At 68.1% G+C, this 55,747-nt stretch carries 58 protein-coding genes, 1 pseudogene and 1 riboswitch (1 of these 60 cut by a window edge); of the genes and pseudogenes, 29 read left to right on the forward strand and 30 right to left on the reverse strand.

All coding sequences use genetic code 11. The features are described 5' to 3' along the window. The coding region (locus tag AC1DWT_RS13960; RefSeq protein ID WP_477921018.1) for an FxsA family protein at window positions 1-427 on the reverse strand (427 nt) is incomplete at its 3' end. A gap of 203 nt (window positions 428-630) precedes the next feature. Here AC1DWT_RS13960 and AC1DWT_RS13965 point away from each other — a divergent pair. Further along, the gene (locus AC1DWT_RS13965) at window positions 631-1,248 is read left to right on the forward strand and encodes a hypothetical protein (protein WP_095864341.1); all 618 of its coding nucleotides are present in this window, start codon (window positions 631-633) and stop codon (window positions 1,246-1,248) included. Window positions 1,249-1,275: 27 nt separating this feature from the next. Here the strand turns inward: AC1DWT_RS13965 and AC1DWT_RS13970 are convergent, their stop codons facing one another. After that, complete coding sequence (locus tag AC1DWT_RS13970) at window positions 1,276-1,935, reverse strand: response regulator (RefSeq protein WP_124393470.1); 660 nt, start codon at window positions 1,933-1,935, stop codon at window positions 1,276-1,278. Between the two features lie 165 nt (window positions 1,936-2,100). Between AC1DWT_RS13970 and AC1DWT_RS13975 the strand changes: the two genes are divergently transcribed. The 3 genes from AC1DWT_RS13975 to AC1DWT_RS13985 all read left to right on the forward strand — a co-directional run bounded on the left by AC1DWT_RS13975 (window position 2,101) and on the right by AC1DWT_RS13985 (window position 4,594). Beyond that, entirely contained in the window at window positions 2,101-2,529 is a 429-nt protein-coding gene (locus AC1DWT_RS13975; RefSeq protein WP_206012311.1) for a CBS domain-containing protein, read from the forward strand. A gap of 10 nt (window positions 2,530-2,539) precedes the next feature. Next, complete coding sequence (locus AC1DWT_RS13980) at window positions 2,540-2,824, forward strand: YciI family protein (RefSeq protein WP_206012312.1); 285 nt, start codon at window positions 2,540-2,542, stop codon at window positions 2,822-2,824. A gap of 210 nt (window positions 2,825-3,034) precedes the next feature. Next, complete coding sequence (locus AC1DWT_RS13985) at window positions 3,035-4,594, forward strand: glycosyltransferase family protein (protein ID WP_206012313.1); 1,560 nt, start codon at window positions 3,035-3,037, stop codon at window positions 4,592-4,594. Between the two features lie 60 nt (window positions 4,595-4,654). Here AC1DWT_RS13985 and AC1DWT_RS13990 read toward each other — a convergent pair whose 3' ends face one another. Beyond that, complete coding sequence (locus AC1DWT_RS13990; protein ID WP_206012314.1) at window positions 4,655-5,383, reverse strand: TetR/AcrR family transcriptional regulator; 729 nt, start codon at window positions 5,381-5,383, stop codon at window positions 4,655-4,657. A 171-nt stretch (window positions 5,384-5,554) separates the two neighbouring features. Between AC1DWT_RS13990 and AC1DWT_RS13995 the strand changes: the two genes are divergently transcribed. The 3 genes from AC1DWT_RS13995 (at window position 5,555) to AC1DWT_RS14005 (ending at window position 9,326) form a co-directional block, all read left to right on the forward strand. Next, the gene (locus AC1DWT_RS13995; RefSeq protein ID WP_206012315.1) at window positions 5,555-7,090 is read left to right on the forward strand and encodes an APC family permease; all 1,536 of its coding nucleotides are present in this window, start codon (window positions 5,555-5,557) and stop codon (window positions 7,088-7,090) included. Between the two features lie 60 nt (window positions 7,091-7,150). Next, window positions 7,151-8,806, forward strand: a complete 1,656-nt coding sequence (locus AC1DWT_RS14000; RefSeq protein ID WP_477921023.1) for an amidohydrolase — start codon at window positions 7,151-7,153, stop codon at window positions 8,804-8,806. 115 nt (window positions 8,807-8,921) lie between these two features. Continuing rightward, the gene (locus AC1DWT_RS14005; RefSeq protein ID WP_072946185.1) at window positions 8,922-9,326 is read left to right on the forward strand and encodes a hypothetical protein; all 405 of its coding nucleotides are present in this window, start codon (window positions 8,922-8,924) and stop codon (window positions 9,324-9,326) included. Window positions 9,327-9,408: 82 nt separating this feature from the next. Here AC1DWT_RS14005 and AC1DWT_RS14010 read toward each other — a convergent pair whose 3' ends face one another. Next, entirely contained in the window at window positions 9,409-9,876 is a 468-nt protein-coding gene (locus AC1DWT_RS14010) for an alkyl sulfatase C-terminal domain-containing protein (RefSeq protein ID WP_206012317.1), read from the reverse strand. 863 nt (window positions 9,877-10,739) lie between these two features. Here AC1DWT_RS14010 and AC1DWT_RS14015 point away from each other — a divergent pair. Beyond that, window positions 10,740-11,843, forward strand: a complete 1,104-nt coding sequence (locus AC1DWT_RS14015) for a hypothetical protein (protein ID WP_241031214.1) — start codon at window positions 10,740-10,742, stop codon at window positions 11,841-11,843. 99 nt (window positions 11,844-11,942) lie between these two features. On the opposite strand, the gene AC1DWT_RS14020 is transcribed toward AC1DWT_RS14015, so the two are convergent. After that, the gene (locus AC1DWT_RS14020) at window positions 11,943-12,452 is read right to left on the reverse strand and encodes a hypothetical protein (protein WP_072950524.1); all 510 of its coding nucleotides are present in this window, start codon (window positions 12,450-12,452) and stop codon (window positions 11,943-11,945) included. A gap of 255 nt (window positions 12,453-12,707) precedes the next feature. Then, entirely contained in the window at window positions 12,708-13,694 is a 987-nt protein-coding gene (locus AC1DWT_RS14025; RefSeq protein ID WP_095864339.1) for a glycoside hydrolase family 43 protein, read from the reverse strand. A 182-nt stretch (window positions 13,695-13,876) separates the two neighbouring features. On the opposite strand from AC1DWT_RS14025, the gene AC1DWT_RS14030 reads away from it, so the two are divergent. Continuing rightward, window positions 13,877-14,023: a hypothetical protein gene (locus AC1DWT_RS14030; RefSeq protein ID WP_167372229.1), complete on the forward strand. Its 147-nt coding sequence runs from the start codon at window positions 13,877-13,879 to the stop codon at window positions 14,021-14,023. 13 nt (window positions 14,024-14,036) lie between these two features. Here AC1DWT_RS14030 and AC1DWT_RS14035 read toward each other — a convergent pair whose 3' ends face one another. Beyond that, window positions 14,037-15,200, reverse strand: coding sequence for a sensor histidine kinase (locus AC1DWT_RS14035; RefSeq protein ID WP_072950530.1), 1,164 nt, complete (start codon window positions 15,198-15,200; stop codon window positions 14,037-14,039). Between the two features lie 46 nt (window positions 15,201-15,246). Between AC1DWT_RS14035 and AC1DWT_RS14040 the strand changes: the two genes are divergently transcribed. The 5 genes from AC1DWT_RS14040 to AC1DWT_RS14060 all read left to right on the forward strand — a co-directional run bounded on the left by AC1DWT_RS14040 (window position 15,247) and on the right by AC1DWT_RS14060 (window position 19,685). Continuing rightward, window positions 15,247-16,014, forward strand: coding sequence for a TSUP family transporter (locus AC1DWT_RS14040; protein WP_072950533.1), 768 nt, complete (start codon window positions 15,247-15,249; stop codon window positions 16,012-16,014). A 22-nt stretch (window positions 16,015-16,036) separates the two neighbouring features. Next, a complete protein-coding gene (locus AC1DWT_RS14045; protein ID WP_206012318.1) occupies window positions 16,037-17,557 on the forward strand; it encodes a TldD/PmbA family protein in 1,521 nt (506 codons plus the stop codon). After that, window positions 17,554-18,915, forward strand: coding sequence for a metallopeptidase TldD-related protein (locus tag AC1DWT_RS14050; protein WP_206012319.1), 1,362 nt, complete (start codon window positions 17,554-17,556; stop codon window positions 18,913-18,915). Before AC1DWT_RS14045 ends, AC1DWT_RS14050 begins: the two co-directional genes overlap by 4 nt. 219 nt (window positions 18,916-19,134) lie before the next feature. Continuing rightward, on the forward strand, window positions 19,135-19,341 hold the full coding sequence (locus AC1DWT_RS14055; protein WP_206012320.1) for a hypothetical protein: 207 nt from the start codon (window positions 19,135-19,137) through the stop codon (window positions 19,339-19,341). Next, on the forward strand, window positions 19,338-19,685 hold the full coding sequence (locus AC1DWT_RS14060; protein ID WP_072950541.1) for an ANTAR domain-containing protein: 348 nt from the start codon (window positions 19,338-19,340) through the stop codon (window positions 19,683-19,685). The genes AC1DWT_RS14055 and AC1DWT_RS14060 overlap by 4 nt, the downstream gene beginning before the upstream one ends. On the opposite strand, the pseudogene AC1DWT_RS14065 reads toward AC1DWT_RS14060, so the two are convergent. Beyond that, window positions 19,654-20,842 (reverse strand): annotated as a pseudogene (locus AC1DWT_RS14065) (DUF418 domain-containing protein). The gene AC1DWT_RS14060 and the pseudogene AC1DWT_RS14065 sit on opposite strands and share 32 nt — an antisense overlap. 80 nt (window positions 20,843-20,922) lie before the next feature. On the opposite strand from AC1DWT_RS14065, the gene AC1DWT_RS14070 reads away from it, so the two are divergent. After that, entirely contained in the window at window positions 20,923-21,507 is a 585-nt protein-coding gene (locus AC1DWT_RS14070) for a TetR/AcrR family transcriptional regulator (RefSeq protein WP_477921029.1), read from the forward strand. Window positions 21,508-21,529: 22 nt separating this feature from the next. Here the strand turns inward: AC1DWT_RS14070 and AC1DWT_RS14075 are convergent, their stop codons facing one another. From AC1DWT_RS14075 to AC1DWT_RS14095, 5 genes are all read right to left on the reverse strand, one after another. Further along, window positions 21,530-21,967: a TIGR03618 family F420-dependent PPOX class oxidoreductase gene (locus AC1DWT_RS14075; RefSeq protein WP_206012321.1), complete on the reverse strand. Its 438-nt coding sequence runs from the start codon at window positions 21,965-21,967 to the stop codon at window positions 21,530-21,532. A gap of 100 nt (window positions 21,968-22,067) precedes the next feature. Then, window positions 22,068-25,043, reverse strand: coding sequence for a UPF0182 family protein (locus tag AC1DWT_RS14080; RefSeq protein WP_206012322.1), 2,976 nt, complete (start codon window positions 25,041-25,043; stop codon window positions 22,068-22,070). A 711-nt stretch (window positions 25,044-25,754) separates the two neighbouring features. Continuing rightward, the gene (locus AC1DWT_RS14085; RefSeq protein ID WP_206012323.1) at window positions 25,755-26,399 is read right to left on the reverse strand and encodes a TetR/AcrR family transcriptional regulator; all 645 of its coding nucleotides are present in this window, start codon (window positions 26,397-26,399) and stop codon (window positions 25,755-25,757) included. Between the two features lie 55 nt (window positions 26,400-26,454). Further along, the gene (locus AC1DWT_RS14090; protein WP_087557467.1) at window positions 26,455-26,850 is read right to left on the reverse strand and encodes a PPOX class F420-dependent oxidoreductase; all 396 of its coding nucleotides are present in this window, start codon (window positions 26,848-26,850) and stop codon (window positions 26,455-26,457) included. 17 nt (window positions 26,851-26,867) lie between these two features. Continuing rightward, entirely contained in the window at window positions 26,868-30,470 is a 3,603-nt protein-coding gene (locus AC1DWT_RS14095; protein ID WP_206012324.1) for a cobaltochelatase subunit CobN, read from the reverse strand. 56 nt (window positions 30,471-30,526) lie between these two features. After that, window positions 30,527-30,669: riboswitch (cobalamin riboswitch) on the reverse strand. A gap of 6 nt (window positions 30,670-30,675) precedes the next feature. Here AC1DWT_RS14095 and cobG point away from each other — a divergent pair. Genes cobG through AC1DWT_RS14110 form a run of 3 tightly spaced genes read left to right on the forward strand, consistent with a single transcriptional unit; the run spans window position 30,676 to window position 33,959 of the window. Next, complete coding sequence (gene cobG, locus AC1DWT_RS14100; RefSeq protein WP_206012325.1) at window positions 30,676-31,809, forward strand: precorrin-3B synthase; 1,134 nt, start codon at window positions 30,676-30,678, stop codon at window positions 31,807-31,809. 24 nt (window positions 31,810-31,833) lie between these two features. Next, complete coding sequence (locus AC1DWT_RS14105) at window positions 31,834-32,460, forward strand: precorrin-8X methylmutase (protein WP_477921034.1); 627 nt, start codon at window positions 31,834-31,836, stop codon at window positions 32,458-32,460. Beyond that, on the forward strand, window positions 32,457-33,959 hold the full coding sequence (locus AC1DWT_RS14110; protein WP_072950564.1) for a precorrin-2 C(20)-methyltransferase: 1,503 nt from the start codon (window positions 32,457-32,459) through the stop codon (window positions 33,957-33,959). The genes AC1DWT_RS14105 and AC1DWT_RS14110 overlap by 4 nt, the downstream gene beginning before the upstream one ends. Here AC1DWT_RS14110 and AC1DWT_RS14115 read toward each other — a convergent pair. The 3 genes from AC1DWT_RS14115 to AC1DWT_RS14125 are packed head-to-tail and all read right to left on the reverse strand — an operon-like array spanning window position 33,934 to window position 36,367. After that, a complete protein-coding gene (locus tag AC1DWT_RS14115; protein WP_143051477.1) occupies window positions 33,934-34,533 on the reverse strand; it encodes a hypothetical protein in 600 nt (199 codons plus the stop codon). The two genes, AC1DWT_RS14110 and AC1DWT_RS14115, sit on opposite strands and share 26 nt — an antisense overlap. Before the next feature lie 38 nt (window positions 34,534-34,571). Next, window positions 34,572-35,477 (reverse strand): serine hydrolase, encoded by a 906-nt coding sequence (locus AC1DWT_RS14120; protein ID WP_095864130.1) that lies wholly within the window; start codon window positions 35,475-35,477, stop codon window positions 34,572-34,574. After that, window positions 35,474-36,367: a LysR family transcriptional regulator gene (locus tag AC1DWT_RS14125; protein ID WP_072950569.1), complete on the reverse strand. Its 894-nt coding sequence runs from the start codon at window positions 36,365-36,367 to the stop codon at window positions 35,474-35,476. The genes AC1DWT_RS14120 and AC1DWT_RS14125 overlap by 4 nt, the downstream gene beginning before the upstream one ends. Window positions 36,368-36,515: 148 nt before the next feature. On the opposite strand from AC1DWT_RS14125, the gene bla reads away from it, so the two are divergent. Beyond that, window positions 36,516-37,472, forward strand: a complete 957-nt coding sequence (bla, locus tag AC1DWT_RS14130) for a class A beta-lactamase (RefSeq protein ID WP_206012326.1) — start codon at window positions 36,516-36,518, stop codon at window positions 37,470-37,472. Here bla and AC1DWT_RS14135 read toward each other — a convergent pair. Beyond that, a complete protein-coding gene (locus AC1DWT_RS14135; protein ID WP_206012327.1) occupies window positions 37,447-38,274 on the reverse strand; it encodes an alpha/beta fold hydrolase in 828 nt (275 codons plus the stop codon). The genes bla and AC1DWT_RS14135 overlap by 26 nt on opposite strands. A gap of 69 nt (window positions 38,275-38,343) precedes the next feature. Continuing rightward, entirely contained in the window at window positions 38,344-38,697 is a 354-nt protein-coding gene (locus AC1DWT_RS14140) for a serine recombinase (RefSeq protein ID WP_206012328.1), read from the reverse strand. 221 nt (window positions 38,698-38,918) lie between these two features. Between AC1DWT_RS14140 and AC1DWT_RS14145 the strand changes: the two genes are divergently transcribed. Both AC1DWT_RS14145 and AC1DWT_RS14150 read left to right on the forward strand, forming a co-directional pair. Then, the gene (locus AC1DWT_RS14145; protein ID WP_072950573.1) at window positions 38,919-39,113 is read left to right on the forward strand and encodes a hypothetical protein; all 195 of its coding nucleotides are present in this window, start codon (window positions 38,919-38,921) and stop codon (window positions 39,111-39,113) included. A gap of 86 nt (window positions 39,114-39,199) precedes the next feature. Then, the gene (locus AC1DWT_RS14150; protein WP_206012329.1) at window positions 39,200-40,609 is read left to right on the forward strand and encodes an MFS transporter; all 1,410 of its coding nucleotides are present in this window, start codon (window positions 39,200-39,202) and stop codon (window positions 40,607-40,609) included. On the opposite strand, the gene AC1DWT_RS14155 is transcribed toward AC1DWT_RS14150, so the two are convergent. The 3 genes from AC1DWT_RS14155 to AC1DWT_RS14165 form a co-directional block, all read right to left on the reverse strand. Next, window positions 40,610-41,446 carry an HpcH/HpaI aldolase/citrate lyase family protein gene (locus tag AC1DWT_RS14155; RefSeq protein ID WP_206012330.1) on the reverse strand — a complete coding sequence of 279 codons (837 nt, stop codon included), beginning with the start codon at window positions 41,444-41,446 and terminating at the stop codon, window positions 40,610-40,612. A gap of 131 nt (window positions 41,447-41,577) precedes the next feature. Continuing rightward, on the reverse strand, window positions 41,578-41,865 hold the full coding sequence (locus AC1DWT_RS14160) for a hypothetical protein (RefSeq protein ID WP_095864125.1): 288 nt from the start codon (window positions 41,863-41,865) through the stop codon (window positions 41,578-41,580). Window positions 41,866-41,932: 67 nt separating this feature from the next. Further along, window positions 41,933-42,622, reverse strand: coding sequence for a transglycosylase family protein (locus AC1DWT_RS14165; RefSeq protein WP_206012331.1), 690 nt, complete (start codon window positions 42,620-42,622; stop codon window positions 41,933-41,935). 446 nt (window positions 42,623-43,068) lie between these two features. Here AC1DWT_RS14165 and AC1DWT_RS14170 point away from each other — a divergent pair, with 446 nt between their 5' ends. From AC1DWT_RS14170 to AC1DWT_RS14180, 3 genes are all read left to right on the forward strand, one after another. Beyond that, complete coding sequence (locus tag AC1DWT_RS14170; RefSeq protein ID WP_259375732.1) at window positions 43,069-43,773, forward strand: MurR/RpiR family transcriptional regulator; 705 nt, start codon at window positions 43,069-43,071, stop codon at window positions 43,771-43,773. Further along, on the forward strand, window positions 43,689-44,156 hold the full coding sequence (locus AC1DWT_RS14175; RefSeq protein ID WP_476748563.1) for a tyrosine-protein phosphatase: 468 nt from the start codon (window positions 43,689-43,691) through the stop codon (window positions 44,154-44,156). Before AC1DWT_RS14170 ends, AC1DWT_RS14175 begins: the two co-directional genes overlap by 85 nt. A 110-nt stretch (window positions 44,157-44,266) precedes the next feature. Continuing rightward, entirely contained in the window at window positions 44,267-44,431 is a 165-nt protein-coding gene (locus AC1DWT_RS14180; RefSeq protein ID WP_206012333.1) for a histidine phosphatase family protein, read from the forward strand. Between the two features lie 23 nt (window positions 44,432-44,454). Here AC1DWT_RS14180 and AC1DWT_RS14185 read toward each other — a convergent pair whose 3' ends face one another. Further along, window positions 44,455-45,063: a hypothetical protein gene (locus tag AC1DWT_RS14185; protein ID WP_206012334.1), complete on the reverse strand. Its 609-nt coding sequence runs from the start codon at window positions 45,061-45,063 to the stop codon at window positions 44,455-44,457. A 142-nt stretch (window positions 45,064-45,205) separates the two neighbouring features. On the opposite strand from AC1DWT_RS14185, the gene AC1DWT_RS14190 reads away from it, so the two are divergent. From AC1DWT_RS14190 to AC1DWT_RS14200, 3 genes are all read left to right on the forward strand, one after another. Further along, window positions 45,206-45,919, forward strand: coding sequence for a hypothetical protein (locus tag AC1DWT_RS14190; protein ID WP_206012335.1), 714 nt, complete (start codon window positions 45,206-45,208; stop codon window positions 45,917-45,919). Between the two features lie 80 nt (window positions 45,920-45,999). After that, a complete protein-coding gene (locus tag AC1DWT_RS14195) occupies window positions 46,000-47,400 on the forward strand; it encodes a phenylacetate--CoA ligase family protein (protein ID WP_206012336.1) in 1,401 nt (466 codons plus the stop codon). A gap of 136 nt (window positions 47,401-47,536) precedes the next feature. Continuing rightward, window positions 47,537-47,854 (forward strand): chorismate mutase, encoded by a 318-nt coding sequence (locus AC1DWT_RS14200; protein ID WP_072951282.1) that lies wholly within the window; start codon window positions 47,537-47,539, stop codon window positions 47,852-47,854. A 215-nt stretch (window positions 47,855-48,069) separates the two neighbouring features. Here AC1DWT_RS14200 and AC1DWT_RS14205 read toward each other — a convergent pair whose 3' ends face one another. After that, window positions 48,070-49,308, reverse strand: a complete 1,239-nt coding sequence (locus AC1DWT_RS14205) for an RNA-guided endonuclease InsQ/TnpB family protein (RefSeq protein ID WP_477921037.1) — start codon at window positions 49,306-49,308, stop codon at window positions 48,070-48,072. Window positions 49,309-49,341: 33 nt separating this feature from the next. On the opposite strand from AC1DWT_RS14205, the gene tnpA reads away from it, so the two are divergent. Together tnpA and AC1DWT_RS14215 are read left to right on the forward strand one after the other, a co-directional pair. Then, entirely contained in the window at window positions 49,342-49,854 is a 513-nt protein-coding gene (gene tnpA, locus AC1DWT_RS14210; protein WP_477921039.1) for an IS200/IS605 family transposase, read from the forward strand. A gap of 17 nt (window positions 49,855-49,871) precedes the next feature. Further along, window positions 49,872-50,798: an LLM class F420-dependent oxidoreductase gene (locus AC1DWT_RS14215; RefSeq protein WP_095864335.1), complete on the forward strand. Its 927-nt coding sequence runs from the start codon at window positions 49,872-49,874 to the stop codon at window positions 50,796-50,798. Window positions 50,799-50,809: 11 nt separating this feature from the next. Here AC1DWT_RS14215 and AC1DWT_RS14220 read toward each other — a convergent pair whose 3' ends face one another. From AC1DWT_RS14220 to AC1DWT_RS14250, 7 genes are all read right to left on the reverse strand, one after another. Next, the gene (locus AC1DWT_RS14220; protein ID WP_072943487.1) at window positions 50,810-51,196 is read right to left on the reverse strand and encodes a hypothetical protein; all 387 of its coding nucleotides are present in this window, start codon (window positions 51,194-51,196) and stop codon (window positions 50,810-50,812) included. A gap of 127 nt (window positions 51,197-51,323) precedes the next feature. Beyond that, entirely contained in the window at window positions 51,324-52,112 is a 789-nt protein-coding gene (locus tag AC1DWT_RS14225) for an ABC transporter permease (RefSeq protein WP_206012338.1), read from the reverse strand. Next, window positions 52,109-53,071, reverse strand: a complete 963-nt coding sequence (locus AC1DWT_RS14230; RefSeq protein WP_095864112.1) for an ATP-binding cassette domain-containing protein — start codon at window positions 53,069-53,071, stop codon at window positions 52,109-52,111. Before AC1DWT_RS14230 ends, AC1DWT_RS14225 begins: the two co-directional genes overlap by 4 nt. After that, window positions 53,071-53,949: a DUF4097 family beta strand repeat-containing protein gene (locus AC1DWT_RS14235; RefSeq protein ID WP_206012339.1), complete on the reverse strand. Its 879-nt coding sequence runs from the start codon at window positions 53,947-53,949 to the stop codon at window positions 53,071-53,073. Before AC1DWT_RS14235 ends, AC1DWT_RS14230 begins: the two co-directional genes overlap by 1 nt. Before the next feature lie 51 nt (window positions 53,950-54,000). Beyond that, complete coding sequence (locus AC1DWT_RS14240; protein WP_206012340.1) at window positions 54,001-54,519, reverse strand: toxin-antitoxin system HicB family antitoxin; 519 nt, start codon at window positions 54,517-54,519, stop codon at window positions 54,001-54,003. A 102-nt stretch (window positions 54,520-54,621) separates the two neighbouring features. Next, entirely contained in the window at window positions 54,622-55,671 is a 1,050-nt protein-coding gene (locus AC1DWT_RS14245; protein ID WP_206012341.1) for a sigma-70 family RNA polymerase sigma factor, read from the reverse strand. A gap of 41 nt (window positions 55,672-55,712) precedes the next feature. Continuing rightward, a protein-coding gene (locus AC1DWT_RS14250; RefSeq protein ID WP_095864334.1) for a serine hydrolase domain-containing protein crosses the window boundary here: on the reverse strand, window positions 55,713-55,747 show its end. Its footprint extends 1,168 nt past the window's final position; 35 of the gene's 1,203 nt are visible here — the last part of the coding sequence; its start codon lies beyond the right edge, outside the window; it ends in the stop codon at window positions 55,713-55,715.

The raw sequence follows: 55,747 nt of genomic DNA on the forward strand, positions 1-55,747 counted from the left end.
CCTCTCCCTCGATCACCTCGCCGCGACCGCGCCGGGGTGCCCGCGCGAAGGCCTCGGCCCCGGCCGCGACGGTCGCGGCGCGGCGGCCCGCCAGCAGGACCACGACGGGCCGGAGGGCCCACCGGGTGGGGGGAATGAGGAAGAGCAGGCCGAGCACCGAGGTGACCAGGCCGGGAACGAACATCAGGGCGGAGCCCAGCGCGACGAGTGCACCGTCCGCGACCGCGGCCCCCGGGGATCCGTCGCCGCCCGCCGCCCGGCGCAGGCCGTCCATCACACGACGCCACTGCGACCGCATCAGCAGCAGTCCGATCAGCGTTCCCCCGAGCAGGAGGAGCACCGTCCACAGCACGCCGATCGCGTGACCGACCAGGACGAGCGCGGCGATCTCCACCACTACGTACAACAGGAACAGTGCGGCGTACATGACGCCCCCTTTCGGACGGCCGGTTCATCGAGGGTCTGGGGTCAACCGTCTGCTCGTTCAACGTTCGACGGCGCCGATTTTCTCCCGGCCGCAGATATCGAAGCGGGCACGATGCTAACCCTCAAGTTGACATTGAGACTCTGGGCATGATGCAGTTCACTGCGATGGGGGTCTTCCGATCCCGCGCACAACGAGGAGCCGAAATGACTCGTCCCACAGTCTTCCGCCGAGCCGCAATCGTTCTCGCGTCCGCAGCCGCCTTCGGCATGCTGTCTTCGGGACCGGCGTCGGCAGCACCGGTCGCCGACTTCGCAAAGGGCGCCGCCGAACTGCAGGCGCTGGCCACCGAGGTCTCCCCCGCCGCGACCGCCGCCGTCGACGCACTTCTCGGCGCCAGCGTGTTCATCCCGAAGGACGTGCTCGAAGTCGGACTCACCACGCCGCAGGACTTCATGTACCCGTCCCCCACCCTCGGGTGCGGCGTCGCCGACAAACCCGCGACCGTCACGCTGGCCAGCGCCCAGGGCGGACCGAACCTGTTCCCCCAGATCAGCGCGAACCAACTCCGCTTCCAGGCGATCCCCGCCTACGTCGCGATCCCGCAGTCGTCCGAACTCAGCGTCGCGTGGATCAACCTGACCACGTTCCAGGGCGGCATCGTGAAACTCGACGACAAACTGCCGATCTTGGGCACCCCGCTGCTGTCGAAGATCGTCGACACCGGCAAGGGCACGGTTCTCGCGACGATGTTCGGCACGGTCGGCTACGCCGACGCCGTCACGTGCACGGTGGTCCCGACCGTCGGCACCTTCACCGTCTGACGGCAATACGCTTCCCCACCCGCCGGCCTACGAGCCGGGTCGCACCAGGCCCGTCTCGTAGGCCAGCACCACTGCCTGCACCCGGTCGCGGACGTTCAACTTGGTGAGGATCCGGCCCACGTGCGATTTGATGGTCGACTCCGACAGGAACAGCTGAGCGGCGATCTCCGTGTTCGACAGCCCGGTGGCGACCAACTGCAGGACCTCCCGCTCACGTTCGGTCAGCACGTCGAGGACTTCCGGGTCGCGCAGCGGCGCCGGACCGTCGTCGAGGAACCTCGCCAGCAACCGCCGGGTCACCTTCGGCGACACCACGGCATCCCCCGCGGCCACGCTGCGAATGGCCGACACCAGGTCTTCCGACGGGGTGTCCTTGAGCAGGAACCCGCTGGCCCCCGCCCGCAACGCACCCATGGCGTGCTCGTCGAGGTCGAACGTAGTCATCACCAGCACGCGGCTCGCGACCCCGGACTCCAGGATCTGGGCGGTCGCGCTCACCCCGTCCACCACCGGCATGCGCACGTCCATCAACACCACATCGGGTTCGAGTTTGCGGACCGCGGCGACGGCGGCCGCGCCGTCGCTCGCCTCACCGACGACGGTGATGTCGTCCTGGGCGTCGAGCACCATGTTGAGGCCCATCCGCATCAGTTCCTGGTCGTCGACGAGTAGCACGGTGATCGGCACAGCGCCAACCTAACACCGCGCTCCGGGTGCGCGCGCAGCCCGCGGGACGGGGCGGTCACGAGTGGATAACCAAACCAAGACCTCCATTAGCCCTGGCATACGCTCGAAGTCTGCCTATGATCGAGTCGGCGGACAGTGGGAGAGCCCAGGGATCGGGGTGTCCAGATGCGAATCGCGGATGTGTTGCGGAACAAGGGTCCGGCCGTGGTGACGGTGGATCCGGATATGTCGGTCAGCACCCTGATCGGCGAGCTCGCCCGGCACAACGTCGGGGCACTGGTGGTCACGGAGAACGACTCCGTCGTCGGGATCGTCACCGAACGCGACATCGTGCGCCGCATCCACGAACGCGGCCCCGACATCCTGAATGCGCGGGTCGTGGACATCATGACCACGTCGGTGTTCGCCTGCCTGCCGACCGACACCGTGGACAGTCTCGCCGAGACCATGACCGAACGCCGGATCCGGCACCTGCCGGTGATCGTCGACGGCCAGTTGGTCGGCATCGTCAGCATCGGCGACGTGGTGAAGAGCCGGATCGGCGAATTGCAGACCGAACGCGACCAGCTCGAGTCCTACATCGACCACGGCTGAGCGAGGACCCATGCCCCTGTTCGTCGTGGAGTACACGTACAGCCCCGAGACGTCGGCCCTTCGCGACGATCACCGAACACAGCACCGTGCGTGGCTCTCCGAACTTCTCCGTCGCAAGATCATGCGCTCGAGCGGGCCTCTCGCGAGCGGCCACGGTGCGCTGTTCATAGTCGACGCCGAGGACGAGGGCGCGGTCGCGCGCGTGTTCGCGCACGATCCGTTCGCCGAGGAGAATCTGGTGGCGAACGTGCAGATCCGCGAATGGTCGCCCGCGATGGGCGAATTCAGCGACTAGCACGCCGGGAACCATCGGCGGCGGGCGGTCCCGCGGCCTGGGGACTCAACCCGCGGAACCTGGACCGGGTGTGCCACCGGTTGCGCCTCCGACCCTGCGCCGTCGATTTCCCGTCAATCCGCGCCGCTAAACACTCACCGCGCGCACGACCTCGTCACGTTCGGGTTCGGTGGCTGCGCGGCGCTCTCGCCTGCCCTCTACGATGTCGCGGTGTCTACAGGATTGCTGAACCCGCCGCTCGATCGGTCCACCCCGCCGCCGGTCGCGAACTCGTACCGGGCGCCGGCGATCCTCGCCGCATCCGGCGCTGTGGTGGCGGCCGTGCTGTTCTGGGTCGTGTCCGGCAGCCTCACCGACGATGCGTACATCAGCCTGTCGGCTGCCCGGAACCTGGCCGTCCACGGCGAGTGGGCGATCGTGCACGGCCTGACCGCGAACACGTCGACGTCCCCGCTGAACGTGCTGGTGCTCGGCGCGCTGACGTTCCTGACCCGGTTGTGGGGCCCGGGCGATCCGCTGCTCGCACTCGGAATGCTCAACGTCGCGGTCACCGCACTGCTGGGGTGGGTGCTGGCCCGGATCGGCCGGCGACTCGGACTCGGACCGTTCTGGGCTGTGCTCGCCGGTGCACTGGTGGTGTTCAACCCGTTCGTGTTGTCGGCGGTCGGGCTCGAGGTGCTTTTGATCCCTGCCGCGGTCGCGGTGATGGTGTGGTTCGCGCTCGATGGCCGGGCCGCGTGGTTCGGTGCGGCCGCGGGCACGGCGGCGCTGGTACGACTGGACCTGCTCGTGTTCGTTCTCGTCATCGCGGCCCTGTCGCCGGCGATTCGCGGCCAGGTGCGGCAGGCCCTCGGGGGCTTCGCCGCGATCGCCGCGCCGTGGTACCTGTTCAGCTGGCTCGTCCTCGGTTCGGCCCTGCCCGACACCTTCCTGATCAAACAGGGCCAGGCCTCCGACGTGGGCGGCTACAACTACCTCACGGGACCGGTCATGTACTTCGAGTCCAACCCGTGGCGGACCGTCGCCGCATTCGGGCCCGCAGCACTCGGACTCGTCCTGCTTCTCCTCGCACTCTTCTCGTACGCCCGCTACCGGACGCGACCGCTGCCGGTACCGGGAGCGGTGCTCGCGCTCGGGCTGTCCGGCGCCCTCTACTACGTCGCCTACGTCGTCCTCGACACCGTGCCGTACCACTGGTACTACGTGGCGCCCGCGACGACACTGGCGATGTTCGCCGTCCTCGCCGCCGGCATCCACTGGACGGCTGCTCGCGACACGACGGACCGCGCCGCCGCCGGTGCGCTGGCCGGTGCGCTCGCCGTGCTGGGCGTCGGCGCGGTGTATTTCGACGTCGAGGGCGGTCTTCCGTGGGAGGCACCACCCATTTTCGGTAACTGGGCGAGCGCGCAGGACTACGAGCGGGTCGGCCGTGCGGTCGGGACGCTCGTCGGGGACGCACCGGTCCGGTCTCCGGGTGAGATCGGCACGCTTGCGTACTTCTGTGAATGCGTGATCGTCGACGAGTTCTCCGACCGCGGGTTGGTGGTCGAGGACCGGTTGGTGCCGCGCCTCGCCGAGGCCTCCGAGCCGGCGCGAACGCTGCTGCGCGCGAATTACGCCTTCTTCGATTACCGGCTGGAGCCGGTAGATCCCGCCTTCGATCTCCGGTACGGGGAGGGTCGCGGTCCCGGCGGGCCGATGTCGTGGGAGGTGTTCTCGGCGGCCCGCGGAGTCGGCCACTTCACCCTGGTGCCGCTCGCCGCCGGCTGAGGCCCTGTGGAACGTCGCCGACGACGTCCGCGACCCGGGAGTCACCGATGAAGGTCGGGATCATGCGCCCTCCGGGCGCCGCGCCTCGTCGAGTCGCTGAAGCAGGGCGCGTGCGCCGTCGAGGAACAGTTCGAGCGCGTCGGGATACGCGCTGCGGTCGGAGAGTTCCACCAGAAGTCCCGCGGTCGCCGCGATGTTCGGGTGGGTCTCAGCAGGCAGTTGGGTGTAGGACGATCGCCACAGTTCCCGGTCGGACTCGCGGACGTCGTCGGGTAGCGCGAGTTCGGCGCCGTCGAGTGCGGCGAACGCCAGCATCTGATCCACGAACGCGCGATAGAGGCGGACGGCTGTACCGTCGGGAAAGCCCGCCTCACGCAGTATTCCGAGAATCGTGTCGACTGCGGCTTGCTCGGAGGCGCGGCCGCTGACTCTGCTGGCCGACAGGACTGCCGCCTGCGGGTGGTCCAGATACGCCGCATGCGAACGTATTCCGAGTGCGTACAGGTCCCGCCACCAGTCCCCCGTGGGTTCCCACCCGTGAAACGACCGGCCGATCAGCTCGTCGGCGATCGCCAACGTCAGGTCGTCGATGCCGCGAAAGTAGCGGTACAGGGTGCTCGGGTCGGCCCCCAGCGCAGCCCCGAGACGGCGGGCGGACAACCCTGCGCTGCCGTGATGCCGCAGCAATCGCAGCGCCGTCTCGATGATCGCCTGCTCCGAGAGAACCACACCCTGTTTCGTCGGCCTGCGCCTCCTCGTGGGCGAGTCCGAGACCATCTGCTTCGCCAATTCCGGGGCTCCTTCCCTCACACCTGCCGTATGCCAACACCGTTGACCGTGTCGACACCGACAGTGTTGCATGTCACAGGCAGGGAGCGAAAGCCCAGGCACCGGGCATGACAAGTCCGGATCGGCGCGTGGCATCGCACCCATCCCACCCTTCGAGCGAAAGCGACGCAGATGGCAACAGTGAACGACGGCGCGGCCGGCGCGGCCAGGGCGACGGCCTTCCGCAAATCCCTCGGTGTCATGGACGGCATTGCGATCGCCGCCTCGAGTACCGCGGCGACGACCAGCATCGGTGTCGGATTGGGAGTCGTCGCCGCCGTGGTCGGGCTCCAGATGCCGGTGGTGCTGTTGCTGGCCTTCGTCCCCATTCTGGGAATTGCCAGCGGATATGCCCGGCTCAACCGGGTCGAACCCAATTGCGGCAACAGCTACGTCTGGGTGGGCCGCAGCCTCAGTCCGTGGCTGGGCTTCCTCACCGGCTGGATGGCCATCGTCGCCGTCGTCGTGTTCATGGCCTACACCACCGCCATCGCCGGGTCGGCGATCCTGCAGCTCGGCGGCATGGCCGGCGTGCGCAGTGTCGCCGGACTCCCGATCGATCCCGATTCCACACTGCAGTCGACGCTGCTGGGACTCACCATTCTGGGAGCGGTGACGTTCACCGCCGTCCGCGGCGTCGCGGTGGCGGCACGACTGCAGAAGTACCTCCTCGTCTTCGAGTACGTCGTGTTGATCGGTTTCTGCGCGTACGGGCTGTTCGCCGGGAGCCAGCCGTTCTCACTCTCCTGGTTCAACCCCTTCGCGATTCCGTCGTTCGCCGTGCTGGCTCAGGGCATGGTGATCGCGGTCTTCTTCTACTGGGGTTTCGAAGCGGCGTTCAGCGTGAGCGAGGAGGTGCGCGATTCGCGCGACGCGTCCCGGGCCGGCGTGATCACCGTCTTCCTGGTCCTCGGCTTGTTCCTGCTCGGCGCGGTGGCGTTCCAGCGCGTCCTCACCCCCGCGGAACTCGCGGACAACGGGACAGTCGGGCTCGCGTATCTCGGCGAGACGCTCGCCGATCAGCCGCTGGCAGCGCTCCCCGTGGTGGCGCTGATGTTCTCCGTCGTCGCTTCACTCCAGGCCACCGTGATCCCCAGTGCACGTGGATTGTTCGCGATGGGCAGGGACCGCACACTCGGCCCGGTGTGGACCCGGATCCATTCCCGTTACGGAACCCCCGCAGCCGGTACCGTGCTGCTCGGCGGCATCTCCGCCGTGGTCGCGCTACTGGCCACGGTCATCCCCAAGCTGAGCGATCTTCTCGGTGCAGGCATCAGTTCGATCGGACTGGTGGTCGCACTCTGGTACGGCTTGACGGCACTCGCGGCCGCTGTGCGGTTCCGCGGACTCCTGCGGGTACATCCGTGGGAAGGATTGCGCGCGGTCGTGTTTCCCGCGCTCAGCGCTCTGGTGTTACTGACGCTCGGCGGATATCTGGGCTGGATTTTCTACACCTCGGCCGATCATCTCGAAGTCAGCGCGACCAACGGATGGTTTCAGCTGCTGTTCCCGGTTCTCGTCGTGATCTCCGGACTGATGGTGGCCGCGCACGCGAAATGGGTCCGCCGCTCGCCCTATTTCGTCACCGGCCGCGGAACCGACGCCGACGACGCGAACCTGCTCGCCGGAGGTACACCCTCCGAGGTCGCCGTCACCACCCAGTCCTGATCAACGCACCACCGCGTGATCCGAATACCGACGAAAGCAATTCTCGACAGGAGATTCTCGATGTCAGCACTACCCGCAGATCTGGTCTTCACGGGCGGATCGATTGCCACCCTGGACCCGGCGCGCCGCCGAGCCACGACGGTCGCCGTTACCGGGGGCCGGATATCGGCCGTCGGCCACGACGAGGTCCGGGAGCTGATCGGCGCCCGCACCGAGGTCGTCGACCTCACCGGCAGGCTCCTGCTGCCCGGATTCCAGGACGCGCACATCCATCCGGTGGTGGCGGGCCTCGAGTACGCCCGCTGCAACCTCACCGGCACCAGCGATGCCGGTTCCACCCTCGCTGCCGTCCGCAGCTATGCCGACGCACACCCGGAACTGCCGTGGATCGTGGGCGGCGGGTGGTCGATGGAGGCGTTCGACGGAGGCACACCCACTGCGCAATACCTCGACACCGTCGTGCGGGACCGGCCGGCGTTCCTGCCCAATCGCGACCACCACGGGGCGTGGGTGAACACGAAGGCCCTGACCATCGCCGGCATCACCCGGGAGACTCCCGATCCCGTCGGCGGGCGCATCGAACGCGACGCCGACGGCGAGCCGACCGGCATGCTCCAGGAGTCCGCGATGGAGCTGGTCGGCTGCCACACCCCGCAGCACACCCCCGACGATCGGCTCGAGGCATTGCTCCACGCCCAGCAGCATCTGCATTCGCTCGGCATCACCGCCTGGCAGGACGCGCTGCTCGGTGACACGTCCRGTATCTCCGATGTCTCGGACGCCTACCTGACCGCGGCCGGCGACGGGTCGCTCACCGCTCGGGTAGCGGGTGCCTTGTGGTGGGATCGCGATCGGGGCTCCGAGCAAATCCCCGACCTGCTCCAGCGACGGTCACGTCTCCGCGTCGGGAGGATGCGCGCCGACACCGTGAAGATCATGCTCGATGGTGTCGCCGAATCCCGCACCGCGGCGATGATCTCCCCGTATCTGGATGGATGCGGCTGCGCGACCACACATTCCGGCACCAGCTTCGTCGACCCGGAGAAACTGCGAGACTACGTCACCGAGCTCGACGCCCTCGGATTTCAGGTGCATTTCCACGCGCTCGGCGACCGAGCCGTACGGGACGCGCTCGACGCGGTCGAGGCCGCCCGGACTGCGAACGGATTCCGCGACACCCGCCCGCACCTCGCCCACCTGCAGGTCGTGGACCCCGAGGACATCCCCCGGTTCCGCGCGCTCGGTGTCACCGCCAACATGCAACCACTGTGGGCAGCCCACGAACCGCAGATGGACGAGCTCACCATCCCCTTCCTCGGGGRCGAACGCACCCGGCGGCAGTATCCGTTCGGTTCCTTGTTGCGCTCGGGTGCGACGCTGGCGGCCGGCAGCGACTGGCCGGTCAGCAGTGCCGACCCGCTCCACGGGATCCACGTCGCGGTCAATCGCACACTGCCGGGCCTGAACGGGCAGGGACACCCCGTGTTCCTGCCGAAGCAACGGATCGACCTCACGTCCGCACTCACCGCCTACACCGCCGGGTCCGCGCACGTGAACCACCTCGACGACACGGGAAGCATCGAGGTGGGCAAGCTCGCCGATCTCGTGGTCCTCGACCGGGATCCGTTCACCGGACCCGCCGACATGATCGCGGAGACCCGGGCCGTCCTGACCTATGTGGGTGGCGACCGCGTCTACACGGCACCGGACGCCTGACGTCCCGCGGCAGGCGGCGATACCCTGTGGTCCGGATGCCGATCGGCGGCCCTCGTGGCGCCGATCGGCATCCGCGACCACACTGGAGTTGTCCCGCCGAAGTCAGGAGACAGTGATGGGCGACAACAAGCCGTTCGGCTTCGACCCCGACGATCTCGACCGCGTGATCCGTGAGGCCGGCGAGGAATTGCAGGGCGTCAAGGACCGGATCGTCAGGTTCCTGGAGCAGGCGGATTCCCAGATCCCGTGGACGGGCGTCTTCGCGGACTTCGCCCGGCCGCCGCGCGCCGCGTCGAAGCCGGAGACGACCGGGGAGACCGGCGACGGCGTGTGGGCGATCTACACCGTCGACGGCGAGGGCGTCGCCCGCGTCGAGCAGGTGTATGCCACCGAACTCGATGCCCTCCGCGCGCACAAGCACAACACCGATCCCCACCGTTCGGTGCGATTCCTCCCCTACGGCGTCACCGTCAGCGTCCTCGACCAGCAGGAGGAGCCGACGCCGCGGGAAACGGAGTGACTGCACGGACCTCGGCTTCGTTGGATCTCGGTCCGGCCCAACGCTGCCTCGGGAGGCAGGGACGAGCCGTGGAGTGGGTCGGTCAGGGTGTGACGATGGGAAAGCTCGGATCGAAGTCGTCGAGCACCGCAGCGAGCGCAGACAGAGCGCCGGCGTCGCCGTCCAGAGTCACCACTCCCGCCTGCTCGAGTTCGGTCGCGGACGACGGCTTCAGTAACACACCCGCGAGGGCCTTCTTCGGACTCGACACAGTCAGCTGGGTGCCGGCCGAATCAGTCGGGGGGTCAACCAGGTGTGGTGGTCGCCGCGCAATGCCCCGGGTCAGACACGCGGATCGCATCGCCGTCGTCGGTCGTTCCCTCGGTATCAGGAGCGCGAGCAGCGCGATGATCAGGCCGGCCACGGCTGTGGCCGAGTGCGCCGACCCTGATGGAATCGATACTCCTCGACATCGACGAGTCGGGGGGTGCGCCGTGTACGGAAGGAGGAACCGGGTCCTTTCGGATGGATCTGGGTTTGATGGCGGACACCGAACTGAACGCCCCAGCATCTTCTACGATGTATGGCCTGCTGACTATCCGTCGGGTCTCAGGGCACGGTCTGGAGGGTTCATGAGCATCCGAATATCGTCGAACACACCGGATGACGAACCGGGGAGCACGTTGTTGCCGGTTCGCGACAGAATCGACGAAGACCTACGAACCCACCCAGCGGTGAGGCTTGCGAGCGAAGCAGTCCCCGTGATGCACCGCACCACGGCCGGAGAGCGATTCGGACCGGTCCGGCTCATCGAACGCGACTCCGATGTCGCCGTCGTATTCGCCGCAGATACCACCCGTTGGGCGGTTCTTGTTCAGCCAGGCGGCGATTCACCGAAGGCATCCCTCATCCTCGGGGTACCCAATCCCCGCGTTGGATTCGGTCGCTCGTTTCGAGCTTCGTACTTGGAGCGGTTGACCGTCCATCAATCCGGCGACCCGTCGTCGCGAGGGAACCACCAGAGTTCGGATGGATGGCACTGGCCGGAATCGCTGCCGAAGGCGTGTCTCGGTTCGAAGTGAGGTCGTCGCTCGATACAGACACCGGAGGTGTCGGAGCCGACGGAGTCGTCCTTGCGGTGCTCCGCGCGCGGTGGAGAGAGAAGGTGGAGAGAGAAGGTGGAGAGAGAAACTGCACGTCGCCGTAACCTTGCCAGCGGCGAGACAGTCTCCGTCCATCATCCAAGCCTGCGGCCCGCGCGCCCGAGCTGACGAGCCCCTGCCGGGCGAGGCGTTATCGGGTAGGCGTCGGGCAAGACGGTGGGGGCCATTTGATCGACCCCTTGCGGAGCGGTACCTAACCATTTGTGTTGCGCCGCGCAGTGACATGGCGTTGCCCGAGATCTCGGCTCGGGGACTCTATGGTGGTCAGCACATGACTACCGCTGAAACCTTGTTGGCCGGCCCCCGTGGGCATCGGATGCTACTCGCGTACGCGAGGGACGCCGAACGAACTCTGCAACCCGAGTTCCGCAGTGACTTGTTCGATCACGCGGTTTCCCTGGCGGCGTATCACCTCGAGTCCGGTCGGGAAGGCGCACGCGTGTTGCACGGGCCCGGCGCTGACGAGGCTCGGCAGAACGTCCTCACTGCAGACGATGTGGCGCACCGCCTGTCCCAGGTTCCGCTTCCCGAGGTGACGGCGGTTGCACTCCGTTCGGCGCTCGCCGATGCGGTGGACGCGGCGCGCTACTGGCAGGACCCGGACGGTGAAGACATCCTCGTCGCCGCCGAGCCTGTGCGCCGTGAGCTTCGACGGGTCGCCGAGCACATCGCACGATCCCCGCATGCGCAGTGGTGGACAACGCCTGATGCGACCGATCAGTGGTTGGTGGGCTGGAGTGAGGACGGTACGGATTCCGTTGGGTCGACGACCGCAGAGCTGTTGCGTGACTATGGTGATCGGACTGCCGCGGAGGAAGTGCGAGCCGGACGCGATCGTCCGGCGGATCCGTCGGCGAACTGGTCCGGCTGGTGGTGGTCGACTCCACCTACACGGTGTTCGTCCCGGCGGCTGTTCGACGGGACCCCGGCCGGCTTGTGGTTCGTCGAGGACAGCATGGGATGGGAGCGCGCCATCGCGCGACGAGTGACCATCCCCGCCGGCGCTCGCGTGTACGAGGTCGACGGTGCACAGGCGTGGGCAGAACTCTGCAGACAGTTCCCCGTCGAGGTCACCGCGCAGAAACGCCACGATTGGTACCGCACCACCGGACGGTCAGGGCGATGGGTCATTCCTGACTGGTCGCGGCTCCCCGAACGGTACGAGGGCGTGCACCTCACCGTGGCGGGATACCTCGCCGCGGCGGGCACCGCGATCGCCGTCGATGCCGACACCGCGAGTGTCATCGCGGGATGGGCGCCCGACGACACCTACTGGCTCACCGACACCGTCAAACTCGACAGCGACGATTCCCAGACCTGGGTGTGCGACACCGTTGGGAGGCGTCCTTGCTGGGTCGAAGAAGCGCACCACTGAGGACTGCTGGGTTTTTTCAGAGCAGGCTTGTGAATTATTCATGCCCCTTGTGCCGCAAGCGGATCGATGATTGGTCATCCGCGCCGTGGTGGGTTGTCGTCATGATGAGGAAGTGGTCAGACATCGGCCGGCTTCTTCGACGGCGTTGGCGTCCTCGGGGAAGAACATCTGTATGTCCGGCCAGATAGTGCTCTGCCGGGCTGATTGATCCACACTGACGAGCGGTGCCCCGAGCACACTGTTTGCGTTTGCCGTCAGCGCTTGGCCCTCCGCTGGCGCCGGGCCGGCGCCTAATCCCCACACTCCGTGGGAGATCGAGCCGTCGCTTCTCCTGAACTCCATGGCGATCGCGTAGTAATTGTCGAACGGCACGGATCCCTTGCTGCGGGCCCAGGGGTCGTGGACAGCAACCGCGTCAATGGGCTCGATCGGGTCGGTAAGCGGCCTGCTTGCGATCAGGTCCGTCACGGTGGAGCCGACGCCAAGGCAATCCGCGTCAGGTGCTCGGCGAACGTCCGCGATAACGACGGCCGCCAGCCACGTAACCGCAGAAGCTGCGATCGCCGCGACCATCACCGCGCGCCATGACCAACCCGCCTGTCTGGCCATCTGTTCGCCTCCCCGAGCTCACGCCGTGATCTGACTGAGCGTAATCGCGTTCACCGTCCGGCCGCTTGTTCCGACACCTCACGGACTCTCTGTGGTTGTCCGCTGGCGGATCGCTCTCTGGGGCGGTTGGTAGATGACACGGAGATCGCACCGTCGCGGAATCTCGCAGATCAACTTGTCGATGGTCACTCCGAAGTGAGCCGGAACCGTCGCAGCAGTCCGTTTGCTGACGACGTGACCGTCATCGAGTCGTCGTTATGCCGGCTCTGCCATCACGCCGAAATGGCGCGCCGTCCCAGAAAGCCCCGGAAGCTCCTGCACGGGCGACCAGGTGCGCAGCCCGTCCGTGCTGTCGGAATAGAGATACTTTCCTTCGGTATAGGCGTCGAGATATATCCGCCAGGCGCCGTTCGGCAACTGAACCACAGCCGGGCCCTCCACCAGCGAGCCCCAATTTCCAGGCGGGACGAATGAGTAGGGTCCCGTCACCGACGACGCGACCGCATGCTCGACGAACTTCTTCGTCTCGTTCTTGGTAAACGCGTGATAGGTCGATCCCACCTTCACCACGGTGGTGTCGATGTGGTCCGCGCCGATCCCGGCGAGCGGAACAGGTGGGCTCCACAACCTGAGCGATGGTTCCAGCGCCGTCATCAGATACGGCACGAATCCTCCACCGGTCGACAGCGACAGGATGACGTTGACGCGGTCGCCGTCCACGAACCATTCGGGCGCCCAGGCTTTGGTGACGAATGGCGACAGCGACGGTCCGTCCTTGAACCCGGCCGACCCCGAGAAGCCCGGCGGGCTCGTAGAACCGGTGCCATCCCCCGTGCCTGGCATGAATGCGCAGCAAAACGGGACCGGATAGTTCCCCATAGGTGTCCAGTTGATGCGGTCACTACTGCGTGCGAAGCCGATACTCGCCCCGCCGCCCGTTGTATAGGTGACGTAATACAACCCGTCTGTGTTCCGGAAGATGCTCGGGTCACGCACAAGCCCTGACTGGGGCCGAAACGCCGACAGTCCGACGGGTTGGAACCCCGTGCCGTCCCCCGACTCGTATACATCCATGTCGCGGTCGCTTACGTTGCTGAACGCCACCATCGTGTATCGCCAGGCCGGCGGGGCGGCGCCGCTGTTCCCCGGGGTCGCGACCAGCAGGCCCGCGACAGCGAGCATCACCATCGATATGGCCGAAAAACAGGTCCGTTTGGTCAGCATCACCGGTGCAGTATCCATGACTGCAGGCGCACCATGCGTAACTTTGGCCGCAGGCGCAGCGGACGGTTCGGTTACGCTGATGTCGGCCGCGCGTGCCGCCGACATGGCCCAGCCACGGATCCTTCGACCTCCATCCCAAGCGACAACGTCATACGTTGAGAGGAACCGTCGTGACCATTGCGATCGTCGTGTGATCGCAGGTGTACGGCTCGACGGGGTGGGAGCTGCTGATGCTGCCGGCGTCGTTGATGGTCGGACTGATCGTGGTCGCGGCGGGCCTGCTCATGGCGGCGGCGAGTCGCCGGAAAGACGCTCGCTCCGAACCGGGAGAACAGCAAGTCGCCTGAGTGATCGGGCCGCTCAGTCCTCCAACTCGAGCGGCAGCTCCGCGGTGACCCGCCAACTCCCGTCGGTCTGCCGTCCCGCCTCGAGCGTGCCGTGCAAGACGGCGACGCGCTCCCGCATCCCGAGCAGTCCGTTGCCCGATCCGAGCGAGAACTGCCCGGACGAGTTGCCGTTGTCGGTGATCTCGACGAGGACGTCCGTCTCGCGGCGCCGCACCCGAACCTTGGCGCGGGGGCGTTCTCCGGCGTGCCGGAGGACGTTGGTCAGCGATTCCTGAACCAGCCGGTGGACGCCGAGGCTGACCGCCGGGCTGATGTCGTCCAACTCCCCCGTCAGTTCGAGTTCCACGGGCAGGCCGGCGCTGCGCATCATGTCGACCACCCGGGCGAGACCGGCCGTGCCGTGCTGGGGCATGTCGTCGGTCGCCGGTTCGGTGCGGAGCAGCGACACGGTGCGCCGCAGTTCCGCCAGCGCCTCCCGCCCGGTGCTCGCGATGTTGGTCAGTGCCTGCTTCGCGATGTCGGGGTTGCTCTTCAGGGCGTAGGACGCACCGTCGGCCTGCACGATCATCACGCTCACCGCGTGTGCGACCACGTCGTGCAGTTCCCGGGCGATCCGGGTGCGCTCGGCGGCCACCGCGTCCTCGGCGCGTCGATCCCGGTCGTAGTCGGCGACGACGAGGCGAGCCGCGACCTCTTCGTCGTAGGCGCGACGGGCGCCGAGGAATTCCGCGGTGATCCAGGACAGCGCGAACACAAGCACCGAGTACAGTCCGGCTGCCAGCAGTTCCTGCTCCAGCAACCAGATCGACAGTACGGAGTCGACGACCAGGCCCACCGCGTAGACCGCTGCGGTGCGGCGGTCTACGTAGGCGACGAGCGTGTAGAGGGCGACGGCGAGCGCCAGCAGGCCGGGGTGCTCGGCGTCGAGGTCGCCGATGGAATAGCTGATGAAGGTGATCGTGATCGACATCACCAGCACGGCGCCTGCCGCCGCCCGCGGATACCTGCGGCGCCATGCGATCGGCAGGCACAGCAGGAAACCCATGACCAGCTGCACCCATGGCGACCGGTCGCCCGACGCGGTGAACACGAACACCTCGAGGGTGAACAGGATCGCCGCCAACATCGAGTCCGCGACCGTCGGCTTGCCCCGCAGCCACAGACTGAACCTCCTCATGTGCTCAGCGTAAGTACCTCTCGGCGCGTGTGGTTGAGTCGGCACCATGAATGTGGGTGACTGGGCGCTTCTTCTCACCGCCGCGACGGCCGCCGGGTGGGTGGACGCCGTCGTCGGCGGTGGCGGGCTGATCCTCATTCCCGCCCTGTTTCTCGTCGCACCCCAGCTGACGCCGCAGGCGGCATTGGCCACCAACAAGCTGACCGCGTTCACCGGCACGTCCGCCGCCGTCGTCACGTTCGCGCGCCGCATCCCCATGAACTGGCGGCTGCTGGTTCCCGCCGGTCTGCTCGCGGCGGTGACGTCCGCGCTCGGCGCCGCGACGGTGTCGCGTATCGACAAGGACGTCTTCATCCCGCTCATCATGGCGGTGCTCGTCGGGGTCGCCGTGTTCGTGACCATCCGTCCGCAACTCGGGACCACGCTGGCGAAGGATCCGCCGACCCGGCGGAAGGTCGTCGCCGTCGTCCTGCTCTCCGCCGGGCTCCTCGGTTTCTACGACGGCCTGTTCGGGCCGGGCACCGGAACCTTCCTCATCATCAGCTTCGCCACGTTCCTCGGCACGGAATTCGTGCGCAGCGCAGCGATGGCGAAGGTGATCAATCTCGGATCGAATCTCGGAGCGCTGGTGTTCTTCGCCGCCACCGGCCACGTGCTGTGGGCGCTCGGCCTGAGCATGGCGGTCTGCAACGTGATCGGCGCGATCATCGGTTCGCGGATGGCGCTGAGCAAGGGTGCCGGTTTCGTCCGGATCACGCTGCTGATCGTGGTGATCGCAATGGTGATCCGGTTGGGTTGGCAGCAATTCGGGTGATCGACCGACTACGGTGGTCCAGGTGACGGCTCCACGACAGGTTGATCCGGAATTCCTTGCCCTTCCGCTGCGTTCGCTGGCGGACGCAGCGCTCGCTGCCGCCCGTGCGGCGGGTGCGTCGCACGCCGACCTTCGGGTACACCGACTGACCAGCCAGTCCCTGCGGCTCCGCGACGGCGAGGTGCAGTCGGCGGTGGACACGGACGAACTCGGGTTCGCGGTACGGGTCGTCGTCGACGGCACGTGGGGTTTCGCCTCGCATGCCGAGCTGACCCCCGCGACCGCCGCCGCCACCGCGCAACAGGCCGTCGCCGTCGCCCGGGCGCTGCGCGGGCTGAACCGGGAACACGTCGAGCTCGCGGACGAGCCGGTGTACTCGGACGTGCATTGGGTGTCCGACTACGACGTCGACCCGTTCAAAATCCCCGCGTCGGAGAAGATCTCGCTGCTGGGTGAATACTCCCGCCGGCTGCTCGCCTCCGACGGGGTCGACCACGCCACCGCGGGATGCCTGCAGGTGAAGGAGCAGACGTTCTACGCCGATCTCGCCGGGTCCTCCATCGTGCAGCAGCGGGTGCGGTTGCATCCGCAACTCGAAGCGACCACCGTCGACCAGTCGGCCGGCGTGTTCGAGACGATGCGCACCCTCGCTCCCCCCGTCGGCCGCGGATGGGAATACGTCGCCGGAGACGGAGTGTGGAACTGGACCGACGAACTCGCCCGCATCCCGGACCTGCTCGCCGAGAAGGTGAAGGCCCCCAGCGTGGTCGCCGGCCCCACCGATCTGGTGATCGACCCGACCAACCTGTGGTTGACGATCCACGAGTCCATCGGGCACGCCACCGAGTACGACCGGGCCATCGGCTACGAGGCCGCCTACGCGGGCACGTCGTTCGCCACGCCCGACAAGCTCGGCACGCTGCGCTACGGGACACCGATCATGCGGGTGACCGCCGACCGGACCGAGCGGCACGGCCTCGCCACGGTCGGGTACGACGACGACGGCGTCGAGACGCAGTCGTGGGACCTGGTCGCCGACGGGGTTCTCGTCGGCTACCAACTCGACCGGGCGTTCGCGCCCCGGCTCGGGCTGGAGCGGTCGAACGGCTGCTCGTACGCCGACTCGCCGCACCACGTCCCGATCCAGCGGATGGCGAACGTGTCGTTGCAGCCCGACCCCGACACCGACCGCAGCACCGAGGACCTGATCTCCGGGGTGGAGGACGGCATCTACGTCGTCGGCGACAAGTCCTGGTCGATCGACATGCAGCGCTACAACTTTCAGTTCACCGGCCAGCGGTTCTACCGCATCCGCGGCGGGAAGCTCGACGGGCAACTCCGCGACGTCGCCTATCAGGCGACCACCACCGACTTCTGGGGTTCGATGGACGCCGTCGGCGGCCGGTCCACCTGGCAGCTGGGCGGCGCATTCAACTGCGGCAAGGCGCAGCCCGGTCAGGTCGCGGCCGTCAGCCACGGCTGCCCGTCGGCACGCTTCCGCGGCGTCAACGTACTGAACACCCGGACGGAAGGCGGCCGATGATCGCACCGCAGCAACTCGTCGAGCAGGTCCTCGCCCGGGCCACCGTGGACGAAACCATCGTGATCGTCACCGATGCCAGCGAGGCGTCGCTGCGGTGGGCGGGCAACTCGATGACCACCAACGGCGTGTCCACCTCGCGTAGATGGACGGTCATTTCCATCGTCCGCTCCGGGCAGGACGCCAGGGTCGGGATCGTCACCTCCGCGTCCGTCGACGTCGCCGACATCGACGGAGTGGTCCGATCCGCCGAAATCTCTGCCCGCGCAGCCACACCCGCGTCCGACGCGATGCCGCTGCTCACCGGAACCGGCACCGACGAGCGCTGGGAGGATTCGGCGCAGCGCACCGAGATCGGCGCGTTCGAACAACTCGCCCAGGACCTGAGCATGGGCTTCGACGGCGACGATCAGCTCTACGGTTTCGCGCATCATCAGCTGCACACCACGTGGCTGGGCACGTCGACGGGAATCCGGCGCCGATTCGTCCAGCCGACCGGGTCGGTCGAGATCAACGGCAAGCGCGGCGACGCCAGCGCCTGGGTGGGCACCAGCACCAAGGACTTCACCGACGTGGCCGGAGTGAAGTTGCTCGAGGACCTGTCGACGCGCCTGGACTGGGCCGGCAACCGCGTGGAGTTGCCCGCGGGCCGGTACGAGACGATCCTGCCGCCGTCCGCGGTCGCGGACCTCATGATCTACCTCATGTGGACCATGGAGGGCAGGGCCGCCGAAGAGGGGCATTCGGCCCTGTCGGCGCCCGGGGGCACCCGCATCGGGGAGAAACTCAGTGCACTCCCCCTCACCCTCTATTCCGATCCCGTCGCGCTCGGCCTGGAGTACGCGCCGTTCGTGATCGCCGGGTCGTCGTCCGAGTCGGTGTCCGTCTTCGACAACGGGATGGACGCGGGCCGGGTCGACTGGATCCGTGACGGCACCGTCGGTGCGCTCGCGTACCCGCGGTCGACGGCGGAGGAGTTCGGCGCCGAGGCGACCGTGCCCGGCGACAACCTGATCCTCGACGCCGGCGGTTCGGTGTCGCTCGACCAGATGGTGGCCGAGACCGAACGCGGGTTGCTGCTGACCACCCTCTGGTACATCCGGGAGGTCGACCCCGCCACGCTGCTGCTCACGGGATTGACGCGGGACGGCGTCTACCTCGTCGAGAACGGAAAGGTCACGGGCGCCGTGAACAACTTCCGGTTCAACGAGAGCCCTCTCGACCTGCTGCGGAGGGTCACGCAGGCCGGCGCCACCGAGCGGACCCTGCCCCGTGAGTGGAAGGACTGGTTCACCCGGACCGCGATGCCGTCGGTGCGGGTGCCGGACTTCCACATGTCTTCGGTCAGCAAGGCGCTCTGAGGGCGCGATTTCTATGCGGACGCTCGTCTAGGTGACAGGCCGTGAGCTTTCCGTTATAAATGCTGCAGACATCACGCATATGAGATTTCTCACTCCAGAGACGTTTCGCCGCGGATGTCATATTCAGGTCTCCAGAGAACGGGACCGAAACTCCCCGCATCGCCGCGTGGCCGACGCATGCGCCGAGTCTGCCCCTTGCACGCCCGAAAAGGAGGTTTCATGCACTCCGATACCCGCATCCGCGAAGCACTCCACGGCCACACCAAGGTCACGAGACGGTTCGCGCTCGCCGACGTGGCACTGACGACGTTCGTCTGCCTCGCCTGCGCCACCGGCATAGGCATCATCACCGGTTCAGTTCTCGCCGCCGCGACGGGGGGACTGATCGTCGTCCTCGCCACGGCGCTGATGGTGGCGGCGGTATGACCGCGCCGAGCATTCAGCGACGTACCACAATCCAGGAGATCCCCGTGTCGAACGACGTCCTCGAGGCTGCACCGCCTGCACATTCGATTCCGCACCGCCACCCCGACGGGCGCGAGGTCCTCGCCACCGCGAAGGGCATCCTCATCGCCACCCGCGGATACGGCGACGCCGAGGCGTTCGAGGAATTGCTCGACGTCTCCCGCCATCACCACGTCAGCGTGTTGCGGGCAGCGAAGTCGCTGGTGGAATTGGCGACTCGGCGACAGCCGTGCCCGTCCGTGACGACGCCGGCACCGCTGTACGCACTCGAGTTCACGGAATGGACGACGCTGCTGGCGCGATGACGTCGCCCCGGTCCGCCCGGGTGAGACGCTGGTAGCCCCGATGTGTGAGCCATTCGAGCGGCCCACGATCGAATCGCCGCAACCACAGGCGCGACACGACGATCAGGGTCGCCGAGACGGCGCCGAACAGTGCGAGCGTCGCTGGAACCACGGTGGTGCCGTCCAATCTGGCCGCGAGGCCGAATCCCCAGCCGTAGCAGACGATCGAGCACAGAATATTCTGCAGCACATAGCAACTGAGCGCGGTGCGGCCGACGCCCGAGAGTGCCTGGCCGGGCGCGCCGGGTGCGCGACCGTCGGCGTAGCGGTGCGCGATCGCCGCGAGTAACCCCAACGCCACGATCGGCGCGGTCCCGTACCTGCCGAGGATCAGACCCGCGTCGCCACCGAACAGTCCGAGCGCGAGGTCGAGCGGAAGGGCGATCGCCAGGCCGGCGATCATGAGGCCGCGCCGCAGCGCGCCACGGTCCGGGTCGAGGACGCGCGCACCGTAGAGGTGCGCGCCGACGAGGAACAACGCGATCGACAGCGGCAGGATGAACAGCACCTCGAGCCGGAACAGCAACAGATTGTCGGCGCGGAAGACAACGAAGTCCCAGAAACTGCCGTCCGCATAGGGATTCGGCGACAGCGACTGCGGATCCCGCGCGGGCGCCGAGGACAGGGCCGAGACGGCGAGGGCGAGCATTGCCGCGTGGACGGCCACCGCGCACACTATCCACGTTCGCTGCGCGCGGATGCCCGTGGTCAGGATGAAGGCGACGATCAGTCCGGTGAGGGCATACCCGGTCAGGACGTCGAATTCGGTGAACAGCAGGAAGTGCAGTGCTCCGTCGAGCATCAGCAGCGCTGCGCGCCAAGGGTATTCGCCCGGCCACCGTTGACCGCGCCGCTGGGCGGACCGCTGCTGGATGACCAGTCCGATGCCGAACATGACCGGTGAGCAGGCCGAGGAACTTGCCCTGCGCGAATTGCTGCAGCACCGCCTGCACCGGAGCCCATCCGCCGGTGGCCTTTCCGGTGCCGTTGATGTATCCGACGAGTCCCTCGACGTTGGTGAAGATCCAGATGTTGGTGGCGAGCGTGCCCAGGATCGCCGCGCCGCGCATGACGTCGAGCGCAGCGTAGCGGTGGGAACTCGATGGTTGCGATGTCATCCGTTCAGCCCCTCCAGTACTTGTTAGTACGGTCGTGCCAACAAATTCTGATGCTAACACGACCGTGCTAACATGACCGGGTGCCGAAGCTCATCGACCACGACCGACGGCAGCAGGACATCGCCGAGGCTCTGTGGCGGGTGATCCAACGCGACGGCATCGGCGCCRTGTCCGTCCGCGACGTGGCCGCCGAGGCCGGCATATCCAGCGGATCGCTGCGGCACGTGTTCGCCAGCAAGGCCGAACTTCTCGCCTATTCGATGCGTCTGGTAGCCACGCGGGTCCGCGAACGGGCACAGGCCCACACCTCGATCGCCGACCCGTGGCAGCGTGCCCTCGCCGTGTTGGACGAGGTGCTCCCCCTCGACGATCGCCGGCGCTGCGAGATGGAAGTGAATCTGGCACTCGTCGCCGAGAGCCCCGCCCATCCCCTGCTRAAGGACATCGCCCTCGGCGCCCAGCGACAACTACGGGATGCGTGCGCCGCGATCCTGACCGGTCTCGCACGGCACGGTCTCGTCGCGCCGGACATCGACGTCGACGCCGAGGCGATGCGCCTGCACGCACTCGTCGACGGCGCCGCGATGCACGTCCTGCTCGGCGACACCGACACCCCCGACTCGGCGCACCGCATGATCGACGAGCACCTCCGCACCCTCGCCTGAGCGGTTCGTGCCTCGCGGGTTGTCAGTTGCTGTAGACCCGATCGACCCGGACGAATACGATCGCCCGGCCCTGCTCGGCCATCACACGGTCGTATTCGTCCCAGTCCTCGTGCGTGCCTCCGGCAGCGACGAATACCTCCCGACGCAGAAGCCGCAATCTCTCGTCGTCGAGCCACGGCTGGGGGTCGTCGGGACCGGCTATCTCGGCGGTTCCCTCGACGGTCGCCCACTGCCACCCATCCCGGAAGGTGGTGGCGACCTGAGGGCGAGACCTCAGGTTGTTCAGCTTCACCCTTCCATAGGTCACGAATCCCAGAACCGGTTCGCCTGTGGCCGGGTGCTCGAGCAGGCCGACGTTGACCATCGAGGCCTGAATGGTTCCGTTCGCGCGAAGAGTGGCGACCACCGCCAGGCCGTTGTCATCCCGTGCCAGAGCAACAGCGTCCTCGAGAGTCGTCATCCACCGAGACTACTGCGGTGCCGGCCCTGATCGATCGTCATTGCCTGCAGTTCGCATCTACGGCACAACGTCATTGCGTGGAACGCGCCGAGGAGACGGGTCAGTGTGGGGTTCCGCCCGCGGCCAGGTAGGTGTCGATGGCCTGTTGCAGGCGGTCCAGGGCCGCGCCGTAGGCGGTGAAGTCGCCGGTGCGTTGCGCCTCGCGCAGGTTGGCCAGGGCGGCGTTGAGTTCGAGGACCGCCGCGGTCAGCTGGTCCGATGACGCCGGCGGCGGGGCGGGCGGGGCGCCCGGTGGAGGCGGCGCCGGCGGTTGCCCATCGATAGGTGGAGGTGTGGTGGCGTCGCCGCCGGGTGCGGTGGCGACGGCGCCGGTGCCGGTGCCGAAGACCTGGTCGAGGGCCTCGGCGAGAGTGGGGGCGTATCCGATACGCACCCCGCCGGTGCCGGGTTCGCGGTAGCTGACCAGGACCCGGGCCAGCTGCGGGAACGTGGAACCGTTGGGCGTGCTGGTCAAGCGTTCGGTGAACACCGGTTCGACGTAGAGGATGCCGCCGTCGGCGATCGGCAGGGTCAGCAGATTGGCATAGTAGATCCGGTTTGACCGCTCGAGCAGGGTGCGCTCGGAGGCGACGCGGGTGTCGGAGATCATCGAGTTCTGGGTCTGCCGCGGGCCCTGGGTCTGGGTGTCCGTCGGCAACCGCAGAATGTCGATCTTGCCGTAGTTTTCGGGGTCGGAGTGCACCGAGAGGTAGGCGGAGAGAAATTCCCGGTTGAAGCCGACCATGGCGCTGGTGAGCCGGAAGGACGGGGCCGCGGTGCCGGCGTCGCCGACCAGGACGTAGTACGGCGGCTGCTCGCCACCGGTGTCGGCGGTCGGATCGCTGGGCACCGACCAGAATGCATTGGTGGTGAAGAACTCCCGCGGATCATCGACGTGGTACTTCGCCAGCAGGTCCCGCTGCAGGCGGAACAGATCCTCGGGGTAGCGGAAGTGCGCGCGCAGCTCGGTCGGGATCGCCTTCGGCGGCTGCACGGTGCCGGGGAACACGCTCATCCACGCCCGCAGGACCGGGTCGTTCTCGTCGACCTGGTAGAGGGTGACGGTGCCGTCGTAGGCGTCGACGGTGGCCTTCACCGAGTTCCGCACATAGGACACCTGCTCGGGGGACAGGGTGCGGCCGGTGTCGGTGACCACCGGCTCGGCGAGTGAGCCAACCTGCGAATACGGGTAGTGTGCGGCAGTGGTGTAGCCGTCGACGATCCACACGATCCGGCCGCCGACCACCGCTGGATACGGGTTGGTATCGGTGGTCAGCCACGGGGCGACGTGCTCGACTCGGGTGGCCGGGTCCCGGTTGAAGATGATCTTCGACTCGGGCCCGATGGCGCCGGAGAACAGGATGTTGCGTTCGGCGTACCGGGCGGCGAACGCCAACCGGTTGACCCAGCTTCCCACCGGCACCCCACCGGTGCCGGTGTAGGTGTACTGGGCGGTGTCGGTGTCGTACTCGCGCGGCGGCGCGCCCTCGGGTCCGCCGACGATGGCGTAGTCCGGGTCCGCCTGCGCGATCACCTCACCGAAGTAGATGCGCGGTTGCTCGACCGGGATCACCTGCCCGCCGCCGGCCTGCGAGGCGATGTCGCTGACCGCGTAGATCGGGTACCCGCTGTCACTGCTCGCGCTCTGCCCGGCAGCGTCGCGGACGGCGGCGTTGACCCTGTTGGCGGGGGCGGCGACGAACCCGTTGCCGTGGGTGTAGACGGTGTGCCGGTTGATCCACTGGGTCTGGTTGCCGCTGAGACTGTTCGGGGAGAGCTCGCGGGCGGCGACGATGTAGTCGGCGAGTCGCCCGTCGATGATGTAGCGGTCGATGTCGAGGTGCTCGGGGAAGCCGTAGAAGTTCTTCAGCTGTTGCTGCTGGGTGAAGGTGCGCGAGAGCACGGTCGGGTCGAGCAGGCGGGCGTTGGCGATGGTGGTGACGTCGGCCGGAATGTCCCGGGGCGGCCGGGTGCCGACCCCGGGATAGTCGAGGTAGTCGACTCGGTCCGGGCCGATTCCATAGGCCTGCCGGGTCGCGGCGATGTTGCGTTCGATGTAGGGGCTCTCCCGGTCGGCGGCGTTCGGTCGGACCGAGAACTGCTCGATCAGCGCCGGATAGATTCCACCGACCACGATCGCCGAGAGCACCAGCAGTACCGTGGCCATCGCCGGGATCCGCAGGTCCCGCACCGCGATCGCGGCGAAGAACGCCGCCGCGCACAGTACTGCGATCGCGACCATGATCAGCCGGGCCGGCAGCACCGCGTTGATGTCGGTGTATCCGGCCCCGGTGAAGGTGGGCTCCTTCCGGCCGCTCCACAACAAGGAGTACCGGTCGAGCCAGTAGGAGGCCGCCTTCAACGCGATGAACGTGCCCGCGAGCACCGCGAGCTGGATGCGCGCCGGCCGGGACACCTCGATGAGGTGGTCCTTGCTCGGTGCCAGCCGGATGCCGCCGAACAGGTAGTGGGTTCCCAGTCCGATCAGCAACGCCAGGAACACCGCGACGAACAGCCACGTCAGGATCAGCCGATAGAACGGCAGGTCGAAGATGTAGAAGCCGATGTCGTACCCGAACTCCGCGTCCACAGTGCCGAAGCCGCCGCCGTGCAAGAACAGTTGCACCGTCCCCCAACTCGCCTGCGCGTGCAGCCCGAACGGCAGCGCCAGCAGCACCGCGATCCCCACCGTGAACGACCGCGGGCGGCGCAGTACCACCGTCCGGTACCGCTCGAGCGGATCCTTCGCCGCGTCCGCGGCAGTGGCCGCGAACAGTGGGCGGGATCGGTACGCCCACACCGTGGACGCGAAGATCACCGCACCCACCAGCAGCGTCACTGCCGTGAACAGGATCAGCCGCGTGACCAGGACCGTCCCCCAGACGCGGCGGTAGCCGACCTCACCGAACCACAGCCAATCGGTATACCCCACGACCAGACGCGGCCCGATCACCAGCAAAGCAACGAGCGCCACCGTCACCATGATCGTGACCCGGGCCCGACGCGGCAGCGCCCACATCCGGTCGGACGGTTGCATGGCCACCTCCCACGGGTCGGCTCACGAGCAGCCCCGCCGGACCACCCCGCCCGATGCAGCGAAGGCGTCCGTATCACCCCATTCTAGGCGGTGCCGGATCGGGCGCAGTGAACCCGCGAGTGGAACGAGTGCTGCCGGGTGGGGTGGCGTGGCGCGTCGCCGGTGCCTCCGCGGCAAGCTGCCCAAGGAGCTCGTCCGCAAACTCCTCGAGGGCCTGTCGACGACCGCATCGCGACACGACATGACCGACCGCTTTCACAATCTGGAACGAACGATCTGGAACGACCACGAACGCCGCTGCCACCTGAAGGACGAACGCGGGAAGTCTATTCACACCCACCGATCCGGGCAACGACATCGCAGCCCGAATCATCAAGACACACAATTAACTTGACGATGACCCCGTCGGTGACAGGCCGAGCCGATGCTGTGATGAACACCGATCGCAGCATGTCAGCGCACCCCGCTTGAGTCGTGGCGTACGGGGTACCCAGCCGGCACGGGGACATCCGCCCGCAACCGCTGTGCCCCTGACGAGGAGGTGCGCACAATGATCAACTTGTACTACCTACTGACCGTGGCGCTCTACATCATTTCGGCGATCTGGCAGGGCAATCTCGGACACTGGTGACCGAGATACCGGGGCAGGCCGGGCATTGATCGCGTCTGCCCCCGTCTGCGGGTGCCCGACACAGGAGTACATGCCGTCGGTCAGCCATCGTCCAGTGCCTTCGAGGTGACGACCTGGACCAGGTCGTCGAGAGCGGCGAGCGCGGCGTCGCCGTCGCGGTCGACGAGCCACCGCAGCACCAGCCCGTCGAGCGCCGCCAACGCGAAGCGCGCGACCTGCTCGACGGGCGTGCCCCAGGCGACACCGGCCCGGTGAGCGCACAGATCGAGGAACGCGATAGCTTCGGCATCCATGGTGCGGTACTGGTGGCTCGCGACCGCCCCGGCGGAGTCGTGGCCGGCGCCGCGGCGCCGCAGGGCCCTCGCGGTGATCTCGTAGGTCAGCAACTGGTGGTCGGGGGTGGCCTCGATGACCGGCCACAGGCCGCCGATCCCGGCAGAGAGGAGTTCCCGAAGACCGGGAATGCCCGGCAGTTCAACGGCCCCCGTCAGCCGGCCGAATGCCGCCCGCATCGACTCGCTGACCTGCAGGATCAGGTTCTCCCCCATCTCGGTCAGGAGTTCTTCCTTGTCCTCGAAGTGGTAGTGCGCCACCCCGAGCGACACACCGGCCGCGTCGGCCAGGCGGCGGATGGTCAGCGCGGCGACACCCTGGTGAGCGGCGATCGCCAGCCCCGCCTCGATGAGCTGTCCGCGGCGAACATCTGCGGGAAGCGTCTGCGACATCACCAGATCGTATGCGCCCRAGCCCCACCGGGAGACGCATCGGACCACACAAGGGCTACCGGTCGTCGGCCGTGACGGCGAGTCCTATGGTGCCGGTCTTTCCTCGGCGCAGGAGGCTGCCTTTCATCGTGAGCCAGCCGAGGATGCCGTACTTGCGGGCGATCACGTCCCGGGTGTGATCGGTGTCCGCGGCGTCGAGGATGACGGCGCGGGCCGGTACCTCGGGGCCCTTCGGCTTGCCGCGCGCATCGCACGCGGCCACCGTCACCTCCGGATTGCGGCGGATGCGTTTGACCTTGTAGGAGTCGGTGACCGTCCACATCAGCAGACGGTCACCGTCGGCGGCGGCCCATAGTGGCGTCGCCACCGGGGTGCCGTCTTTCCGAAACGTGGTGAGCAGGACATACTTCGCGGACGACACCCGATCGAATTCTGTGGTCACCCGGCCCATGCTAGCCCCGATGCCGGTCAGTCCCCTTCGAGTTCGCCTTCGGTTTCGAGGTACACCTGCCGCAGGCCGTCGAGGGTCTGCTGCTCGGGGTGCTCCCACATGTCCCGCTCGGCCGCCTCCAGGAGTCGTTCGGCGATGCCGTGCAGGGCCCACGGGTTGGACTGTTCCATGAACTTGCGGTTCTGCTCGTCCAGCACGTACGACTCGGCGAGTTTCTCGTACATCCAGTCGGCGACGACGTTGGTGGTGGCGTCGTATCCGAACAGGTAGTCGACGGTCGCCGCCATCTCGAACGCGCCTTTGTAGCCGTGGCGGCGCATCGCCTCGAGCCACCGCGGGTTCACGACCCGGGCCCGGAAGACGCGGGACGTCTCCTCCGACAGGGTCCGGGTGCGCACCGACTCGGGCCGGGTGCTGTCGCCGATGTACGCCTCGGGGGACTTCCCGGTGAGCGCCCGCACGGTCGCGACCATCCCGCCGTGGTACTGGAAGTAGTCGTCGGCGTCCGCGATGTCGTGTTCGCGGGTGTCGGTGTTCTTGGCCGCCACAGTGATTCGCCGGTACGCCGTCCGCATGTCGTCGGCGGCGGGTGCGCCGTCGAGTCCGCGGCCGTACGCGAACCCACCCCACGTGGTGTACACGTCGGCGAGGTCGGCGTCGCCGCGCCAACTCTTGGAGTCGATCAGCTGGAGCAGTCCGGCCCCGTAGGTGCCCGGCTTGGACCCGAAGATGCGGGTGGTCGCGCGACGTTCGTCGCCGTGCTCGGCGAGATCCGCCTGCGCATGGGCGCGCACGAAGTTGCTCTCGGCCGGTTCGTCCAGTGCGGCGACGAGCCGGACGGCGTCGTCGAGCAACGCCAGGACGTGCGGGAACGCGTCTCGGAAGAAGCCGCTGATCCGGACGGTGACGTCGATGCGCGGACGGCCCAGTTCCTCGAGGTCGATCACCTCGAGGTTCACCACGCGCCGGCTCGCCTCGTCCCACACCGGGCGCACGCCGAGGAGCGCGAACACCTCGGCGATGTCGTCGCCGGACGTGCGCATCGCGGACGTGCCCCACACGGACAGCCCCACCGACCGCGGCCATTCGCCGTGATCGGACTTGTAGCGGTCCAGCAACGATTCGGCCATCGCCTGACCGGTCTCCCAGGCGAGCCGCGACGGCACGGCCTTCGGGTCGACGGAGTAGAAGTTCCGGCCCGTCGGGAGCACGTTGATCAGCCCACGCAGCGGCGACCCGCTCGGCCCGGCGGCGATGAAACCGCCGTCGAGCGCGTGCAACACCTGGGCGATCTCGTTGTCCGTCTCCCGCAGCCGGGGCACCACCTCGGTGGCCGCGAACCGCAGGATCTTCGCGACCGTGGCGTCGTCGGTGAGGGTGTCGGCGGCGTCCGGGTTCCAGTCGGCGTTGTGCATGCCCTGCACCAGCCCGTGCGCCTGCTGCTCGATCTCGTCCACACGGGTGCGGGATTCGTCGCCGTCCTCGCTGAGGCCGAGAGCCTCACGGAGTCCGGGGACGTTCTGCTCGCCGCCCCACATCTGCCGGGCGCGCAGCATGGCGAGCACCAGTTCGACCTCGGCGTCGTCTCGGGGCGCCGCACCGAGCACGTGGAGCCCGTCCCGGATCTGGACGTCCTTGATCTCGCACAGCCAGCCGTCGACGTGCAGCAGCATGTCGTCGAACACGTCCTCGTCGGGACGTTCCTCGAGTCCGAGGTCGTGGTCCATCTTGGCGGCACGCATCAGCGTCCAGATCTGCTGGCGAATGGCGGGCAGCTTCGACGGGTCGAGTGCGGAGATGTTCGAGTGCTCGTCGAGGAGTTGCTCGAGCCGCGAGATGTCGCCGTAACTCTCGGCGCGGGCCATCGGCGGGATCAGGTGATCGACGAGGGTCGCGTGGGCGCGGCGCTTGGCCTGCGTGCCCTCCCCCGGGTCGTTGACGAGGAACGGGTAGATCAGGGGCAGGTCGCCGAGCGCGGCGTCGGTGCCRCACGAGGCGGACATGCCGAGTGTCTTGCCGGGCAGCCACTCGAGGTTTCCGTGCTTGCCGAGATGGACGACGGCGTCGGCGCCGAAACCGCCGGCCGCGGCGTCCGCCGCGATCCACCGGTACGCGGCGAGGTAGTGGTGGCTCGGCGGCAGGTCCGGGTCGTGGTAGATCGCGACCGGCTTCTCCCCGAATCCGCGGGGCGGCTGCACCATCAGGACGAGGTTTCCGAACTGCATTGCGGCGATGACGATTTCGCCGGCGGGATCCTGCGATCGGTCGACGTACAGTTCGCCGGGCGCGGGTCCCCAGTGTTCCTCGACGCCCTCGCGCAGTTCCGCGGGCAGCGCCGAGAACCACTCGCGGTAGCGGGCGGCGGAGATCCGGATCGGGTTCCCCTCCAGCTGCTCCGCGGTCAGCCAGTCCGGGTCCTGGCCGCCTGCGGCGATGAGGGCATGGATCAGCGCATCGCCGTCCTGGGCCGCGAGGCCGGGCACGGAGTCCGGCCCGTCCGCGGGGCCCAGGTCGTAGCCGGCGGCCCGCATCTCGGTGAGCAACCTGATCGCGCTGGCCGGGGTGTCGAGACCGACGGCGTTGCCGATGCGGGCGTGCTTCGTCGGGTACGCCGACAGCATCAGGGCGATCCGGCGTTCGGGTGCGGGGATGTGCCGGAGCCGGGCGTGCCGGACGGCGATGCCCGCCACCCGGGAGGCGCGCTCGGCGTCGGGAACGTAGGTGGACAGGCCGTCGGCGTCGATCTCCTTGAACGAGAACGGCACCGTGATCAGTCGGCCGTCGAACTCGGGGACCGCGACCTGGGTGGCCACGTCGAGGGGGGACAGTCCGTCGTCGTTGGACTCCCACGACTCCCGGCTGCTGGTCAGGCAGAGCCCCTGCAGGATCGGCACGTCCAGCGCGGCCAGCGCGGCGACGTCCCATGCCTCGTCGTCGCCGCCGGCCGACGCGCCCGCCGGCTTGGTGCCGCCGGCGGCGAGCACGGTGACCACCATCGCGTCCGCTCGGCGCAGCGTCGTCAGCAACTCCGGTTCGGCGGTGCGCAGCGACGCGCAGAAGATCGGCAGCGGAGTGCCGCCCGCCGCGTCGACGGCCTCGCACAGGGCCTCGATGTAGCGGGTGTTCCCGGCCAGGTGCTGGGCGCGGTAGTAGAGAACGGCGATCGTGGGGCGGTCCGCGTCGGCGTCGGGGGCGAACGGCGCGACACCCCAGCTCGGCAGGTGGACCGGCGCCTCGAAACCGTGACCGGTCAGCAGCACGGTGTCCGACAGGAAGTGGTGCAGTTGGGCGAGGTTGTCGGCGCCGCCCTCGGCGAGATAGTTGTGCGCCTCCGCCGAGACACCGGCCGCGACCGTCGAGCACTCCATCAACTCGGCGTCCGGGGCGTGCTCGCCGCCGAGGACCACCACGGGCAGTCCGCTGGCCAGGACCGCGTCGAGTCCCTCTTCCCATGCCCGCTTGCCGCCGAGGATGCGCACCACGACCAGGTCGGCGCCGTCGAGCAGTCCCGGCAGATCCTCCTCGACCAGCAGCCGTGCCGGGTTGGCCCAGCGGTAGTCCGCCCCGCTGGCGCGTGCGCTGAGCAGGTCGGTGTCGGAGGTGGAGAGCAGCAGGATCACGTGTGGAGCCTTCCTGGGGGTGTCGCGCCCCGTGGCGGTGGTTCTGTGCGGAACCGGAGGTCGGAGGACGGCAGGCGAGGGTCTGGCTCGCCCACCGGTTTCGGCGAGCTCACAGTGGCGCGACCGCACCGGATTCGCACCGGCTTCCTCTCCTGCTGTCGCAAGTGCTGGTGATGCTACCCGGGGCCGGACGTAACCTGGGACCATGGTCGACTACCGCTCCCGCCCCGATGCATGYCCCGGCGCGCTGCAGGTCCATCAGGCGGCCGACGGTGCGCTCGCCCGGGTGCGCCTCCCCGGCGGTGTGCTGACCTCCGCCCAGCTGCAGACACTCGCGGAATCGGCGCGCGACCTCGGCAACGGCGAGATCGAATTGACGTCCCGCGGCAATGCACAACTGCGGGCGGTCCGCGATCCGCTGGAGTTCGCCGGGCGCCTCGCCGACGCGGGCCTGCTGCCCTCGGAAACGCACGAGCGGGTCCGGAACATTCTCGTCTCGCCGCTGACCGGCCGGATCGGGGGTCTGACGGACCTGCGCGATCTGATCGGTGTACTGGACCGGACGTTGTGCGCCGACCCCACGTTGGCGGACCTGCCCGGCCGCACCCTGTTCACCCTCGACGACGGCCGGGGCGACGTCTCGGCGCTCGGCGGCGATTTCGGGGTCCACGCTGTCGGTGGGTCGGAGGTCGCGCTGATCCTCGCCGGTCGCGACAGCGGCGTCCGGATCCCGACAGCGGACGCGGTGTCGATGCTCGTCGATGCCGCCCGCGTCTTCCTGGAGCTGCGCGAACGGCACTGGCGGCTGTCCGAGATCGCCGACGGGGTCGAACGGACGCTGTCGGCACTGACGCTGGCACCGACCGCCGACCCGCTTGGCGGGTTCGACGAGCACCGGCCGCCGATCGGGTGGCTCGACCAGCCGGACGGCAACGTGACCCTCGGCGGCGGTCTCGCATTCGGGGTCCTCGACGCCCGGCTGGCGGAATTCCTCGCCGCGGTCGAGAAGCCGGTAGTCGTCACGCCGTGGAAAACGGTGCTGCTGTGCGATCTGGACGAGTGGTCCGCCGAGCAGGTGGTCCGGGTCCTCGCCCCGATAGGCCTGATCTTCGACGAGAACTCGCCGTGGCTGAAGGTCAGCGCCTGCACCGGGCAACCCGGGTGCGAGAAGGCGCTAGCCGATGTGCGGACCGATGCGCGGGACGCCGTCGCGAGCGGCGAACTCCCGGTGGAGGGCCGACAGCACTGGTCGGGCTGCGAGCGGTGCTGCGGCCGCCCCAAGGGCGAGGTCGCCGACGTCGTCGCCACCAAGACGGGTTACCGGGTGGAGGAGCGGTGAACCCGGAGCCTCTATCGTGAGCGGATGATCGAGTACATCCGAGACGGCGCGGAGATCTACCGCCAGTCCTTCGCCACGATCCGCGCCGAGGCGGATCTCAGTGCCTTTCCCGAGGACGTCTCACAGGCCGTGGTCCGCATGATCCACGCGAGCGGTCAGGTCGATCTCGTGGACGACGTCGCGTTCACCCCCGGCGTCGTGAAGGCCGCCCGCGCGGCGCTGGCGGACGGCGCCCCGATCCTGTGCGACGCGCAGATGGTCGCCGCCGGCGTGACCCGCAAGCGTCTCCCGGCGGACAACGAGGTGATCTGCACCCTGCGCGACCCCCGGGTTCCGGTGCTGGCGGAGCAGATCGGGAACACCCGCTCGGYGGCCGCGCTCGAATTGTGGGGCAGCAAACTGGAGGGGGCCGTCGTCGCGATCGGCAACGCCCCGACCGCCCTGTTCTACCTGTTGGACATGATCGAATCCGGTGCACCCCGGCCCGCCGCGATCGTGGGCGGCCCGGTCGGGTTCATCGGCGCGGCGGAGTCGAAGGAAGCGTTGATCGAGCACCCGAGCGGACTCGACTATCTGGTGGTCCGCGGCCGCCGCGGTGGCAGTGCCATCACGGCTGCGGCGCTGAATGCGATTGCGAGCGAAGTCGAATGAGTTCCAACGAGCAGTCGACCGGCAAGCTGTGGGGCGTCGGCATCGGACCGGGCGACCCGGAACTGGTGACGGTCAAGGCTGCGCGGGTCATCGCCGAGGCCGACGTAGTGGCGTTCCACAGCGCCAGGCACGGCAAGAGCATCTCCCGCGCGGTCGCGGCGCCGTACCTGCGTGAGGGCCAGATCGAGGAGCACCTCGTCTACCCGGTCACCACCGAGACCGTCGACCACCCGGGCGGATACCAGGGGGCGATGGACGAGTTCTACGAGGAAGCGTCGCAGCGGCTCGCCGCGCACCTCGACGCCGGCCGTACGGTGGCGCTCCTCGCGGCGGGCGACCCGCTCTTCTACAGCTCGTACATGCACATGCACAAGCGGCTGGCGCAGCGCTTCGAGGCGGAGGTGATTCCCGGGGTGACGTCGATCAGCGCCGCCTCGGCCGCGCTGGCGATGCCGCTCGTCGAGGGCGAGGAAATCCTCACCGTCCTGCCCGGCACCCTGCCGCGCGGCGAGCTGACGCGGCGCCTGCGGGAGACCGACGCCGCCGCCATCCTGAAACTCGGACGCACCTACCCGGCGGTGCGGCAGGCGTTGAAGGACTCCGGTCGCATCGACGAGACGTGGTACGTCGAGCGGGCCAGCACGACACGGCAGAAGATCGACCACGCGGACGACGTGTCGGACAGCGACGTCCCCTACTTCTCGATCGCCATCGTGCCCAGCCCGTCGAACGCCCGCCGCGACGATGCGCCTCCGCAGGGCGAACTCGTCGTCGTCGGGCTCGGCCCCGGCGATCAGGCCTGGACCACCCCGGAAGTGCAGCACGAACTGTCGCTGGCCACCGACCTCGTCGGATACGGGCCGTACATCGACCGGGTCCCCGAACGTCCGGGACAGCGCCGTCACTCCAGCGACAACCGGGTCGAGGCCGAACGGGCCGCGATGGCGCTCGACCTCGCCAAGAACGGGGCCCGCGTCGCCGTCGTGTCCTCGGGCGACCCGGGTGTGTTCGCGATGGCCGCCGCGGTGCTGGAAGTGGCCGCCGAGGAACAGTGGCGGGGCGTCCCCGTCCGCGTGCTGCCCGGCATGACTGCCGCGAACGCCGTGGCGAGCCGGGTCGGCGCACCCCTCGGCCACGACTACGCCGTGCTGTCCCTGTCCGATCGACTCAAGCCGTGGGACGTTGTGGCGCAGCGTATCTCGGCGGTCGCGAGCGCCGACATGGCCTTCGCCGTCTACAACCCGGCGTCGAAGTCACGGACCTGGCAAGTCGCCGCGATGCGTGACCTCGTTCTCGAGCACCGCTCCCCCGACACCCCGGTGATCATCGGCCGCGACGTGGCCGGCGCGCAGGAGTCGGTGCGGGTCGTGCGGCTCGCCGACCTCGACCCGGCCGAGATCGACATGCGGTGCCTGCTCATTGTGGGCTCCTCCATGACGACCGTCGTCGAGAACGAACACGGGACGAGGGTCTTCACGCCCCGGCGCTATCCGGGTTGAGTGGATCGAGCTCCACCAGGATTCCGCTCTCCCGGATCCAGGGACCGTCCCGCGGCGCCACCATCTCGACCCAGCCCGTTCCCGCGAACGGCCCCGACACAGGTGGCGGCGCGGGAACCAGACCCGTGCGGAGGCCGGCCTTTCCGTCGGGAACCTCGCTCAGCGTGTAGGTGCCTGCGGAGCGGTACCGCCCGTCGGGATCGGCGTGACGCGTGTGCGTGATCAACTGCCGGCGCCGGATTGATCCCGTCACTCGTGCGGACTCGGGGAGCAGCGCGGCGAAATCCGCCTCGAAGTAACCACGGAGGTGGACCGGACCGCGCAGCTCGTCGGCCGATTTCACGAATGCGGTGAACCCGGCGCCACGAAACAACATCGAACGCACCGGCCTGTCGTCGAGATTCTCGATCTCTCCCGTCACGTCCGATCCGAAGTCCGGCAAGTCGCCCGGACCGGTATCGGTATCTCCGCGCGGGTAGAACCTCAGCGCGTACTCCGCGACATCTCCGACCACGGGAAACGCGCACTGGCCATCCATGATCAGGTCCTCGGGAACGACGATTCTCAGTGCCATGTCCTTGCTGTTCCCGATCGAAAGTGTTTTCACACCGATCAGGCGACGCGGCCGGAGCGGAGTTCGGTCACCGCGATCCGGGCGACGTGCCCGATCGCGGCATCGACCACCGGCAGCACCGGGTCCGTCCGCGCGGCGCGGGTGAAGACGGCGACCGCGACCGGAATCTCACCGGGAAACGTCACGACGGCCACCTCGTTGCGGATGGCGCCGATGGTCCCGGTCTTCCCGGCGACGTCCACCCCGGAGTGCGGAAACCCGGAACGGATACGGTGCTGCCAGATCTGCGCGGACATCACCTGCCGGACGAACTCGCCCTGCGCGCCGGGCACCGCCCGTCCGGTCCAGATCGCGTCGAGAAGCGACGTCATCTCCCGCGGCGTCGTCGCGCTCGCGTACGACGGGTCGTAGGCGGACACCGTCCACGCCTCGTCGTTGTCCGCAAGCGCCGCGAATGCTTCGGCGGTGGTGTGCGCATGGGCGTCGATCACCAAACTGCGGTGCGCATCCGCGGTGCCGCCGATGATGCGCGTGCTCGTCAGGCCCAGGTCCGACAGTGACCGCTCGACGCTCTCGAGTCCCACCCGCCCGAGAACCAGGTCGGCGGCCGCGTTGTCGGACACGGTCATCATCGACAACGCCAGATCCCGCCAGCTCAGCACCACCGGGTCGCGGAACGTCGACACTCCCGTCGGTCCAGGAGTGCAGTCGGCCGGATTGACCCGGACGGTCGCGGTCGGCGACAACTCCCCGGATTCGAAAGCGCGGCACAGGGCCACGAGCAGCGGAAGTTTGTAGACGGACGCGAGCACGACGACGTCGTCCGCGCCGACTGCGATGTCGCCGGCATCGCCGACCGGGGTACCGACGCGGCGGGCGTGCAACCATCCGGTGCACCCGGCGTCGGCGAAGACGTCACGGATCCGCTTCTCCGCCGATGTCATCGATCGGCCCTGATCAGCACTCGGTCGAGGGCGGCGGCAGACGATGCGACATCTGCCCCGGAGCGCCAGACGATGCGCACGCGCAGCGAGAGGTCGTCGCGCAGCAGATCGATCCACGCCACACCGGGCATCACCGTGGGCGGCGACGCCGTCACTCCGAAATGCCCGCCGGCGGACACGCGCGTGAGGAGTTCCCGCTGCCCCGACGCGATCACGATGTCCGGGTCCAGACCCCGCACCCGCCACAGGTCGATGAACAGGTCGTGGGCAGGCGGATTGTCCGAGCGCGGACCGGTGGCCAGCATCAGCCCGCGCAGCATCCGGACCTGCGCCTTCTTCGCGGCTGCCACCGGGTGGTCGTCAGGCACCACCACCCACCGCCGGAGCTTGACGACCGGGCCGATGTCGAGACCAGTCAGTAGGGCCGGATGCTCGACCACGGCGACGTCGAGACTGCCTGCGCGGACTGCGTCCACGAGTTCGGTGGTGGACGCCGTGGTCGTCACCACCCGGGTGGGATGCGTGGCGTCGACGTCTCGCAACGCACGAACACAGCGCACCACCACGGCGTCGGCCACCGAGTGCGGGACACCCCACCGCACCACCGCGTCGCGACCACCCGCGATGCGGTGCGCCTCGTCCTCGAATCGGGTCGCGTCGTCCACGAGAAGCCTCGCACGCGGGAGCAATTGGCGTCCGGCGTCGGTGAGTCCGACGCCGCGGGCACTGCGCTGAATCAACTCCGTGCCGAGTCTCTGCTCGAGCCGACGCACCCCCTGTGACAGCGGCGGCTGCGTCATGCCGAGTCGCGACGCGGCATTGCCGAAGTGCCCCTCTTCCGCAACGGCGACAAAGAAACTCAGATGGCGCAGCAGATCCATGGCGCCCATTGAACCAGTTCCGATCACCCGCTTCGGGCGAGCCCGTCACTTCGCACACACAAAACGTCCTGCCGACCTGGGGCAATAGCGCACCCGACTCGCCGCGACGGCGGATTCGTCTTTGCGCTATGGGCGGGGGCACCCCCACATTGGGTCCATGCTGATACATCGACATCACCCGAAGCCCAGGTGCACCGGTCGTCGCGGCGCCGTTGCACTCGCACTGGCTCTGCCGTTGCTGGTCGGGGCGTGCACGGCCACCGCGGAGCAAACCCTGCCCACGACGTCGGAGGTGGCTGCGTTACCGGATCAGCAGTCCCTCGACGCGAAAATCGAGGCACTGGAAGCGCAGTACGCCACGCGGATCGGGGTGACGGCCGTCGATCCCGCGACCGGCGCGGTCTACAGCCACCGGGGCGACGAACGATTCGCGATGTGCTCGACGTTCAAGGCCTACGCGTCCGCCGCGGTCCTGCGCAAGATCGAGGACGGGTCGACCGCCCTCGACAAGACGGTGGTGATCGAACCCGGCGATCTCGTCGAGAACTCGCCGGTCACCGCCGCTGCAGTGGGCACCCCGATGACGTTGGGGCAGATCGCCGAAGCGGCGCTGACGCAGAGCGACAACACCGCCGGAAACTATCTGCTCCGCGAGATCGGCGGTCCGCAGGCGGTCACCGCCCTCGCCCGCGACCTCGGCGACGAGAGCACGCGACTGGACCGGTGGGAGACCGAACTCAACACCGCTTTCCGCGGCGATCCCCGGGACACGACGACACCGACCGGCCTCGCCCGGGGTTTCCGGGCGCTGCTCCTCGACGACGCCCTCGACGCGGCAAGCCGCGATCAGCTTCTCGAGTGGATGCGGGCGAGCAAGACTTCGGACAAGCGGATGCGCGCCGGTCTTCCGCCCGGATGGACCGCCGCCGACAAGACCGGTGGCGGCGGGTTCGGGACCGCCAACGACGCCGGCGTCGCCTGGGGTCCGGACGGCTCCCCCATCGTTCTCGCCGTCCTCACCGACAGCCTCACGAATCAGGAAGACGCGCAGGGAAACAACCAGGCGATCGCCGACACGACTGCGGCTGTCATCGAGGGTGTGACCGCGCCGTGAGCCATCTCTGCAGCGACACCGCCAGTTCGACGGGAGCGTCGAACTGGATCAGGTGCCCGGCGCCGTCGATCACCTCGAGTGTCGCACCGGGGATGAGGCGCGCCAGTTCCTCGGCCCGGTCTACGGGGATCCAGGCGTCGTCCCTCCCCGACACGACCGCGACGGGAACCTCGATCGACGCGTACCGGTCCTGGATCTCGTCGGTGTACCGCTCGTCGGCCTGGGCGATCTGCCGGTAGAACGCGACCTGACCCTCCTCCGACAGCCACGGCGTGGTCAGCACGGCCATCTGAGCGGGGGTCAGGCCGCGGTGGGACGCACCCGCGATGTACGCCTCGAGAGCACCACGGTGCACGGAGGCCGGTTGCGCGGCGAAGACGTCGGCGTTGTCCGCGACGAGCCGGAAGTAGTCGGATCCCCACGGCCGCAGTGCCACCACGTCGATCAGGGCCAGCGAGGTGTACCGCGCGCCGTGCAGGAGATGGGCGCGGAGTGCGACGGCACCCCCGTAGTCGTGCGCGACGACGTGGGGTGCCTCGAGGTTCCAATGCCGCAGGAGGTCGGTGAGCAGTTCACCCTGGATGCCGAGATCGACGTCGTGGGCAGCGTCCTTCGACGACTGCCCGTACCCGGGCATGTCCCACAGGTAGACCGAGAACTCGGCGGCGAATGCGCGTGCGAACGGCCACCACAGCTGCGAAGACCACGGCGTCCCGTGGCACATCACTACGGCGGGGCCGTTCCCGAACTTGTCCCATGCCACCGACCTGCCGCGCCATTCGAGGGTCTGCGAAAGCTCCACACCCGCAGTGTGCCATCCCGCACGTGAGTGGCACGGTGTACTGACGCACACCGTGCCACTCACCTGTGACTAATGCACGAGGCCGCTTTCGAGGACCGAGTGCCCGCCCTCGACATCGTGACGGCAATCGACTGGGCGCAGCGACCTTCCGCCCTCGGCGACCCGCCGCCCGGCGACCGTCAGCATCGGGCGCGGAATCCCGATACCCATCACCGGCACGCCCGTTACATACCCTTCCTTGTAGAGATGATTCGACGCGTCGGCCACTTCGTCCCGGGTCAAGGGCGACGGCGCCCAGCCGACGGTCTCACCGATGGCGTCCGCGTCCAGAATCGGACTTCGATAGCCTTCGGTAGCCTTCGCGAGAAGCCAACGCAGAACAGCGTCACGAACCGCCCATTGACGATCGGTAGCTGCATTCACATTTCAGTCCTCCGGTAATTGGCGTTGATGCCCGCGTGCACCATAGCCACCCGCAGGGAACAAGCAAGTTCGTGAGCTTTACTGCGCTTCTTGGGATCTCACGACTGCGACTCCGGTGGACTTTCCCATTTTCCCGGGTATGGTCGGGACGATGATGCCGGACCTCGCGGTGGGACGTGAATTTCTCCGTGCCCGCCCGTGAATCGCCCTACGATGGGTGAATGGAGAGCGGAACCGACGCGACCAAGACCTGTTCGTCCTGCCACGGTCCGATCGGATACGAGATCAAGGACGCCCACGCCGGATTCGCGTCGCTGCCTCCGGGCAAGCGGTACCGGGTCTTCCACTGCATGAATCGGTGCTCACGATCGGCCCCCGACGGCCTCGAATGCGGACACCGCCACGAATACCTCTGAAACACGTGATCGTTCAGTCCTTCGGTCCAAAGACAATGCATCGTCCCCTTGACCTCGAGTCCACTCGAGCTTTTAGCGTGGAGTGCATGACAACGACCGCCCCGTCACAGGCCGGCTGGTCCGAATTGCTCGGACCCCGGTATCGCTCGACCTCCGCTGTCCTCGCCGGCGGCGTCGGACTGCACGCCGTCAACATCTTCCTGACCACGAGTCTGCTGCCCACCGCCATCGGCGAGCTCGGGCGCGAATCGCTGTACGCGTGGAGCGCGACCGTCTTCATGGTGGCGTCGGTGATCTCGTCGATGACCGTGAGCCGCCTCCTCGCACACCGCGGGGCGCTCGGTGCGTATCTGTTCGCGCTGGCGCCGTTCTTCGCGGGCACGATGATCTGCGCGATCGGTCCGTCGATGGAGGTGCTCCTCGTCGGACGTGCAGTGCAGGGGATCGGCGGGGGCCTGCTCGCCGGCCTGAGTTACGCCGTACTGCGCGAGGCGCTGCCCGAACGTCTGTGGGCCCGCGCGACCGCATTGGTGTCGGCGATGTGGGGCGTGGGAACTCTCGCCGGACCGGCGATCGGCGGCCTGTTCGCCCAACTCGGCCATTGGCGACTCGCGTTCGTCGCGCTGGCGGTGGTCGCCGCGGTCATCGCAGTGATCGCGCCCCGCGCGTTGCCGCGCACCGAGCGTGTGCGGGGCGGCGAACCCGTCCCCGCCACGTCGCTCGCGCTGCTCACCCTGGCGACGATCGCGATCAGTGTGGCCGGCATCCTCGGCAACCGCACCCACATGCTGATCCTGATCGCAGTCGGAGTCGTGTTCGTCGCTGCGTTCCTGGCCTGGGAGCGGCGATCACCGCGCCGCGTGCTGCCGAAGTCGACGTACAGCGGGGCGTCGTCCCTGAAGTGGATCTACCTCACCATCGCGGTCCTCGCGTCCGGAACCGTGTCCGAGGCCTTCACACCGCTGTTCGGTCAACGGCTCGCCGGACTGGCGCCGTTCGCCGCGGGATTCCTCGGCGCCATGATGTCGGTCGGATGGTCGGTGACCATGATCTTCAGTTCCGACATCTCCCGGCGGCGCACGAAGACGGTGGCCATGATCACCGGACCGCTGGTCCTCGCCGCGGGCCTGCTCCTCACGGCGGCCCTCTGGCGCGACGACGCCGGGCTCGCCGTGGTGATTCTGTGGGCGGTCACGCTGGCCGCCGCGGGCGCCGGCATCGGACTCGCCTTCCCGCACCTGATGGTCGCCGCCATGCAGAGCACCGACGACGCGCACGAGGGCGCCAAGGCGGCGGCCGGGCTCAACACGGTCGAGTTGATCGCCATGGCCGTCGGGTCCGCGGTCGCCGGTGTGCTGGTCAATCTCGGCGCGCCCTCGACCCTCACCTCGGCGCAACTGCTGTTCCTCGGTCTCGGCGTCATCGCGACGGCCGGCGTGTTCACCGCGTACCGCGCGACCCGGCAGGCCGACCGAGGGAGCGCCGACCCGTCCTAGCTAGGCCCGCGCTGCGAAGTGGTGCGCGCGACGGAGGATGTCGTGGGCACGGGCGAGTTGCGGCGGATGCCCGCCGTGCGTGACACGGCTACCGTCCGGGCCCAGTCGCTCGATCGTCGACTCGGCCCAGGAGATGTCGTCCGAGTCCGGCGCCATCGCGGTGTTGATCACGGGTACCTGCTCGTTCGCGAGCGTCAGTTTTCCGGTCATCCCCATCTCGCGGGCAAGTCGAGTGTCGTCGCGGACGATCTCGGCGCTCTGCGCCAGCGTCGGACCGTCGATCGGAGCGGCGATCCGGGCTGCCCGGCTGGCGTTGACGAGCCGGGACCGGGCGTATGCCAACGCCATCGGGGTTCGTCCGGCGCCGGTGTCGCGGCAGTAGTCGCCGATTCCGAACGCGAGTCGGGTGACGGGAGCGGTGCGAGCGATGTCGTCCACGGCGAGGACGGCCTCCGCCGATTCGATGAGGGCGACCAGCGGGACACCGGGGATCTCCGCGGCGCTGTCCCGGACCTGTGCGGGTGCTTCGGTTTTCGACAGCATCAGCCCGCGCAGCCCGGGCAGGCCCCGGATCGCGTCGAGGTCGCGCCGCCAGTGCGGGGTGGTTGCGTCGTTGATCCGCACCCAACCCGGATTACGCTCGAGCCATGCGGCGGCGAAGGCACGACCCTCATCCTTCGCGGCGAACGGCAAGCCGTCCTCGAGGTCGAGGATCAGCGCATCGGCGCCGGAGTCCGCCGCCGCGGCGAAGACCTCGCTCCCGACCGCAGGAACCAGGAGCCAACTTCGCGACATCGCGAGGTCGATCTCGCTGTGCTGGGCTGTCTCGACAGTCATGCTGTTCTTTCCTCGGCCATACCGAGGAGTCTGCGCTTCACCGGGAGGCGGCACACTCGACGAAGCGGAGTGCAGCGAAGGGGTTCGGGCACCGCTTCGTCAGGTGCGGCGCCCGACCCGTCCGGTCCGGCTCAGAAGTCGAAGCCCCAATTGGCCGGGTTGAAGACGACGCGGTACCAGACGGCGGTGGCCGAGTCGAACGTGCACGGCACGATTACGACCCCGGACGTCTGTTCGAGCGCCGCAGCCTTCCCGCAGAAGTACTCCGCGCCTTCGCCGGACGTCTCGGCACGGTAGACGGGTCCGACGTGCCACGGTTCGGCACTCGCGGTACCGGCGCCGACGGTGGCTCCGAGGACGAGAGGTGCGGCCAGTATCCCGGCCAGTGCTGCGGCACGCCGGGCGGACTTCTTCTGCACGAGAGCTCCTTCGTAGGCGACGACGCGGCAGTTCTGTGTGGTTAGTTCGCACAAGAAGCGTCGGACGTTACCGCGGTGCTGCGGCCCTCTCCTCGAACACCTCGCTCGACCCGTTCTGCGCGGCGAGTGCGCGGGCTCTGTCCAGGGCCTCCTGGGCGGCCGCCTTCACCGTCGCGGGATCCTCGGCTGTCGCAGGCGCTTCGACCGGTGCGGGCGTCTCGACAGCGTCGGGAGTCTCCGCGAGATCGGGGGTTTCGACGGCATCAGGGGTTTCGACGGCATCAGGGGTGTCCACTGCGTCCGGCGTCTCCATTGCGCCCGGCGTCTCCACGACATCCGGCGTCTCCACGGGGTCGGGAGTCTCGATTGCCGGTGCGGGCGCCTTGGTGACGGGAGGTACCTCGACGGGCGCTGTGCCACCCTTCTTCAGATACTGGCCGCACACCGGCCACGCGCCGGGGCCTTGGGTTTTCAAAACGTTCTCGGCGACCCGGATCTGCTCGGCCTGACTGGCTTCCGAGGGCACTCCTGTTCCGCCGTGTGATTTCCAGGTTTCCGGTGTGAACTGCAATCCGCCGTAGAACCCGTTTCCGGTGTCGGTGGTCCAGTCGCCGCCGCTTTCGCACTCCGCGACTTCTTCCCAGTCGTGCGGCGCGCCGAACGCGGTTCCCGCGCCCAGCCCCAGTAGAATGGTGGCGGCCGCGCCGATCAGGGCGATCCAGCCGAACGTGCGTTTCTCCATGTTGCGAGTGGTCATGCTGGCTCAATCCTCTCCGCGCTTGCGGACGCGGCATGCCGGCGACGACACGTCGATTGCCGGCCATCCTTTCGGTGCCTCGTCCCGCGCCTCGAAGGTGTCGGGATCACGAACCCGCGTCGGCAGATTTGCAGCGGCGGGCCCCCGAACGTGGCCTCCTCCCGAAATTCACACGGCATGAACAAGGTACGGATGTTCGACTATTGAGAAACGCGAGTGAAAATTGTGCAGTTCTGAGGTTTCGATACCGGTTCGAGTCCATGTCGTGACAATTCCGACATCTGTTGAACAGGTATGCGAATGCTGGATGACGGTGCAGTGAACGGACGCTCCCGTCCTCGACGGTGGCGGTGGACTGGCTACCCTGACGATCCCGACACCGCCGGAGCCCACCGGCGCGGGGACGAACAGTTCAGTGCCGACATGTCGCATTCCTCAGCCGATCCGTGGCGCTCGAGCACCACCCTGGCGCGGTTACGCGCCGGCCTGGCCACTCTGGGCCCCGGGAGCAGCGAGTCGCGCGGGCCGTGCTCGCCGAGCCCGCGGCGGTGGTGGAGTTGTCGCCGGCGGAACTGGCGGCGGCGTCGGGTACGTCCCCGGCGACGGTGGTGCGGGCGTGCCAGCGACTGGGATTCCGCGGACTCCAGCACCTTCGGCTCGAACTGGCCCGTGTGACAACGGATCCCGAGGGGGCGGCGGCCACCCCGGTAGACACGACGTTCGGGGCCGCCGCGGAGGCGCTCACCGCGACTCGCGCGACCATCGATCCCGCCGGGTTCGCCGCCGTCGTGGACCTGATCGTGCGGACCCGGCGGATCCTGCTGGTGGGCAACGGCTTCTCGTCCCCACCGATCCAGGATGCCGCCTTGCGGTTCACCACCGCGGGTCGCAGCGTGGAGGCGCCGCTCGACATCCTGGGGCAGCAGTTCTCGGCGCGACTGCTCACCGACCGGGACGTGTGTCTCGCCGTCAGCTACTCCGGTCCGAACACCCACACCTTGCGGGCGTGCGTGGCGGCGCACTCGTGGAAGCGCTGCGCGCGCTCGCCTGCTCCCCGGCCCCGGTCCTGGTGCACTGCACCGCCGGTAAGGACCGCACCGGGTTGCTCGTCGCTCTGGCGCTCGCGGCGGTGGGTGTGCCGGACGCCGTGATCGTCGACGACTACGCTCGATCCGGAACGCTGGTGCGGCCCCACCGCGAGGAAGCGGTGCGGCGCCTGTCGACGGAGCTGGCACTCGACTCGGCCGAGCACGCCCCCGCCCTCGACTTGCACCTGGATTCGCCGCCGTCGGTACTCGCCGGTGCCCTCACCCACGTCCGTTCCCGGCATGGAACCGTGACGAACTACCTTCGTGCCCAGGGATTCACGGACACCGACCTCGCCGCTCTGTGCACACGACTGCTCGACGTGCAGGACACTGGGACGCCAGCCGCCACCGTCACCGGGTTCGACGCCCCGAGGTACTCGATAGTCCGCTGCTCCGGGCACGAAGTCAGCGCACTGCCGATTCCCCTGCACACCCCGACCTGCTGATCCGGTCTAACCCCTCGCCGAAGGAAGTTACTGCGCCGTCGAAGGGCTGACCCGCGAGGACGCCGAGCATCGGTGGCCGGACGGCGCCTTCCCCGGACGGCCGAGTCGTAGTGATCACGCACGGGGCGCTCATCCGCGCGGTACTCGGTGACCTGTCCGACACAGTGGTGCCGCGCATCGTCAACGGCGCGGTCTGCGAGATCGAATGGGCGGGAGGGTGGCGGGTCGTGTCGGTCAACCGCACCGTCTCCCACGGTGTCGCGGACCCTGCGTAGTCGTTCGCTCCGGGCGCCGAGCGTCATGACCTGCGCCGTCTCACCGTCGTATCGGCCGACGAACCGATCGTGGGTGCGAGCCGCCACAATCCGGCGGCGGCGAGCACGTGCCACAGCGCGTGGCCCGGCAGGAGGGTACCCGGCCTGCAGATCGACGTCCGGTCGCCGACGGCGCCGAGCAGCGCACCGGACGCGACAAGCACTGCCGCGACGATCGTCGTGCGCCGTAATTCCGGTCGAACGCGGGCGCGTTCGAGGCAGAGTCCCACCGCGGCCGCGGCGAGGAGTGCCTGCACGATCGTCGACGCCGTCGGGCCGGCAGCCACGGTGGGGATCATCAGGAGCGAAACAACGAGCCACCACACCGGCGACAGCCGACGGCCGAACCGATCGGACGCGGCGTCGACGGCGATGTACGCGAGCAACGTCGCGATCGGGATGTCGTGCGCGTATCCCTGCCACGGAGGGTCGGGTCCGTGCTGAACGAGCGACCCGACACCGACCGCGACGATGAGCAGGCCGTAGGTGATGGACGGCGCGTCGCGCCGGCGACCCACGAGGACTGCGAGGCCGGCAACCACGAAGGCCAGGCTGGTGACAGCGGCCGCGTGCTGCGCGATGAAACCTCCCATACTCCGAGGTTTCCAAAGCCGCCGACGCACCGCAATCACGACCGGGGCGGTCGCACGAGTGGACGCGGGATAGGGCAACGGCGCGCCGAAAGCGCGAACAAAACCTTCCAGTCGGACTTTTTCTGTGGCATCGTAACGATCCATGGGGGAATCAGCAGTCGCCGCAGTCGCCATCTACCACGCGCCCGCAGCGGACCGACGGGGTACACCGATGGTGGCGCTGGACTACGACGTCCAGCGCGGATCGCGGCATACGTTGTTGCAGAACCTGGCTGGGCGCGGGTGGCGGGACCCCAGCCCTGTCTTCGACGGCGTCGACGACCTGACGTCGGCCGTGCTGTCGTTGCGCTCGGCCGACGGACGCACCCTGTTGATCGAGGACGACACGGACGTTCTCTTCGATGGTGTCGTCGTGCCTCCGCACGGGTGGCTCGAACACGTTCGCGCACTCGGTGCGGTCGGCGTGATCGCCGGAGCCGGAATCACGGCCGCGCCCGACTGGCAGCGACAACTCCCCCGCCTGGCCCGCGAGAGCGAACTTCTCGGGTCGATCGCCACCGTCACGTTCACCAACGCCTCCGGCCGGGAGGATTTCCACGCGTTCGCATACGAGGTGGTCGCCGCGTTGCGGCCGGCACTGCCCCCCGAGGCTGTGCACGATGCGGGGTTTGCGCTCGAGGACGACCGGCCACACCGCGCGGTCCTCGAGGTCGTGGACAGTGCGGTGCGGCACCGAGTCGCCGTTCCCGCGCGGATCGTGGACATGCTCCAACGGCGTGCCACGGACCGCACGTCGTTCGGGTGGCGGGACGCCCGAACGCTGAAGCGTCTTCTGCGGAAGATTCGCACACACTGACGGTCGACACCCCGCTGTGCAAGACTCGAATTTGCACGGACGACAGTGATGCGCCGGACCACCCTGATGCGGAGGGCGTCATGTCCCGATCGGTACCCGGAGATGCTCCGGACGACATGGGGCACACGGCGTACGCGCGTGTGCGCGCCGGCCAGCTGAATGCGGTTCAGGCGGCCCTCGAGGACCACACGGGACGCCTGGACTGGCCGCGAGAACAGATCGAGCGCTACCGGACCTCACGGCTGCGGGCCCTGCTCTCGCACGCCCGTGAGCGGTCGCCGTTTCACGCCCGGCGGCTTCGTGGTCTCGATCCGTCGACGGCCACGGTCGCCGACCTGGCGTCGCTGCCGATGATGACCAAGCARGACGCGCAGGACAAGTGGGATGCGATCGTCACCACTCGTGACCTCGATCGCGAGCGTGCCGAACGAATTCTGGCCGAGCAGCAATGGTTTTCGTACACCCCGGGCGACGCACAGATCTTCAGCTCGGGTGGGTCGAGTGGTGTCCGCGGCGTGTATGTCTGGGATTGGCAGTTCTCCGTGTCGGCCGCGTGCCTGGCCTGGCGGATGCAGGCGCGGGAGGAACGGCGGGCGCCCGTGCAGTCTCCTTCGCGCCTCGCCGTGCTCGCGGCCGGTGTCCCTCCGCACGCGAGCACCCCCTTGTTCGATGTGCCGACCGCACCGGGGATGGAGACCGTTGTGATCCCGGCAGGCGCACCGTTCGACGAAATCGTCGCCGCCGTGGCCGCGGCTCGCCCCACGCACCTGGTCGGATATGCGTCGGTGATCGGACGGCTCGCCCGAGCATCCTTGGCCGGCGGTCTGCAGGTTCACCCCGTCCGGGTGAGCACCAACTCCGAGCCACTGCTGGATGAGGATCGGCAGGCCATCGGCGAAGCCTGGTCGGTGCCGATCCACAACCTGTGGGGGTCGACCGAGATCGGCGTGCAGGCAGTGGGTTGCGGACACGGCGAGGGACTGCACGTGTGCGAGGACGAGGTCGTGCTCGAACGCGTCGACGACAGTGGCACCCCGGTCGCCGCCGATGCGCCGGCCGCGCGAACACTCGCCACGGGCCTGGCCAACCGGACGTTTCCCTTCATCCGCTACGACCTCGGCGATCAGGTCACGTTGCTCCCCGGCACCTGCCCGTGCGGAAGTGCCTTCGTGCGCGTCGCCGACATCGGCGGGCGGCGCGACGACGATTTCCGATACGGGACGAAGACGGTGCCCGCGAGCACGTTTCGTTACGTCCTCGGCGCAGATCCGCGTGTCTCCGAGTACCAGGTCAGGCAGACCGTCGACGGTGCGGACATCTTCGCGGTCGGCGACCCCGACGTCGCCCGGCTGACGTCGGCTGTCGCCGGGGCGTTGCGCCGGCAAGGATTGTCCGATCCGCAGGTCCGGATCGAGGTCGTCGACCACCTGCAGCGCCATCAGGCGAGCGGGAAACTGCAGCGGTTCATCGCACTGCGGTAGCGCGCAGTCGGTTCGCGGCACCCGCCCGGTCGGCCGGGCCGGACAGGGGTCGCCATTCCTCACCCCAGGGTGTCTGTCGCTGCGGCCGCTCCCGTCCGACGATGGTCGTACACGGTCACCCAGTCGAGGAGCAACGATGACGGACAGTGATTTCGGGGCAGTCAGCGAAGACGCCACAGGCGCAGTCTCCGACGGCACGGATCTGAATCGCGTTCACGCCGAGATCGCCCGCCTCGACGCGGAGATCCTGGACGCGGTCCATCGCCGCCTCGTTCTCGCACAGCTCGCGGCTCGTACCCGGGTCGAGTCCGGTGCACCGATGGTCGCGCTCGGCGGGGAGACCGACGTGATCCGCCGCTATCAGGACGAATTGGGCCCCCGAGGTTCGCTGCTGGCGCTGGAATTGCTCCGGCTGGCGCGGCCACCCTTTTCGTCGACGTACCGAACACGGTAGCCGTACCGACACTCACCTCGGTCGACACCGATCGCGAGAGCAGTGCCCAGCAGTCTTCGCGACGCTGGGCACTGTTCGCCTGTCCGGGGCGACTCAGCGCCGTCACGTCGGGAAACCCGGGCCAGATGTGGCAGGCATCATATTCGCGACACTGAAGTTGCGGCATTCACCCATCGCATTCGGCACCGGCAGAGCCACTTCGGGTGCATCATCAACTACCCTGTCCTGAAGGACGCGGGTTTGCTGCTCACGTTCTCACTGGCTGTGAGAGGGGTGGCTGCTTTAGGCACGGTTGATTGGGCGGCCCGGTAGTTGTTGTGCCCGAGTGCGGCAATGTTGGCGGCGGCGTTATGGTCGGCGTGGCCGGTCCAACCGCAGCCGCGGCACCGGAACAGTGCTTGACTGTGCCTGTTCGCGGTGTCGCAGTGCCCGCAGAGGTGGCACGTCTTACTGGTATTGCGAGGGTTGATCACCTGCACCGGCACTCCTGCGGCGTGCGCCTTATAGGTGATCTGGTCGCGCAGTTGCGCGTAGGCCCAGGAGTGCAATTGTTGCCGTTGTCTGCGTGCGAGCCGTACCCGGTCCCGGATTCCCGACAGGTCTTCTACCGCGATTCCTTGACCGGTGCGTTGTGCCTGGGCAACAATCGTTTTCGAGAGTTGGTGATTGATGTCGGTGGCGTACCGAGTCTCCTTCCTCCGCCGTTTCTTCAGTTTCCGYTTCGCGGACCTGGTCCCCACCTTYTGCAGCGCGGACCGGATGGTTCCGTTCTTTTTCCGGCGGGCGGTGACCGCACCACCGGACCACCGGACGTCGAGTTCGGCCGGGTCGTCTGCGGTGGTCACMGCCAGGTTCACGATCCCCAAGTCCACGCCCAGCCACCCGGTGGGGTCGTCGGCGGGGACCAGCYGCTGCGGTGCGTCGGTGTCGACGGTTGCGTGCAGGTAGAAACATCCGTCSCGGAAAATCAGATCCGACTCGCCTKTGCGGTCGGCGAGCATTGTCMGCTGCCACGGCGCGCACACGAATCCGACGTTGCGCATCCGGCCCGCGGTCGTCCAGATCGAYACCGTCGATCGATCGATCTGCCACGACAAGCACCGATCGTCGAACGGTTGGCCCGCGTCCTGACGGAACACGATCGCCTTACCYGCMACCTTCGCATACCGTGTCGATCCYGGCGTGCCGTAATTCCCGTTGAGCAGGTTCGCTGTCCGGGTCGCGTACGCATCCGCGACTTTCTTGATGACCCGGATCGCCGGTTGCGCCGACAACCCGCACGCTTTGAGCTGGGCATAGACCTGCTTTTGCAGCGCGAACGGGCGYCGATCAGCGGCGGTGTGCGCGAGCTGCGCAACCATGTTCGCCCCCGCATTGCACAACTCSAGTGTCGATTTCAGCGCCACATACTGCTCCGGGGTGGGAGCCAGCTTSACGACAACGATCCGCTTCACCCTGCGCCTTTCCCTGCGGATACTCTTTGGTCTATGTCACCGAGATGGACGCCTGACCCGAACGTACGCCGCGGCCGTAGCGTTGTCTCCAACCTACATGCGCACTTGGTCTTCGTCACGAAGTATCGTCGCGGTGCGTTCACCGACCCGATGCTGACCCGATGCGAGCAGATCATGGCAGAGGTCTGTGACAAGTTCGGCGCAACGTTGACCGAGTTCACCGGAGAAACCGACCACGTCCACCTMTTGATCCACTACCCACCTACCGTGCAACTCTCCACCCTGGTCAATAGCCTCAAGGGCGTCTCCGCTCGATACCTGCGCCAAGAGTTCCCCGACCACATCCAGAAATACCTGTGGGGCAMTCACTTCTGGTCACCGTCCTACTTCGCCGCCTCCGCCGGCGGAGCCCCGCTCGCCATCGTCGCCGAGTACATCACCAACCAAAAACGACCCGAACCCACACAAGAAAGCGACCCCGCTACGCGCGATCGCGCAATACAGAATCAGCTTCCTCCCGGCCCCCAAGGGCCAGGCTTCCTCTGATCAATCCGGTGAAGTCCATGCGCGATTTCCGATTCTCGTTCAACATTTTCGGTTTCGACTCCCGAGATGCCCTTCTCGACCGATGCCGTCACGGCGAGAGCGCCGGCTACGACACCGTGTTCGCCGCCGACCACCTCGGCGCCCCGGCACCGTTCCCCCTCCTGGTGGCCGTCGCCGGCGCCACCGGACTGCGGGTCGGAACTCTGGTGCTCAACGCACCGTTCTGGAACGCCGCCCTGCTCGCTCGCGAGATCGCGACGACGGACATCCTCACCGACGGAAAGCTCGAGGTCGGTCTCGGTGCCGGGCACATGAAGTGGGAGTTCGACGCCGCGGGTATCGAATGGAGGCCATTCGGCGGCCGAGTCGAGCAGTTGTCGGAGTTGGTCGACGGCCTCCGCACGTTCTTCACCACGGACTTCGACGAGCTACCCGAGGGCCGCACTGTGCCACGACCGTTGCAGCGGCGTGGATTCGGCGGCTCGGGTCCACCCCTGATCATCGGCGGTACCGGGGACCGCGTGCTGCGGATCGCGGCCGCCCACGCCGACATCGTCGGTGTCGCGGGCACATTCCAGATTCCGGGGCGACCCCCCGGCACATTCCGCCTCGCCACCGCGGACGAGGTGGCCGAGCGAATTCGCTTCGTACGGAACCACGCCGGTGCGAGAGCCGAGGGCATCGAGTGGCATCTACTGGTCCAGTTGGTCGTCGAGACGGACGACCGCCGGGCCGCGGCGAACGAGATCGCGGACCGGCTCGGCGGCACCATGTCGGTGGCAGACGTCCTCGGCACCCCGTACGTCCTCGTGGGAACCGTGGAGGAGATGGCCGAGCAACTCCGGAGCCATCGGGAGCGTTACGGCTTCTCGTACGTCACCGTCCACGAACCGTATCTGGAGGTGTTCGCCCCCGTGATCCGTCGACTCCGCGAACAGAGTTGACGGACAACGACTCACGGCGTGTTGATGTACTCCTGGATGGCCTGCTGCGCCTTGGGGTTGCCCTGTCCCATACCGACGATCGCACCGGTGATCGCGCCGATCGGCGTGCCGATGATGCAGCCGGCGAGACTGCCCGGGAACATCGAGACACATCCGACGCCGAGACCGATGAGCGCACCGATCGCGGTGCCGGCCGCTCCCCCGTTGGCCCAGCCGACGCCGAGTTCGTTGAGCATGTTCTCGAGGGCCTTCTGCTTGTCCACCTCGTGCCGACCGGGGATCGCCAGGGCCGGCGTTCCCGTGTTCGGCACGACGGGGTCGGCATGCGCCGTGCCGGCTCCGAGTGTCACCGTCGCTGCGACGAGGACCGATGCTGCCGATTTCTTGATCAAGTTCATCGCGATCCCACCCTGCTGAAGAAGGAAAAACCGGTTCCGACTGTAACCTGCGGCTGCATCATCGGTGGCGAAACCGCGGCATCGGAAGAGTACCGCGGTGAGCGCCCGTCGGCACGGGTGAAAGCCGTCAGTTCACGCGCCGGTTGAACAGTCGTTTCGCCCAGAGGTAGCCGAGCAGCGCGATGCCGGCGCTCCAGCCGACCGCGAGCACTGCGCTGCTGCCGACGGGGCCGCCGAGAAGCAGTCCGCGGATGGTCTCGATGACGGGGCTGAACGGCTGGTACTCGGCGAACCACCGGAGACCGGCCGGCATCGAGTCGGTGGGGACGAACCCACTGCCGAGGAATGGCAGCAATATCAGCACCATCGGGAGGTTGCTCGCCGTTTCGACGCTCTTGGACACCAGCCCGAACGCAACGGACAGCCACGTGAGTGCGAACGTGAACATCGCGAGCACCGCCGTCGCCGCTACCCACTCGCCGAGTCCGGCGGTGGGCCGGAAACCGATGAGCACGGCGACACCGACGACCAGGACGAGGCTGATCAGTGTCTGGATCATGCTGCCGATGACGTGCCCGGTCAGCACGGACACCCGTGCGATGGCCATGGTCCGGAACCGGGCGATGATGCCCTCGGTCATGTCGGTGGCGACCGAGATCGCGGTTCCCTGGGCGGCGCTGGCCACGGTCATCAGGAGGATTCCGGGTGCCACGTAGTCGATGTAGGCGCCGCGTCCGCCGTCGGGATCGCCGAGTCCCGCTCCCAGCGTGCCGCCGAACACGTACACGAAGAGCAGGAGGAGGATGATCGGCATCCCGACGAGGAGCACCGTCACCGACGGGTACCGGACCATGTGCCGGAGGTTGCGTCGCAGCATCGTCGCCGAATCGCTCAGCGCGTAACCCATGGTCGTCATCGCACGCTCTCTTTCCTGGTTGCGGCGCGCTCGGTGAGCGCGAGGAAGACGTCGTCGAGATCGGGTGTGTGGACGGTCAGGTTCTCGACCTCGATCGATGCGTGATCGAGCCGATCGAGCAGCGCGCGCAGCGATTGCACGCTGCCGTCGCCGGGAACCTGCAGGGTGAGCGCTTCCTCGTTCCGGGTCACGTCGCCGAGCAGCCGGGATGCGGCGTCGAGTTCGCGCACCCCGGGCAACGCCAGGGTGATGTGGCCGCCCGGAACGAGCCTCTTCAGCTGTTCGGGGGTTCCCTCCGCGACCAGCCTGCCGCCGTCGAGGAGTGCGATCCGGTCGGCGAGCCGATCTGCTTCCTCCAGGTACTGGGTGGTGAGGAAGATCGTGACCCCGTCGGCGACGAGTTCGCGGATGATCTGCCACATGGCGCGGCGACTGCGCGGATCGAGACCGGTCGTCGGCTCGTCGAGGAAGATGATCCGGGGATCGCCGACGAGGGTCATCGCCAGGTCCAGCCGGCGGCGCATGCCACCGGAGTAACTCCCGGCCGGCTTCGCGCCCGCCTCGACGAGATCGAACCGGGCCAGCAGTTCCGTGGCCCGGGCGCGGCCCGCGTCGCGCCGCAGGTGGTGCAGATCGGCCATCAGCATCAGGTTCTCGCGACCCGTGAGGAGGTTGTCCACCGCGGAGAACTGGCCGGTCACACCGATGGTGGACCGAACCGCGTCGGGCTCGCGGGCGAGATCGTGACCCGCGATCCTCACCTTGCCGCCGTCGGGAGCGATGAGGGTGGACAGAATCTGCACCATGGTGGTCTTGCCTGCGCCGTTGGGTCCGAGGAGCGAGAAGATCGTTCCCTCACCGATGTCGAGGTCGATGCCGTCGAGGACGACTTTGTCGCCGTAGGACTTTCGCAGCCCGGTGGTGGTGATAGCGGACCGGGTGGTGATCGATGCTGTCATCACTCTGCCTTTCGACTGGTCGACTTCGGGGAATCGGGGCGGCGAATCACGATGTCGCCGAAACCGGTACGGGCGCGCACCTCGACCGTGTCGTCCGTCGATTCGGGCCGGTCGACGGAGTCCAGACGGTTCTGGACCTTCCCGAAGGACGTGTGCGCGTCGAGCCGGGCGGCGGTCCCGGAGCGGATGCCGATCTCGATTCGACCGTGACCGGTTTCGAGCGACGCCGCGCCCTGCGTCACCTGCCCGATGCGGATGTCGCCGTTCGCAGTTGCGGCGGCGAGGTCGGCGCGGGCGTCGTCGACGGAGATGTCCCCGTTCGCCGTCTTCACCCGCAGTCCGCCGCCGATCGTGCCGATCCAGTTGTCGCCGTTGGAGTTCTTGATCACGGCGCTGCCGTCGATCGCGCCGACGCGGAGTTTTCCCGACCCCGTGCTCAGGTCCGCATCACCTGCAACGTGGTCCACGGTGACCGTGCCGGCCCCGGTGTGCACGTCGAGCGGGCCCGTGTCGCCGAGTTGGACGTCCCCCGCCGATGTCTTGACGCGGCACGCGCCGAGCCGTCCGGCGCCGCGGAACGTCGCCACCGACGCCTCGCCCTCGAACTCGGAGCCGGTCGGCAGCGCGATGGTGACGTCGACGGAACCGGCCTTGCCGAACAGGCCGAGACCGCGCTGCTTCGGCGCCTTGACCAGCAGTCTCCCTGCGGAGTACTCGACGCGGGTCTGCTCGGCGGCGCGAACGTCCGATTCCCGCGAGCCGTCGCTGGGGCGCACGTCCACGACCGTGTCGTGGCGGTCGCTCGCCGTGATCCGTGCGTCGCCGACGACGAGTTCGACCGTCGCCGAGATCGGCGCCGGGGTGCTGAAAGTGGGCATGGTTGTCCTCCGGAATGTGGTGGTGGCGAATGAAAGGACGGGCCGGTCGGGTCAGCGCACCCAGCCCGTGAAACGGTCATTGCCGCGTGGGGCACGCCGTTCGGAACGATTACTGCCGCCGTCGGACTCCAACCCCGCGGCCGCGGACCGGACGAGCCAGGCGTTCACAGACAGCCCTGCCTCCCGAGCGGCCTCCTCGACGCGGTCCTTGAGGTCTTGCGGGAGACGAAGGTTGATCCGGGTCATGGCGCCGTCTTCCACTTCCGGGATCCGAGGCGGCGACATGTCCGGACCGGATGCGGCCTGCTCCTCGAACAATCGCTCGACCGGCGCGGGAGTGACGACGAACGTGGGCTCACGTCCGCGGAGACGAAGATCCACCGAACCCGGTGCGAGGTCACGGGTGATTTCACTGGCGGCCGCCGACAGCGCGTCGAGTAGCGCGAGCCGGACCCCGGACTCCAGTGGTGCGGTGAGTCGCTCGGCGAGGGCACGGGCGTCGTCTCCCCCGGCCTCGGCGGCTACGGCGAGTTCGTGACGGAGGGATGCGACATAGGGCGTGAGATCCATGGTGCCATCATGGCATCACATTGGCACCATCGCAAGACTCTGCCGAAGATCGATGTGCCACCGTGGTGTCACGGCGGCGCAATCGGTCACCGCGCGCGCAGGTCACGGCAGGAATTCAGGCAGCCCGAACGGCTCGAAGTGCTCCGCACCGATGAACGAGGTCAGCTCCGCGATCTTGGTGCCACGCAGGGTCAGCACCGTGATCGACCAGCGGAGGTGGGTGCCGGCGTCCTCGTCCCACAGATAGAAGGCCACGGCGGGCTGGCCGTTGGCACCGACCGGCAGGTGGCGCCACGAACCGCACCCCGTGAGCGGGACCCGGACCGCGAAATCCGTGACCGCGGCCATACCGCGATACCAGTGCGCCATCGGTGGCATCGACCAGGTGACGTCCTCGGTCAGCAGAGCGACCAGAGCATCGGCATCACCGCGTTCCAACGCGGTGGAGTACCCGGCGACCAGGGCACGCAGATGCGCGTCGTCGATTTCTCGCAAAGTTCGAGACTGGGTCACCGAGGGAATCTTCTCCGCCACGATCGCCCGGGCCCGCTGCAGCGCGCTGTTCACCGACGCCGTCGTCGTGTCCATGGCGGCGGCGATCTCGGCGGCGGAGAACCCCAGGACCTCGAAGAGCAGCAGGGCCGCCCGCTGATTGCCCGGCAGATGTTGCAGTGCCGCAACGAATGCCAGTTCGACGGCCTCGCGCTGCTCGTAGCGGGCGGCCGGCCCCGCCACACCGGCGGCCAGTCCCGCATCGGCGTAGGGACCCAGCCACGCCACTTCGGTGAGCGGGACGTCACCGACGACGGCGCGATCACTGGACGGACCCAGGTCGACGGGCAGGGCCCGCCTACCGCGCGATTCGACCGCGTCCAGGCACGTGCGCGTCGCGACGGTGTACAGCCAGGAGCGCAGTGCGCTGCGGCCTTCGAATTTCGCGAATCCGCGCCACGCCCGCAGCAGAGCGTCCTGCAGGGCGTCGTCGGCATCGTGGCTGGAGCCGAGCATGCGATAGCAGTGGGCGTGCAGTTCCCGGCGCAACGGTCCGACCAGCCGCGTGAACGCGGCGTCGTCTCCGTCCCGTGCTCTGGCCAGGTCGGGATCGCCGGCATCTGCCGGCGCGTGCGGTGTTCGAACGGAGTTGTCGCTCACAGGGGACGATTCTGCCCCACCGGCGACTCACGCACCTGGCATCACCTGGTGGGGGTAGGGGCCGGTGTCGGCGCCA

The organism is Rhodococcus sp. P4_B6 (genome assembly GCF_056402215.1).

Excerpts from the sequence above, each read along its gene's own strand:
- AC1DWT_RS13965 (WP_095864341.1), top strand. The coding sequence starts at position 631 with ATGACTCGTCCCACAGTCTTCCGCCGAGCCGCAATCGTTCTCGCGTCC.
- AC1DWT_RS13975 (WP_206012311.1), top strand. The coding sequence starts at position 2,101 with ATGCGAATCGCGGATGTGTTGCGGAACAAGGGTCCGGCCGTGGTGACG.
- AC1DWT_RS13980 (WP_206012312.1), top strand. The coding sequence starts at position 2,540 with ATGCCCCTGTTCGTCGTGGAGTACACGTACAGCCCCGAGACGTCGGCC.
- AC1DWT_RS13995 (WP_206012315.1), top strand. The coding sequence starts at position 5,555 with ATGGCAACAGTGAACGACGGCGCGGCCGGCGCGGCCAGGGCGACGGCC.
- AC1DWT_RS14005 (WP_072946185.1), top strand. The coding sequence starts at position 8,922 with ATGGGCGACAACAAGCCGTTCGGCTTCGACCCCGACGATCTCGACCGC.
- AC1DWT_RS14010 (WP_206012317.1), bottom strand. The coding sequence starts at position 9,876 with ATGCTGGGGCGTTCAGTTCGGTGTCCGCCATCAAACCCAGATCCATCC.
- AC1DWT_RS14015 (WP_241031214.1), top strand. The coding sequence starts at position 10,740 with ATGACTACCGCTGAAACCTTGTTGGCCGGCCCCCGTGGGCATCGGATG.
- AC1DWT_RS14020 (WP_072950524.1), bottom strand. The coding sequence starts at position 12,452 with ATGGCCAGACAGGCGGGTTGGTCATGGCGCGCGGTGATGGTCGCGGCG.
- AC1DWT_RS14025 (WP_095864339.1), bottom strand. The coding sequence starts at position 13,694 with ATGGATACTGCACCGGTGATGCTGACCAAACGGACCTGTTTTTCGGCC.
- AC1DWT_RS14035 (WP_072950530.1), bottom strand. The coding sequence starts at position 15,200 with ATGAGGAGGTTCAGTCTGTGGCTGCGGGGCAAGCCGACGGTCGCGGAC.
- AC1DWT_RS14040 (WP_072950533.1), top strand. The coding sequence starts at position 15,247 with ATGAATGTGGGTGACTGGGCGCTTCTTCTCACCGCCGCGACGGCCGCC.
- AC1DWT_RS14050 (WP_206012319.1), top strand. The coding sequence starts at position 17,554 with ATGATCGCACCGCAGCAACTCGTCGAGCAGGTCCTCGCCCGGGCCACC.
- AC1DWT_RS14055 (WP_206012320.1), top strand. The coding sequence starts at position 19,135 with ATGCACTCCGATACCCGCATCCGCGAAGCACTCCACGGCCACACCAAG.
- AC1DWT_RS14060 (WP_072950541.1), top strand. The coding sequence starts at position 19,338 with ATGACCGCGCCGAGCATTCAGCGACGTACCACAATCCAGGAGATCCCC.
- AC1DWT_RS14075 (WP_206012321.1), bottom strand. The coding sequence starts at position 21,967 with ATGACGACTCTCGAGGACGCTGTTGCTCTGGCACGGGATGACAACGGC.
- AC1DWT_RS14080 (WP_206012322.1), bottom strand. The coding sequence starts at position 25,043 with ATGCAACCGTCCGACCGGATGTGGGCGCTGCCGCGTCGGGCCCGGGTC.
- AC1DWT_RS14085 (WP_206012323.1), bottom strand. The coding sequence starts at position 26,399 with ATGTCGCAGACGCTTCCCGCAGATGTTCGCCGCGGACAGCTCATCGAG.
- AC1DWT_RS14090 (WP_087557467.1), bottom strand. The coding sequence starts at position 26,850 with ATGGGCCGGGTGACCACAGAATTCGATCGGGTGTCGTCCGCGAAGTAT.
- AC1DWT_RS14110 (WP_072950564.1), top strand. The coding sequence starts at position 32,457 with ATGAGTTCCAACGAGCAGTCGACCGGCAAGCTGTGGGGCGTCGGCATC.
- AC1DWT_RS14115 (WP_143051477.1), bottom strand. The coding sequence starts at position 34,533 with ATGGCACTGAGAATCGTCGTTCCCGAGGACCTGATCATGGATGGCCAG.
- AC1DWT_RS14120 (WP_095864130.1), bottom strand. The coding sequence starts at position 35,477 with ATGACATCGGCGGAGAAGCGGATCCGTGACGTCTTCGCCGACGCCGGG.
- AC1DWT_RS14125 (WP_072950569.1), bottom strand. The coding sequence starts at position 36,367 with ATGGGCGCCATGGATCTGCTGCGCCATCTGAGTTTCTTTGTCGCCGTT.
- bla (WP_206012326.1), top strand. The coding sequence starts at position 36,516 with ATGCTGATACATCGACATCACCCGAAGCCCAGGTGCACCGGTCGTCGC.
- AC1DWT_RS14145 (WP_072950573.1), top strand. The coding sequence starts at position 38,919 with ATGGAGAGCGGAACCGACGCGACCAAGACCTGTTCGTCCTGCCACGGT.
- AC1DWT_RS14150 (WP_206012329.1), top strand. The coding sequence starts at position 39,200 with ATGACAACGACCGCCCCGTCACAGGCCGGCTGGTCCGAATTGCTCGGA.
- AC1DWT_RS14155 (WP_206012330.1), bottom strand. The coding sequence starts at position 41,446 with ATGACTGTCGAGACAGCCCAGCACAGCGAGATCGACCTCGCGATGTCG.
- AC1DWT_RS14165 (WP_206012331.1), bottom strand. The coding sequence starts at position 42,622 with ATGACCACTCGCAACATGGAGAAACGCACGTTCGGCTGGATCGCCCTG.
- AC1DWT_RS14185 (WP_206012334.1), bottom strand. The coding sequence starts at position 45,063 with ATGGGAGGTTTCATCGCGCAGCACGCGGCCGCTGTCACCAGCCTGGCC.
- AC1DWT_RS14190 (WP_206012335.1), top strand. The coding sequence starts at position 45,206 with ATGGGGGAATCAGCAGTCGCCGCAGTCGCCATCTACCACGCGCCCGCA.
- AC1DWT_RS14200 (WP_072951282.1), top strand. The coding sequence starts at position 47,537 with ATGACGGACAGTGATTTCGGGGCAGTCAGCGAAGACGCCACAGGCGCA.
- AC1DWT_RS14215 (WP_095864335.1), top strand. The coding sequence starts at position 49,872 with ATGCGCGATTTCCGATTCTCGTTCAACATTTTCGGTTTCGACTCCCGA.
- AC1DWT_RS14220 (WP_072943487.1), bottom strand. The coding sequence starts at position 51,196 with ATGAACTTGATCAAGAAATCGGCAGCATCGGTCCTCGTCGCAGCGACG.
- AC1DWT_RS14225 (WP_206012338.1), bottom strand. The coding sequence starts at position 52,112 with ATGACGACCATGGGTTACGCGCTGAGCGATTCGGCGACGATGCTGCGA.
- AC1DWT_RS14230 (WP_095864112.1), bottom strand. The coding sequence starts at position 53,071 with ATGACAGCATCGATCACCACCCGGTCCGCTATCACCACCACCGGGCTG.
- AC1DWT_RS14235 (WP_206012339.1), bottom strand. The coding sequence starts at position 53,949 with ATGCCCACTTTCAGCACCCCGGCGCCGATCTCGGCGACGGTCGAACTC.
- AC1DWT_RS14240 (WP_206012340.1), bottom strand. The coding sequence starts at position 54,519 with ATGGATCTCACGCCCTATGTCGCATCCCTCCGTCACGAACTCGCCGTA.